This window comes from Nocardioides anomalus (genome assembly GCF_011046535.1).
Taxonomy (GTDB): domain Bacteria; phylum Actinomycetota; class Actinomycetes; order Propionibacteriales; family Nocardioidaceae; genus Nocardioides; species Nocardioides anomalus.
The window spans coordinates 2426316-2483362 of record NZ_CP049257.1 but is presented as its reverse complement, the minus strand read 5'-3'; the positions used below and the strand labels follow the sequence as shown (position 1 = coordinate 2483362).

General features: G+C 74.1%; 55 protein-coding genes, 2 pseudogenes and 1 riboswitch (1 of these 58 only partly in view). Of the genes and pseudogenes, 41 read left to right on the top strand and 16 right to left on the bottom strand.

From position 1 onward, the window contains the following. The 13 genes from carA to G5V58_RS12475 all read left to right on the top strand — a co-directional run. Positions 1-543, top strand: partial view of a glutamine-hydrolyzing carbamoyl-phosphate synthase small subunit gene (gene carA, locus G5V58_RS12535; RefSeq protein ID WP_165233088.1) — the 3' portion only. It extends 591 nt beyond the left edge of the window; 543 of the gene's 1134 nt are visible here — the last part of the coding sequence; the start codon falls outside the window, past its left edge; it ends in the stop codon at positions 541-543. Then, complete coding sequence (carB, locus tag G5V58_RS12530) at positions 543-3857, top strand: carbamoyl-phosphate synthase large subunit (RefSeq protein WP_165233085.1); 3315 nt, start codon at positions 543-545, stop codon at positions 3855-3857. The genes carA and carB overlap by 1 nt, the downstream gene beginning before the upstream one ends. Then, positions 3854-4861 (top strand): quinone-dependent dihydroorotate dehydrogenase, encoded by a 1008-nt coding sequence (locus tag G5V58_RS12525; protein WP_165233072.1) that lies wholly within the window; start codon positions 3854-3856, stop codon positions 4859-4861. Before carB ends, G5V58_RS12525 begins: the two co-directional genes overlap by 4 nt. Beyond that, positions 4858-5670 carry an orotidine-5'-phosphate decarboxylase gene (gene pyrF, locus G5V58_RS12520; protein ID WP_165233069.1) on the top strand — a complete coding sequence of 271 codons (813 nt, stop codon included), beginning with the start codon at positions 4858-4860 and terminating at the stop codon, positions 5668-5670. The genes G5V58_RS12525 and pyrF overlap by 4 nt, the downstream gene beginning before the upstream one ends. Beyond that, a complete protein-coding gene (locus tag G5V58_RS12515; RefSeq protein WP_165233066.1) occupies positions 5667-6107 on the top strand; it encodes a hypothetical protein in 441 nt (146 codons plus the stop codon). Before pyrF ends, G5V58_RS12515 begins: the two co-directional genes overlap by 4 nt. A 144-nt stretch (positions 6108-6251) precedes the next feature. After that, positions 6252-6566 carry an integration host factor, actinobacterial type gene (mihF, locus tag G5V58_RS12510; protein ID WP_165233063.1) on the top strand — a complete coding sequence of 105 codons (315 nt, stop codon included), beginning with the start codon at positions 6252-6254 and terminating at the stop codon, positions 6564-6566. Further along, positions 6559-7158: a guanylate kinase gene (gmk, locus tag G5V58_RS12505; protein ID WP_165233060.1), complete on the top strand. Its 600-nt coding sequence runs from the start codon at positions 6559-6561 to the stop codon at positions 7156-7158. The genes mihF and gmk overlap by 8 nt, the downstream gene beginning before the upstream one ends. Positions 7159-7207: 49 nt before the next feature. Continuing rightward, positions 7208-7534, top strand: a complete 327-nt coding sequence (rpoZ, locus tag G5V58_RS12500) for a DNA-directed RNA polymerase subunit omega (RefSeq protein WP_165233057.1) — start codon at positions 7208-7210, stop codon at positions 7532-7534. A 25-nt stretch (positions 7535-7559) separates the two neighbouring features. Next, a complete protein-coding gene (gene coaBC / locus G5V58_RS12495; RefSeq protein ID WP_165233054.1) occupies positions 7560-8759 on the top strand; it encodes a bifunctional phosphopantothenoylcysteine decarboxylase/phosphopantothenate--cysteine ligase CoaBC in 1200 nt (399 codons plus the stop codon). A 95-nt stretch (positions 8760-8854) separates the two neighbouring features. Continuing rightward, positions 8855-10045 (top strand): methionine adenosyltransferase, encoded by a 1191-nt coding sequence (gene metK / locus G5V58_RS12490; RefSeq protein ID WP_165233051.1) that lies wholly within the window; start codon positions 8855-8857, stop codon positions 10043-10045. A gap of 116 nt (positions 10046-10161) precedes the next feature. After that, a complete protein-coding gene (locus tag G5V58_RS12485) occupies positions 10162-12771 on the top strand; it encodes a M4 family metallopeptidase (RefSeq protein ID WP_165233048.1) in 2610 nt (869 codons plus the stop codon). Between the two features lie 119 nt (positions 12772-12890). Next, positions 12891-14156, top strand: coding sequence for a primosomal protein N' family DNA-binding protein (locus tag G5V58_RS25980; protein ID WP_230487304.1), 1266 nt, complete (start codon positions 12891-12893; stop codon positions 14154-14156). An 835-nt stretch (positions 14157-14991) separates the two neighbouring features. Beyond that, the gene (locus G5V58_RS12475) at positions 14992-15471 is read left to right on the top strand and encodes a hypothetical protein (protein ID WP_165233045.1); all 480 of its coding nucleotides are present in this window, start codon (positions 14992-14994) and stop codon (positions 15469-15471) included. Positions 15472-15478: 7 nt separating this feature from the next. Here G5V58_RS12475 and G5V58_RS12470 read toward each other — a convergent pair whose 3' ends face one another. After that, positions 15479-16015, bottom strand: coding sequence for a TetR/AcrR family transcriptional regulator (locus G5V58_RS12470; RefSeq protein ID WP_230487303.1), 537 nt, complete (start codon positions 16013-16015; stop codon positions 15479-15481). Between the two features lie 90 nt (positions 16016-16105). Here G5V58_RS12470 and G5V58_RS12465 point away from each other — a divergent pair, with 90 nt between their 5' ends. From G5V58_RS12465 to G5V58_RS12445, 5 genes are all read left to right on the top strand, one after another. Further along, on the top strand, positions 16106-16831 hold the full coding sequence (locus G5V58_RS12465; RefSeq protein ID WP_165233042.1) for an SDR family oxidoreductase: 726 nt from the start codon (positions 16106-16108) through the stop codon (positions 16829-16831). Positions 16832-16997: 166 nt separating this feature from the next. Next, complete coding sequence (def, locus tag G5V58_RS12460) at positions 16998-17540, top strand: peptide deformylase (RefSeq protein WP_165233040.1); 543 nt, start codon at positions 16998-17000, stop codon at positions 17538-17540. Then, positions 17540-18466 (top strand): methionyl-tRNA formyltransferase, encoded by a 927-nt coding sequence (fmt, locus tag G5V58_RS12455; RefSeq protein ID WP_165233038.1) that lies wholly within the window; start codon positions 17540-17542, stop codon positions 18464-18466. The genes def and fmt overlap by 1 nt, the downstream gene beginning before the upstream one ends. A 10-nt stretch (positions 18467-18476) precedes the next feature. Continuing rightward, positions 18477-18893: an MmcQ/YjbR family DNA-binding protein gene (locus G5V58_RS12450; RefSeq protein ID WP_165233036.1), complete on the top strand. Its 417-nt coding sequence runs from the start codon at positions 18477-18479 to the stop codon at positions 18891-18893. Further along, positions 18886-20277: an RsmB/NOP family class I SAM-dependent RNA methyltransferase gene (locus G5V58_RS12445; protein WP_165233034.1), complete on the top strand. Its 1392-nt coding sequence runs from the start codon at positions 18886-18888 to the stop codon at positions 20275-20277. The genes G5V58_RS12450 and G5V58_RS12445 overlap by 8 nt, the downstream gene beginning before the upstream one ends. A 7-nt stretch (positions 20278-20284) precedes the next feature. Here G5V58_RS12445 and G5V58_RS12440 read toward each other — a convergent pair whose 3' ends face one another. Continuing rightward, the gene (locus tag G5V58_RS12440) at positions 20285-21010 is read right to left on the bottom strand and encodes an AAA family ATPase (protein ID WP_165239029.1); all 726 of its coding nucleotides are present in this window, start codon (positions 21008-21010) and stop codon (positions 20285-20287) included. A 29-nt stretch (positions 21011-21039) separates the two neighbouring features. Here G5V58_RS12440 and ligD point away from each other — a divergent pair, with 29 nt between their 5' ends. Next, positions 21040-22005 carry a non-homologous end-joining DNA ligase gene (ligD, locus tag G5V58_RS12435; protein WP_165233032.1) on the top strand — a complete coding sequence of 322 codons (966 nt, stop codon included), beginning with the start codon at positions 21040-21042 and terminating at the stop codon, positions 22003-22005. Here ligD and G5V58_RS12430 read toward each other — a convergent pair. Then, a complete protein-coding gene (locus tag G5V58_RS12430) occupies positions 22002-22427 on the bottom strand; it encodes an SRPBCC domain-containing protein (protein WP_165233029.1) in 426 nt (141 codons plus the stop codon). The genes ligD and G5V58_RS12430 overlap by 4 nt on opposite strands. 49 nt (positions 22428-22476) lie before the next feature. On the opposite strand from G5V58_RS12430, the gene G5V58_RS12425 reads away from it, so the two are divergent. Further along, positions 22477-23031 (top strand): MarR family winged helix-turn-helix transcriptional regulator, encoded by a 555-nt coding sequence (locus tag G5V58_RS12425; protein WP_165233026.1) that lies wholly within the window; start codon positions 22477-22479, stop codon positions 23029-23031. Here G5V58_RS12425 and G5V58_RS12420 read toward each other — a convergent pair. Then, positions 23025-23690 carry an SDR family oxidoreductase gene (locus tag G5V58_RS12420; protein ID WP_165233024.1) on the bottom strand — a complete coding sequence of 222 codons (666 nt, stop codon included), beginning with the start codon at positions 23688-23690 and terminating at the stop codon, positions 23025-23027. The two genes, G5V58_RS12425 and G5V58_RS12420, sit on opposite strands and share 7 nt — an antisense overlap. A 22-nt stretch (positions 23691-23712) precedes the next feature. On the opposite strand from G5V58_RS12420, the gene rpe reads away from it, so the two are divergent. Beyond that, positions 23713-24375 (top strand): ribulose-phosphate 3-epimerase, encoded by a 663-nt coding sequence (gene rpe / locus G5V58_RS12415; RefSeq protein ID WP_165233022.1) that lies wholly within the window; start codon positions 23713-23715, stop codon positions 24373-24375. A 24-nt stretch (positions 24376-24399) separates the two neighbouring features. Here rpe and G5V58_RS12410 read toward each other — a convergent pair whose 3' ends face one another. Next, a complete protein-coding gene (locus G5V58_RS12410) occupies positions 24400-25290 on the bottom strand; it encodes an EamA family transporter (protein ID WP_165233020.1) in 891 nt (296 codons plus the stop codon). Between the two features lie 157 nt (positions 25291-25447). After that, positions 25448-25577, top strand: a riboswitch (FMN riboswitch). Positions 25578-25646: 69 nt separating this feature from the next. On the opposite strand from G5V58_RS12410, the pseudogene ribD reads away from it, so the two are divergent. From ribD to G5V58_RS12370, 8 genes and pseudogenes are all read left to right on the top strand, one after another. After that, positions 25647-26704, top strand: a pseudogene (ribD, locus tag G5V58_RS12405) (bifunctional diaminohydroxyphosphoribosylaminopyrimidine deaminase/5-amino-6-(5-phosphoribosylamino)uracil reductase RibD). Beyond that, positions 26704-27306, top strand: a complete 603-nt coding sequence (locus G5V58_RS12400; protein ID WP_165233018.1) for a riboflavin synthase — start codon at positions 26704-26706, stop codon at positions 27304-27306. Before ribD ends, G5V58_RS12400 begins: the two are co-directional and overlap by 1 nt. Further along, the gene (gene pnuC, locus G5V58_RS12395; RefSeq protein ID WP_165233016.1) at positions 27306-27971 is read left to right on the top strand and encodes a nicotinamide riboside transporter PnuC; all 666 of its coding nucleotides are present in this window, start codon (positions 27306-27308) and stop codon (positions 27969-27971) included. Before G5V58_RS12400 ends, pnuC begins: the two co-directional genes overlap by 1 nt. Next, positions 27968-29239 (top strand): bifunctional 3,4-dihydroxy-2-butanone-4-phosphate synthase/GTP cyclohydrolase II, encoded by a 1272-nt coding sequence (locus G5V58_RS12390; protein ID WP_165233014.1) that lies wholly within the window; start codon positions 27968-27970, stop codon positions 29237-29239. Before pnuC ends, G5V58_RS12390 begins: the two co-directional genes overlap by 4 nt. Beyond that, positions 29236-29712, top strand: coding sequence for a 6,7-dimethyl-8-ribityllumazine synthase (ribH, locus tag G5V58_RS12385; RefSeq protein ID WP_165233012.1), 477 nt, complete (start codon positions 29236-29238; stop codon positions 29710-29712). The genes G5V58_RS12390 and ribH overlap by 4 nt, the downstream gene beginning before the upstream one ends. A gap of 117 nt (positions 29713-29829) precedes the next feature. After that, a complete protein-coding gene (locus G5V58_RS12380) occupies positions 29830-30093 on the top strand; it encodes a phosphoribosyl-ATP diphosphatase (protein ID WP_165233009.1) in 264 nt (87 codons plus the stop codon). Positions 30094-30100: 7 nt separating this feature from the next. After that, positions 30101-30949, top strand: coding sequence for an ATP phosphoribosyltransferase (gene hisG, locus G5V58_RS12375; protein ID WP_165233006.1), 849 nt, complete (start codon positions 30101-30103; stop codon positions 30947-30949). Continuing rightward, positions 30933-31400, top strand: a complete 468-nt coding sequence (locus G5V58_RS12370; protein ID WP_165233003.1) for a PH domain-containing protein — start codon at positions 30933-30935, stop codon at positions 31398-31400. The genes hisG and G5V58_RS12370 overlap by 17 nt, the downstream gene beginning before the upstream one ends. Here G5V58_RS12370 and G5V58_RS12365 read toward each other — a convergent pair. From G5V58_RS12365 to G5V58_RS12330, 8 genes are read right to left on the bottom strand one after another with little or no spacing between them, the layout of a single operon-like run. Next, entirely contained in the window at positions 31397-32287 is an 891-nt protein-coding gene (locus G5V58_RS12365; protein WP_165233000.1) for an aldose 1-epimerase family protein, read from the bottom strand. The genes G5V58_RS12370 and G5V58_RS12365 overlap by 4 nt on opposite strands. Positions 32288-32304: 17 nt before the next feature. Beyond that, positions 32305-32886 (bottom strand): uridine kinase family protein, encoded by a 582-nt coding sequence (locus tag G5V58_RS12360; protein WP_165232998.1) that lies wholly within the window; start codon positions 32884-32886, stop codon positions 32305-32307. Continuing rightward, entirely contained in the window at positions 32864-34090 is a 1227-nt protein-coding gene (locus G5V58_RS12355; protein WP_230487301.1) for an amino acid deaminase/aldolase, read from the bottom strand. The genes G5V58_RS12360 and G5V58_RS12355 overlap by 23 nt, the downstream gene beginning before the upstream one ends. Further along, positions 34087-34518 (bottom strand): cellulose synthase, encoded by a 432-nt coding sequence (locus G5V58_RS12350; RefSeq protein WP_165232996.1) that lies wholly within the window; start codon positions 34516-34518, stop codon positions 34087-34089. The genes G5V58_RS12355 and G5V58_RS12350 overlap by 4 nt, the downstream gene beginning before the upstream one ends. A gap of 29 nt (positions 34519-34547) precedes the next feature. Further along, positions 34548-35735 carry an LLM class flavin-dependent oxidoreductase gene (locus G5V58_RS12345; RefSeq protein ID WP_165232994.1) on the bottom strand — a complete coding sequence of 396 codons (1188 nt, stop codon included), beginning with the start codon at positions 35733-35735 and terminating at the stop codon, positions 34548-34550. Between the two features lie 2 nt (positions 35736-35737). Beyond that, on the bottom strand, positions 35738-36787 hold the full coding sequence (locus G5V58_RS12340; RefSeq protein WP_165232993.1) for an ABC transporter substrate-binding protein: 1050 nt from the start codon (positions 36785-36787) through the stop codon (positions 35738-35740). Continuing rightward, on the bottom strand, positions 36784-37590 hold the full coding sequence (locus G5V58_RS12335; protein ID WP_165232991.1) for an ABC transporter ATP-binding protein: 807 nt from the start codon (positions 37588-37590) through the stop codon (positions 36784-36786). The genes G5V58_RS12340 and G5V58_RS12335 overlap by 4 nt, the downstream gene beginning before the upstream one ends. Continuing rightward, positions 37578-38417 (bottom strand): ABC transporter permease, encoded by an 840-nt coding sequence (locus tag G5V58_RS12330; RefSeq protein WP_165232989.1) that lies wholly within the window; start codon positions 38415-38417, stop codon positions 37578-37580. Before G5V58_RS12330 ends, G5V58_RS12335 begins: the two co-directional genes overlap by 13 nt. A 108-nt stretch (positions 38418-38525) precedes the next feature. Here G5V58_RS12330 and G5V58_RS12325 point away from each other — a divergent pair, with 108 nt between their 5' ends. The 6 genes from G5V58_RS12325 to G5V58_RS12300 all read left to right on the top strand — a co-directional run bounded on the left by G5V58_RS12325 (position 38526) and on the right by G5V58_RS12300 (position 42784). Beyond that, entirely contained in the window at positions 38526-38987 is a 462-nt protein-coding gene (locus tag G5V58_RS12325) for an SseB family protein (RefSeq protein WP_230487300.1), read from the top strand. Positions 38988-39159: 172 nt separating this feature from the next. Then, the gene (gene infC, locus G5V58_RS12320; RefSeq protein ID WP_165232987.1) at positions 39160-39891 is read left to right on the top strand and encodes a translation initiation factor IF-3; all 732 of its coding nucleotides are present in this window, start codon (positions 39160-39162) and stop codon (positions 39889-39891) included. Between the two features lie 81 nt (positions 39892-39972). Further along, positions 39973-40185: a large ribosomal subunit protein bL35 gene (locus tag G5V58_RS12315; RefSeq protein ID WP_165232984.1), complete on the top strand. Its 213-nt coding sequence runs from the start codon at positions 39973-39975 to the stop codon at positions 40183-40185. Between the two features lie 38 nt (positions 40186-40223). Then, positions 40224-40616: a 50S ribosomal protein L20 gene (rplT, locus tag G5V58_RS12310; protein ID WP_165232981.1), complete on the top strand. Its 393-nt coding sequence runs from the start codon at positions 40224-40226 to the stop codon at positions 40614-40616. Beyond that, positions 40613-41386, top strand: a complete 774-nt coding sequence (locus tag G5V58_RS12305) for a TrmH family RNA methyltransferase (RefSeq protein WP_165239023.1) — start codon at positions 40613-40615, stop codon at positions 41384-41386. The genes rplT and G5V58_RS12305 overlap by 4 nt, the downstream gene beginning before the upstream one ends. A gap of 147 nt (positions 41387-41533) precedes the next feature. Next, positions 41534-42784, top strand: coding sequence for an EAL and HDOD domain-containing protein (locus G5V58_RS12300; protein WP_165232978.1), 1251 nt, complete (start codon positions 41534-41536; stop codon positions 42782-42784). Between the two features lie 17 nt (positions 42785-42801). On the opposite strand, the gene G5V58_RS12295 is transcribed toward G5V58_RS12300, so the two are convergent. Then, positions 42802-43896, bottom strand: coding sequence for a hypothetical protein (locus G5V58_RS12295; RefSeq protein ID WP_165232975.1), 1095 nt, complete (start codon positions 43894-43896; stop codon positions 42802-42804). A 122-nt stretch (positions 43897-44018) separates the two neighbouring features. Between G5V58_RS12295 and G5V58_RS12290 the strand changes: the two genes are divergently transcribed. From G5V58_RS12290 to G5V58_RS12265, 6 genes and pseudogenes are all read left to right on the top strand, one after another. Continuing rightward, positions 44019-45074 carry a sensor histidine kinase gene (locus tag G5V58_RS12290; protein ID WP_165232972.1) on the top strand — a complete coding sequence of 352 codons (1056 nt, stop codon included), beginning with the start codon at positions 44019-44021 and terminating at the stop codon, positions 45072-45074. Positions 45075-45161: 87 nt separating this feature from the next. Further along, complete coding sequence (locus G5V58_RS12285; RefSeq protein ID WP_165232968.1) at positions 45162-45866, top strand: response regulator transcription factor; 705 nt, start codon at positions 45162-45164, stop codon at positions 45864-45866. Next, positions 45863-48364 (top strand): DUF4153 domain-containing protein, encoded by a 2502-nt coding sequence (locus G5V58_RS12280; RefSeq protein WP_165232965.1) that lies wholly within the window; start codon positions 45863-45865, stop codon positions 48362-48364. The genes G5V58_RS12285 and G5V58_RS12280 overlap by 4 nt, the downstream gene beginning before the upstream one ends. Positions 48365-48409: 45 nt before the next feature. After that, positions 48410-49516 carry a phenylalanine--tRNA ligase subunit alpha gene (gene pheS, locus G5V58_RS12275; protein WP_165232962.1) on the top strand — a complete coding sequence of 369 codons (1107 nt, stop codon included), beginning with the start codon at positions 48410-48412 and terminating at the stop codon, positions 49514-49516. Then, a pseudogene (gene pheT, locus G5V58_RS12270) lies at positions 49513-52006 on the top strand (phenylalanine--tRNA ligase subunit beta). Before pheS ends, pheT begins: the two are co-directional and overlap by 4 nt. After that, on the top strand, positions 51990-55121 hold the full coding sequence (locus tag G5V58_RS12265; protein ID WP_165232960.1) for an ATP-binding protein: 3132 nt from the start codon (positions 51990-51992) through the stop codon (positions 55119-55121). Before pheT ends, G5V58_RS12265 begins: the two are co-directional and overlap by 17 nt. Before the next feature lie 12 nt (positions 55122-55133). On the opposite strand, the gene G5V58_RS12260 is transcribed toward G5V58_RS12265, so the two are convergent. Beyond that, the gene (locus G5V58_RS12260; protein ID WP_165232957.1) at positions 55134-55982 is read right to left on the bottom strand and encodes an ABC transporter permease; all 849 of its coding nucleotides are present in this window, start codon (positions 55980-55982) and stop codon (positions 55134-55136) included. Continuing rightward, positions 55979-56980: an ATP-binding cassette domain-containing protein gene (locus G5V58_RS12255; RefSeq protein ID WP_165232954.1), complete on the bottom strand. Its 1002-nt coding sequence runs from the start codon at positions 56978-56980 to the stop codon at positions 55979-55981. Before G5V58_RS12255 ends, G5V58_RS12260 begins: the two co-directional genes overlap by 4 nt. Between the last annotated feature and the right edge of the window lie 67 nt (positions 56981-57047).

The window sequence follows — 57047 nt, the reverse complement described above, 5'->3', positions numbered from 1 at the left end:
CTGGCCGAGCGCGGCGTCGAGGTGCACGTGCTGCCGGCGACGGCGAGCGTCGAGGACGTGCTGGCCGTGGCGCCGGACGGGCTCTTCTACTCCAACGGGCCCGGCGACCCGGCCGCCACGGTCGGTCAGGTCGAGCTGCTGCAGGAGCTGCTGGCCCGCGACACCGCCTACTTCGGCATCTGCTTCGGCAACCAGCTCTTCGGCCGGGCCCTCGGCTTCGGCACCTACAAGCTGAAGTACGGCCACCGCGGCATCAACCAGCCCGTGATGGACCGGACCACGGGCAAGGTCGAGGTCACCGCCCACAACCACGGCTTCGCCGTCGACGCGCCGCTCGACCGGCCCGCCGACACGGCGTACGGCGTGGCCACGGTCAGCCACGTCTGCCTCAACGACGACGTGGTCGAGGGCCTCGAGCTGCGCGATCCCGGCGGTCGGCTGAAGGGCTTCAGCGTGCAGTACCACCCGGAGGCCGCGGCCGGACCGCACGACGCGGCGTACCTCTTCGACCGCTTCGTCCAGCTCATGGAGGCGAGCCGCTGATGCCCAAGCGCGAGGACATCAAGAGCGTCCTGGTCATCGGCTCGGGGCCGATCATCATCGGCCAGGCCTGCGAGTTCGACTACTCCGGCACCCAGGCCTGCCGCGTGCTGCGCGCCGAGGGGATCCGTGTGGTGCTGGTCAACTCCAACCCGGCCACGATCATGACCGACCCGGAGTTCGCCGACGCGACCTACGTCGAGCCGATCACCCCGGAGTTCGTGGAGAAGGTCATCGAGAAGGAGCGCCCGGACGCCCTCCTCGCCACCCTCGGCGGCCAGACCGCGCTCAACACGGCGATGGCGCTGGACGCCGCCGGCGTGCTCGAGAAGTACGGCGTGGAGCTGATCGGCGCCTCCATCGAGGCCATCGACCGCGGCGAGAACCGGCAGATCTTCAAGAAGATCGTCGAGGACCTCGGCGGCGAGGTGGCCCGCAGCGCGATCTGCCACACCATGGAGGACTGCCTGCAGGCGGTCGAGCAGCTGGGCTACCCGGTGGTCGTCCGCCCGAGCTTCACCATGGGCGGCACCGGTTCGGGCATGGCCCACGACGAGACCGACCTGCGCCGCATCGCCGGCGCCGGGCTCCAGGCCAGCCCGACCACCGAGGTGCTCCTCGAGGAGTCGATCCTCGGCTGGAAGGAGTACGAGCTCGAGGTCATGCGGGACACCAAGGACAACGTGGTGATCGTGTGCTCCATCGAGAACCTCGACCCGATGGGCGTGCACACCGGCGACTCGATCACCGTCGCGCCGGCGATGACGCTCACCGACCGCGAGTACCAGCACCTGCGCGACCTCTCCATCGGCATCATCCGCTCGGTCGGCGTGGACACCGGGGGCTGCAACATCCAGTTCGCGGTCAACCCGAGCGACGGCCGGGTCGTGGTCATCGAGATGAACCCGCGGGTCTCGCGCTCCAGCGCGCTGGCCTCCAAGGCCACCGGCTTCCCGATCGCCAAGATCGCGGCCAAGGTCGCCATCGGCTACACCCTCGACGAGATCCCCAACGACATCACCACGCGCGCGGACGGCTCGAGCACGCCGGCGGCGTTCGAGCCCACGCTGGACTACGTCGTGGTCAAGGTGCCGCGCTTCGCCTTCGAGAAGTTCCCCGGCGCCGACCCCGTGCTCACCACGCACATGAAGTCGGTCGGCGAGGCCATGGCCATCGGCCGCAACTTCACCGAGGCCCTGCAGAAGGCGCTGCGCAGCCTGGAGAGCAAGGGCGCGGTCTTCGACTGGACCCAGGAGTGGGTCGAGCTCGACAAGGACGCGCTGCTCGAGGAGATCCGCACCCCGCACGACGGCCGGCTCAAGAAGGTCATGGACACGCTGCGGGCCGGGGCCACCGCGGAGGAGGTCCACGCGGCGACGTTCATCGACCCGTGGTTCGTCGACCAGCTCGAGCTCATCAACGAGGTCGCCGCCGAGGTGACCGCGGCGCCCGAGCTGACGCCCGGGATCTTGCGCCGGGCCAAGCGCCACGGCTTCTCCGACGCCCAGATCGGCAAGATCCGGGGGATGAGCGCCGACGTGGTCCGCGGCGTGCGGCACGCGCTGGGCATCCGGCCGGTCTACAAGACCGTCGACACCTGCGCGGCGGAGTTCGCCGCGGCCACGCCGTACCACTACTCCTCCTACGACGAGGAGAGCGAGGTGCAGCCCCGCGAGCGCCCGGCCGTGATCATCCTGGGCTCGGGGCCGAACCGGATCGGGCAGGGCATCGAGTTCGACTACTCCTGCGTGCACGCCTCGCTCGCGCTCAGCGAGGCCGGCTACGAGACGGTGATGGTCAACTGCAACCCCGAGACCGTCTCGACCGACTACGACACCTCCGACCGGCTCTACTTCGAGCCGCTCACGCTCGAGGACGTGCTCGAGGTGGTGCACGCCGAGCAGCAGGCCGGCGAGGTGGCCGGCGTGATCTGCCAGCTCGGCGGCCAGACCCCGCTCGGGCTCGCCCAGGGACTGGAGGACAACGGCGTGCCGATCGTCGGCACCTCGCCGCGCGCCATCCACCTGGCCGAGGAGCGCGGCGCCTTCGGCCGGGTGCTGGCCGAGGCCGGGCTGCCGGCGCCCAAGCACGGCCTGGCCACGTCCTTCGCCGAGGCGCAGGCGATCGCGGCGGAGATCGGCTACCCGGTGCTGGTGCGGCCGTCGTACGTCCTCGGCGGGCGCGGCATGGAGATCGTGTACGGCGACGAGGCGCTCGAGGGCTACATCACCCGGGCCACCGAGGTCAGCCCCGAGCACCCGGTGCTGGTCGACCGGTTCATCGACGACGCGGTCGAGATCGACGTCGACGCGCTGTTCGACGGCGAGGAGCTCTTCCTCGGCGGCGTGATGGAGCACATCGAGGAGGCCGGCATCCACTCCGGCGACTCGTCCTGCGCGCTGCCCCCGATCACCCTGGGCGACTCCGAGATCGCCCGGATCCGGGAGGCCACCGAGGCCATCGCGCGTGGCGTCGGGGTGCGCGGGCTGCTCAACATCCAGTACGCCCTCGGCGCCGACATCCTCTACGTCCTCGAGGCCAACCCGCGCGCGTCGCGCACCGTGCCGTTCGTCTCCAAGGCCACCGCCACGCCGCTGGCCAAGGCCGCGGCCCGGATCATGCTGGGCGAGACCGTGGCCGGGCTGCGCGCGGCCGGCGTGCTGCCCGCCGAGGGCGACGGGGGGACGCTGCCCCCGGACCAGCCGATCGCGGTCAAGGAGGCGGTGATGCCGTTCAACCGGTTCCGCACGCCCGACGGCCAGCAGGTCGACACCGTGCTCGGCCCGGAGATGAAGTCGACCGGCGAGGTGATGGGGCTCGACGCCAACTTCGGCCAGGCCTTCGCCAAGTCCCAGGCCGCGGCGTACGGCTCGCTGCCGACCTCGGGCAAGGTCTTCGTCTCCATGGCCAACCGCGACAAGCGCACGATGATCTTCCCCATCAAGGTGCTGGCCGACATGGGCTTCGAGATCCTCGCCACCCAGGGCACGGCGGAGGCGCTGCGGCGCAACGGCGTCGAGGCCACGGTCGTGCGCAAGCACTTCGAGGGCGCCGGCGAGGGCGACGAGCGGACCACGGTGCAGCGGATCCTGGACGGCGACATCGACCTGGTCGTCAACACGCCGTACGGCTCGGCGGGTGGGGGAGCCGGAGGTGGGTCCGCGCGGGTGGACGGCTACGAGATCCGCACCGCCGCGGTGATGGCCAACATCCCGTGCATCACCACCGTCCAGGGTCTCGGCGCCGCCGTGCAGGGCATCGAGGCGGCCAAGCGCGGCTCGATCGGCGTGCGGTCCCTGCAGGACTGGTTCGCTTGATCTACTCCGCCCTGTTCGACCACGGCTTCACCCGGGTCGACCCGGAGCGGGCGCACCACCTCGGGTTCCGCGCGCTCCGGGCCGCGCGCCCGGTCCTGGCCAGTCGGCGCACGCCGGGCCGACCGGTCGAGGCGATGGGGCTGCGCTTCCCCAACGTGCTGGGGCTGGCCGCCGGCTTCGACAAGAACGCCGTGGGCATCGACGCCCTGGGCGCGCTGGGCTTCGGCCACGTCGAGGTCGGCACGGTCACCGGCGAGCCGCAGCCGGGCAACCCCAGGCCGCGGCTGTTCCGGCTCACCGCCGACCGCGCGGTGGTCAACCGGATGGGCTTCAACAACGACGGCGCCGAGGCGGTCGCCGCCCGGCTGGCCGCCCGCGGCCGCCGGGGTGCCGGCGCCGGCGGCCCGGTCCTCGGCATCAACATCGGCAAGTCCAAGGTCGTGCCCGAGGCGGAGGCGGTCGGCGACTACGAGAAGTCCGCGCGGCTGCTGGCCCCGCACGCGGACTACCTCGTGGTCAACGTGTCCTCGCCCAACACGCCGGGGCTCCGCGACCTGCAGGCGGTGGAGAAGCTCGAGCCGATCCTGCTCGCCGTGCGGGCGGTGGCGGGCGGCGTACCGCTGCTGGTGAAGATCGCCCCCGACCTGGCCGACGACGACGTGCTCGCCGTGGCCGACCTCGCGGTGGCGGTCGGGCTGGACGGCGTCATCGCCACCAACACCACGATCTCCCGCGCCGGCCTGCGCACCCCGGTCGACCGCATCGAGGCCGTGGGCGCCGGCGGCCTGTCCGGGCGCCCGCTCACCGAGCGCTCCCTCGAGGTGGTCCGGCTGCTGCGCGGGCGGGTCGGCGACCAGCTCACGCTCATCGGCGTCGGCGGCATCACCACCGCCGACGACGCCCGGGCCCGGCTCGAGGCCGGGGCCGACCTGCTGCAGGGCTACACCGCGTTCGTCTACGAGGGGCCGGGCTGGCCCCGTCGGATCATCCAGGGAGTCGCATGAGCTTCGGCCACCGCCTGCACACCGCCCTCGCCGAGCGCGGCCCGCTCTGCGCCGGAGTCGACCCGCACAGCGCGCTGCTCCAGGAGTGGGGGCTGTCCGACGACGTGGCGGGGCTGGAGCGGTTCGCGCTCACCGCCGTCGAGGCGCTCGCGCCGGTGGTCTCGGTGGTCAAGCCCCAGTCGGCGTTCTTCGAGCGGTTCGGCAGCCGCGGGGTCGCGGTCCTCGAGCGCGTGGTGGCCGAGGCCAAGGCGGCGGGCGCGCTCGTCCTCCTCGACGTCAAGCGCGGCGACATCGGCTCGACCAGCGCGGCGTACGCCGACGCCTACCTCGACCCCGCCTCCCCGCTCGGCTCGGACGCGGTGACGGTCAGCCCGTTCCTCGGCTTCGGCTCCCTCGACCCGTTCGTCGACGCGGCCCGCCGCCACGGGGGCGGGCTGTTCGTGCTGGCGCTGACGTCCAACAAGGAGGGGCCCGAGGTCCAGGCCGCGGTGAGCGCGGACGGCGACACCGTCGCCGGCACCGTCCTCGGCCACCTGCGCCGGCTCAACGCCGACACCGACCCGCTCGGCTCCTTCGGCGCGGTGGTCGGCGCGACCATCGGCGCCACCGAGGAGGACCTCGCCTTCGGCGGCCCGGTGCTGGCGCCGGGCTTCGGCGCCCAGGGCGGCACGGTGGCCGACCTGCGCCGCCTCTTCGGGAGCGCGGCCGCCGTCCTGCCCAGCTCCTCGCGCGAGGTGCTGCGCCGCGGCCCGTCGGTCGAGGCGATGCGGGCCGAGGCCCACCGGCTCAACGACGAGCTGCGGGCGTGACCCGGGCCGCGGTGCTGGTCCTGGCCGCCGTCGTGTCCCTCCTGCTCGGCGGGTGCGGCGACCAGAAGGACCAGTACTGCGACGCGGTGAAGTCGCACCAGCGGGAGCTCGGTGACCTGCTGGGCGGGGGTGGCGCGGACGCGCTGCTCGAGGCGCTGCCGGTCTTCCGCGACCTGGCCGGCGATGCGCCGGACGACATCCGCGACGACTGGCGCACGGTCGTCGACGCGCTCGAGGGGCTGCGCGACGCGCTCGACGACGCCGGGGTCGACCCCACGACGTACGACCGCGACCAGCCGCCCGCGGGGCTCACGGCGAAGCAGAAGGACGCCATCGACGCCGCGGCCCGCCGGCTGACCAGCCCGGGCACGGTGGCGGCCTTCAACGCGGTCGACCAGCAGGCCAAGGACGTGTGCGGCACGCCGCTGCAGGCATGAGGAGGCGAGGCTCACCCGGATCGGGTAGCGGGCGGGCGGTAGGCGGGGGTCGATTGCCGCGCGCCGTCCGACGTGGCTATGTTGAACGGCACGCTGACCGACACGCCTCCCTCCCCGTCGAACACCGAGAAGGACCTCGCACCCGTGGCTCTGCCCCCGCTCACACCCGAACAGCGACAGGCGGCCCTCGAGAAGGCCGCCGCATCACGGCGTGAACGCGCCGAGGTCAAGAACCGGCTCAAGAACGCCGGTGCGTCCATCTCCGAGGTCCTGGCCGAGGGGCAGCGCAACGAGGTCATCGGCAAGATGCGGGTCGTCGACCTGCTGCAGTCGATGCCCGGGCTCGGCAAGGTGCGGGCCAAGCAGACCATGGAGCGCCTCGGCATCGCCGAGAGCCGCCGGGTGCGCGGGCTGGGGACCAAGCAGGTCGCGGCGCTCGAGCGCGAGTTCGGTGCCTGAGCCGGGGTCCAGCCCCGAGCGCAAGCGCCGCCTCGTCGTCCTGGCCGGCCCGACCGCGGTCGGCAAGGGCACGGTCGCGGCCGACATCCGCGCCCACCACCCGGAGGTCTGGATCTCGGTCTCCGCGACCACCCGGGAGCCGCGGCCGGGGGAGCAGAACGGTGTGCACTACTGGTTCGTCTCCACCGAGGAGTTCGACCGGATGGTGGCCGACGGCGAGCTGCTGGAGTGGGCGGTCGTGCACGGGCGCAACCGCTACGGCACCCCGCGGCAGCCGGTGGACCTCGCGCTGGCCTCCGGCCAGCCCGCCCTGCTGGAGATCGACCTGCAGGGCGCGCGGCAGGTGCGCGAGACCATGCCCGAGGCGCTCTTCGTCTTCCTCGAGCCGCCGAGCTGGGAGGAGCTGGTCCGCCGGCTGGTCGGGCGCGGCACGGAGGGCGAGGCCGAGCGGGAGCGCCGGCTGGCCACGGCCCGCGAGGAGCTGGCGGCGCAGGCGGAGTTCGACGTGAGCATCGTCAACCGCGAAGTTCACGCCGCTGCGGAGGAGTTGGTAGCCTTGATGGAGTTGGACGCCGGCACTGCCGCGCCCTGAGCACGCCCTCCAGGGCGTCGCCCGACTCCCACCGTTGAGAGGCTCACGCGTGTCTGCCCCCAAGATCGATGCCGAAGGTGTCACCAACCCCTCCATCGACGACCTGCTGACCAAGACCGACAGCAAGTACAAGCTCGTCCTCTACAGCGCCAAGCGCGCCCGGCAGATCAACGCCTACTACTCCCAGCTCGGCGAGGGCCTGCTCGAGTACGTCGGTCCGCTCGTCGACACCCACGTGCAGGAGAAGCCGCTCTCGATCGCGCTGCGCGAGATCGGTGAGGACATGCTGACCTGCGAGGACGTCGACCCGGCCGAGCTGGCCGCCGAGGAGGCCGCGGCCAAGGCCGGCGCCTCCGACGCCGCCGCCGACGCCTGAGCCACCGGAGCACCCGCTGAGCCGCGTGGTCCTCGGCGTCGCCGGGGGCATCGCGGCGTACAAGGCCGCGGAGCTGCTGCGCCGCTTCACCGAGGCCGGTCACGACGTGACCGTCGTGCCGACCGCCGCGGCGCTGCGGTTCGTGGGCGCGCCCACCTGGGCCGCGCTGTCGCACCACCCGGTCGCCACCGAGGTGTGGGACTCGGTGCACGAGGTCCCGCACGTGCGCATCGGCCAGTCGGCCGACCTGGTCGTGGTCGCGCCGGCCACCGCCGACCTGCTGGCCAAGGCCGCGCACGGCCTGGCCGACGACCTGCTGACCAGCACGCTGCTCACCGCGCGCTGCCCGGTCGTCTTCGCGCCGGCCATGCACACCGAGATGTGGGAGCACCCGGCCACCCAGGAGAACGTCACCACCCTGCGTCGCCGCGGCAGCCTGGTCATCGAGCCCGCCGAGGGCCGGCTGACCGGCACCGACTCCGGCAAGGGTCGGCTGCCGGACCCGGACGAGATCTACGACGTGTGCGTCGACGTGCTGACCCGCGGAGCCGTCGTACCCGACCTGGCCGGCCGCTCGGTGGTGGTGAGCGCCGGCGGCACGCGGGAGTACCTCGACCCGGTCCGCTTCCTCGGCAACCGCTCCTCGGGCCTCCAGGGCTATGCGCTCGCCCGGGCGGCGGCGTCCCGCGGCGCCCAGGTCACCCTGGTGGCCGCCAACACCGCGCTGCCGGACCCGGCGGGCGTCAAGGTGGTCCGGGTCGAGACGACCGAGCAGCTGCGCACCGAGGTGCTGGCCGCCGCCTCCTCCGCCGACGCGGTGGTGATGGCCGCGGCCCCCGCCGACTTCCGGCCCACCTCGACCAGCGAGGCCAAGATCAAGAAGGCCGACGACGGCTCCGCGCCGGCCCTGGAGCTGACCCAGAACCCCGACATCCTGCGCGAGCTCAGCACCACCCGGCCGCGCGCCGGTGCGGTGGTCGTGGGCTTCGCGGCCGAGACCGGCGACGCCACCGGCTCGGTGCTCGAGCTCGGCCGGGCCAAGCTGGCCCGCAAGGGCTGCGACCTGCTGGTGGTCAACGACGTCAGCGGGGGAGCGGTCTTCGGCAGCCCGGACAACGAGGCGGTCATCCTGGCCGCCGACGGTGGTGCCACCGAGGTGCCCCGCGGCAGCAAGACCGCGCTCGCGCACGCCATCTGGGACCAGGTGGCGCCCCGGCTGCCCTGAGCTGCCCTGAGGCCGCCGGACGACTCGGACGGGTCCCGTTCCGGCGTACGTCCGCGATTCGGGACGGGCGTCTCGGGCTGGTTAGGCTTCCGGCCGTGACTGGACGCCTCTTCACCTCCGAGTCCGTGACCGAGGGTCACCCGGACAAGATCGCCGACGCCATCAGCGACACCGTGCTCGACGCGCTGCTGTCCGACGACCCGCACAGCCGGGTCGCCGTCGAGACGCTGCTGACCACCGGGCTGGTCGTCGTGGCCGGCGAGGTCACCACCTCGAGCTACGCGCCCATCGCCAAGCTGGTCCGCGACAAGATCGTCGAGATCGGCTACGACGACGGCGCCAAGGGCTTCGACGGCCGCGGCTGCGGCGTGCAGATCGCCATCGGCGCCCAGTCGCCCGACATCGCCCAGGGCGTCGACACGGCGTTCGAGTCGCGCACCGGCTCGGTGGACGCGATGGAGAAGCAGGGCGCCGGCGACCAGGGCCTGATGTTCGGCTACGCCTGCGACGACACCCCCGAGCTCATGCCGCTGCCGATCACCATCGCGCACCGCCTGGCCGAGCGGCTCACCGAGGTCCGCAAGGACGGCACGCTGCCCTACCTGCGCCCGGACGGGAAGACCCAGGTCACCATCGAGTACGACGCCGACGACCGCCCGGTCCGCATCGACACCGTCGTGCTCTCCTCGCAGCACTCCGAGGACGTCACCCTCGACACCCTCGAGGCCGACGTGAAGAAGCACGTCATCGACCCGATCCTGGCCGGCTTCGACCTGCCCTCCGAGGGCTACCGGCTCCTGGTCAACCCGACCGGCAAGTTCGTGATTGGCGGCCCCATGGGCGACGCCGGTCTCACCGGCCGCAAGATCATCGTCGACACCTACGGCGGCATGGCCCGCCACGGCGGCGGCGCCTTCTCCGGCAAGGACCCGTCGAAGGTCGACCGCTCCGCGGCGTACGCCATGCGCTGGGTGGCCAAGAACGTCGTCGCGGCCGGCCTCGCCCGCCGGTGCGAGGCGCAGGTCGCCTACGCCATCGGCAAGGCCCAGCCCGTCGGCGTCTTCATCCAGACCTTCGGCACCGGCACGGTCCCCGACGAGGACATCCAACAGGCCGTCCTGCAGGTCTTCGACCTCCGCCCCGCCGCGATCATCCAGGACCTCGACCTGCTCCGCCCGATCTACGCCAAGACCTCGGCGTACGGCCACTTCGGCCGCGAGCTGCCCGAGTTCACCTGGGAGCGCACCGACCGCGCCGACGCGCTCAAGGCCGCCGTCGCCGGCTGACCGGTCGCGGGACGGATCCGGAACTATCCGGGTCCGTCCCACCTCCTGCGGGGTGCCCGCCGTCGGTGGCAGGGGTTAGGTTGCTCCGACCAACCCACCACCCTCGGGAGCACCCTTTGCCTCGTCATGTCCGTCTGCTGGTCTCAGTCGCGGCGACCGCCGCCCTGGCCGGCTCCGCCCTGGCCGTCACGGGAGCCCCTGGCTCCGCGGCGCCGGCCGACGCCGCCTCGGCGGCGGTCAGCCGCCTCAAGTCCGACGCGTCGGGGCGGCTCACGCTGCGCAGCGACGCCTCCGGTCGCGTCACCTTCGTCGGCGTGCCCGCCGGCTCGGAGCTGACCACCCCCGGCGTCACCCGCGCCACCAGCGTCGCCGACGCCGCCGGTGCGGCGCTCCAGCGCTACGGCGCGGCGCTCGGCATCACGCAGGCGGGCACCTCGCTGAGCCCGCTCAGCAGCTCGGCCACCTCGACCGGTGACGTCGCGCGCTACCAGCAGGAGGTCGGCGGACTGCCGGTCCTCGGCGGTGAGGTCGTCGTCAGCCTGGGCCAGGACCGCCAGCCGACCTCGATCCTCGGCGAGACCTCCTGGGCCACCTCGGTCAAGGCCGCCCGGGTCTCGGGCGACGCCGCGCGCGCCACCGCCGTGCAGGCCTTCGAGAAGGTCGCCGGTGCGGGAGCCGCGCCGTCGGTCACCGACCAGGGCCGCTGGGTCCTCGACCCGACTCTCGTCGAGCTGTCGCCGAGCCTGGGCACGCGCACCGTCCACCGCTTCGAGCTGACCCGCGGTGCCGACGAGCGCCGGATGGTCCTCGTGGACGACCAGACCGGGGGCGTGCTGCTCGACGCGGACATGATCGCGAACGCGCTGAACCGGGTGGTCTGCGACAACGCCAACAGCACGGCCAACGACCCGGACGCCGAGGACCCGAAGCCGTGCGTCACCTCCTCGCCGCCGGCGAGGGTCGAGGGCCAGGCTCCGGTCGGCCAGGCCGACGTCGACACCGCCTACGACCTGGCGGGCGCGGTCTCGCAGACCTACGCCGGCCTCGGCGTCGACCTCACCGCCCTGATCGGGCGCGACATCGGCGGCGGCACCAAGGCGCTGGCGCAGACCGTCCGGATGTGCTTCACCGACCCCGACCCCTCGGTGCCGGGCAACCCCTACTGCCCCTACGGCAACGCGTTCTGGAACGGCCAGCAGATGTACTACGGCACGGGCTTCGCCGGTGCCGACGACGTGGTGGGCCACGAGATGACCCACGGGGTCACCGAGCGCAGCTCCAACCTCGTCTACTGGGGTCAGTCGGGTGCGATGAACGAGTCGATCTCGGACATCATGGGCGAGATCGTCGACCACCAGCACGTCACGGCCTCCGACACCCCGGCCACCGCGTGGGCCATCGGCGAGGACGTCCCGGGCTTCCCGGAGGGACTGCGCGACATGCAGGACCCGACGAAGTACGGCAACGCCGACAAGACGTCGAGCCCGCTGTGGGTCCGCGAGGACATCTACACCGACGGCACCGGCTACCCCGACCAGGACGGCGTGCACTCCAACTCCGGCGTCGGCAACAAGACGTTCTACCTGATCTCCCAGGGTGGGACGTTCAACGGCCAGACCATCTCCGGTATCGATGCCGGCGATCCCAACCTGACCAGGTCCGCCAAGCTCTGGCTGCTCACCGACCAGTCCCTGTCCTCGGGCAGCGACTACGCCGACGAGGCGGCGGTGCTCGAGCAGTCGTGCGCCACGCTCCAGGCCGCGGGTCAGATGACCGCCGCCAACTGTGAGGCGGTGCACCAGGCCACCCTGGCCACCGAGCTGCGCCAGACCCCGCTGAACGCCGCCCAGCCGGCCGACGCGCAGGCGACCTGCCCCACCGGCAGCGTGGCCCGCACCCTGTTCGACAGCGAGTCCGGTGACCCCGCCTCGAAGTTCGTGGCGGGCGCGACCTGGGACCGCGCGGGCGTCGACGGCTTCGGCCCGGTGGCCAAGAGCGGGACGTCGTCGTGGTCCAGCGAGGAGCCGGCCACGGCCGGTCGGTCGTCGCTGGTCGCGGCCAACGGCATCTCGCTCCCGGCGGGCCGGACGTCCTACCTGTACTTCCAGCACTGGCGCCTGCTCGACTACGACTACGGCGGCGTCGCCTACGACGCCGGCACCGTCGAGGTCGACGACGTCGCCACGCCGGACGGTCCCGTGGACGCTGCGGGGCTCCCGTGGGTCAACGGCCCCGAGCAGACGATCCTCAGCTCGACCAACCCGGCCAACAAGCGCAAGGGCTTCGGCGGGGACAGCCGCGGCTACACGGCCAGCCGGCTCGACCTGTCGTCGTTCGCCGGCAAGACGGTCAAGCCGCAGTTCACGATGAACACCGACGCCTCGGTGTCCTTCATCGGCTGGTACGTCGACGACATCACCGTCTACACCTGCGACCCGAAGGTCGTCGTCGGCAAGGTCAAGGCCAAGGGCAAGGCCGTCGTCGGCAAGAAGCTCAAGGCCAAGGTCACCGGGCTGCCGTCGGGTGCCACGATCAGTGGCTACCAGTGGCTGCGCGACGGCAAGGCCATCCAGGGCGCGGACGGCAAGAAGTACAAGCTCAAGCGCAAGGACAAGGGCGACAAGATCAGCGTCATCGTGACCGCGACCGCGCCGACCTACGCTCCCGGCACCCAGGAGTCGGGGACGCGCAAGGTGCACGGCAAGCCGAAGCGGCACCACCGCTGACGCTCGCGTGACCTGAGCTGAGCCCGAGGGCTCCCGGAGCGGCTGCGGCCGTCCGGGAGCCCTCGGTCCGTTCCGGGACGCGGCGCGGGCCGGGGGCGGCGGCTGGTAGTCATGTCGTCGTGCCCGAGCCCACCGCCACGCGCGCCGAGCGCCCCGAGCCCCGGGAGCAGGACGAGCTGCTGCCAGGGCTCGTGCGCGCCCGGGTGCGGCCGACGCGGCGCGCGGCGAGCGAGCCGGAGCCGGCCGCGGAGGTCGACCCGGTGGCGCGGGTGCTGGTCGACGTGCCGCTGGCGCACCTGGACCGGCCCTTCGACTACGAGGTGCCGGCGTCGATGGCGGCGGACGCGCAGCCGGGGGTGCGGGTCAAGGTGCGGTTCGCCGGGCGGGAAGTCGACGGCTTCGTGCTGGGCCGGGCGGCGCAGACCGAGCGCGGCGGGTCGCTGACGCCGCTGCGGCGGGTGGTCAGCGCGGAGCCGGTGCTGTCGCCCGCCGTGGCCGCGCTCGCGGGCGAGCTGGCCGAGCGGTACGCCGGCACGCGCTCGGACGTGCTGCGCCTGGCCGTGCCCAGCCGGCACGCGGCCACCGAGAAGAAGGACTCCGTGGAGCCGGCGCCGCCGCCGGCGCACGACGCGGCGGCCGGCGAGCAGGCGTGGGCCGACCACCCGCCGGGGCCGGCGTTCCTGGCCCACCTGGCCGACGGGGGAGCGCCCCGGGCGGTGTGGGCGGCGGCGCCGGGCACCGACTGGCCACGGCTGCTGGCGCACGCCGCCGCGGCGGCCCTGGCCGGGGACCGCGGGGCGCTGCTGGTCGTGCCCGACCGCAAGGACGTGGCCCGGGTGGACGCCGCGCTGACCGCGGTGCTCGGCCCCGACCAGCACGTCGTGCTCACCGCCGACGCCGGGCCGGCCAAGCGCTACCGCGACTTCCTCGCGGTCTCGCGCGGGCGACGCCGGGTCGTGGTCGGCACCCGCGCGGCGGCGTTCGCGCCGGTCGCCGGCCTCGGGCTGGTGGCGATCTGGGACGACGGCGACGACCTGCACGCCGAGCCCCGCGCGCCCTACCCCCCACGCCCGCGAGACCCTCCTGCTCCGCGCCGAGCGCGAGGGCGCGGCGGCCCTGGTGGGTGGGTTCGCGACCAGCGTGGAGGCCGACCAGCTCGCGCGCTCCGGGTGGGCGCACCGGCTCGCCCCGCCGCGGGAGGTGCTGCGGCAGCGGGTCACGGTCAGCGTGGCCGGCGCCGACGAGTTCGCCCTGGCCCGCGACCCGCTGGCCGGCGTCACCCGCGTGCCCACCGAGGCGCACCGGGCGATCCGCGACGCGCTGGCCGACGGCCCGGTGCTGGTGCAGACGCCGCGCAGCGGGTACGCCGCCGCCCTGGCCTGTGAGCGCTGCCGCACCCCGGCGCGCTGCCGGACGTGCTCGGGCCCCCTCCACCTGACCAGCGCCACGGCGCCGCCGGTCTGCCGCTGGTGCGGCACCGTCGACGAGGCCTGGGCGTGCCCCGAGTGCGGTCACCGCGGCCTCCGGGCGCCGGTGGTGGGGGAGACGCGCACCGCCGAGGAGCTCGGCCGGTCCTTCGCCGGCACCGTCGTGCGCACCTCGGGTGGCGACAAGGTGCTGGCCGAGGTCGGGCCGGAGCCGGCCGTCGTGGTGGCCACGCCGGGCGCGGAGCCGGTGGCCGAGGGCGGGTACGCCGCGGTCGTGCTCCTCGACACCTGGCTGCTGCTCGGCCTGGCCCACCTGCGCACGGCCGAGGAGGCGCTGCGCCGCTGGTCCAACGCCGTCGCCCTGGTGCGCCCCGGCGGCCGCGCCGTCGTCGTCGGCGACCCGGGCCACCCGGCCGTGCAGGCGCTGGTGCGGTGGGACCCGGCGGGGTTCGCGGCCCGCGAGGCCGCCGAGCGCCGCGAGGCCCACCTGCCGCCGGCCTCCCGGCTGGCCACGATCACCGGCGAGCCGGGCGCGGTCGACGACGCGCTCACCCTCCTGGACCGGCCCACGGGCTTCGAGCTGCTCGGCCCGGTGCCGGCCGGCGAGGAGTCGCGGGCCGTGGTGCGGGTGCCGAAGGCCTACGGCCGCGCGTTGTCGCACGCGCTCGGCGACGTCCAGCGGGTCCGCTCGGCCCGCAAGCTCGACGCGGTCCGCATCCAGGTCGACCCGCCCACGCTGTAGTCCCCTCCCGACCGCACGGAGCCAGCCACCCGGGCCCGGCGTCGGACCCCCGTGCGGATCCTCCTGCTCGCGGGCCTCTGCGGCCTCCTCACCGTGCTCACCGGCTGCCAGCGGGCCGACGTCGACCACCCCGGTGGCGACGCCGTCGTCCTGCAGATCGTCCGCACGGCGGGCATGGGTCCCGGGACCAACGGCGACGACCCGCCGCCCCTGCTGGAGGTGCTCGGCGACGGCACGGTCAGCGGCTACCGCGACGACGGCACGACGTACTCCTTCCGCGCCACCGAGGCCGACGTCCAGCGGCTGCTGCACCGCGGCGACGACGCCGGGCTGCTCGACGACCCGCCGGACTACGAGCCGCCGACGGCGATCTGGGACGCCGGCAACACCGAGGTCCTGGTGGTGGCCGACGGCCACACCCGCGAGCACGTGGCCAACGGGCTGGGGGCCGTCGACGAGAGCGGGGCCCGCGCCCGCCTCGAGGTGTTCGTGGACGACACCGTCGCCTGGGCCCGCTCGCACGCCGCCTGAGCCGGGCTCAGGCGCGCAGCCCGGCCACCAGGACGTCGAGCAGCCGCGGCACCCGCTCGTCCCACTCCGCGTCCTCCACGTGGGCGAGGAACCACGACAGCAGCACCACGTCGCGCGGGTCGACGTCCGCGCGCAGGCTCTCGTCGGCCGAGCCGGCGGTCAACAGCGTGGTCAGGGCCGCGCCGAGCTTGCCCGGGGTCTGGGCGTGCAGGTCGGTCCACACGCTGTCCTCGACCGCCGCCACCACGCCCAGCTTGACCCGGGCGTACGCCGCGAGGCGGTCGAACCAGCGCCGCAGCGCCTCCGGGGGCGGGTGGGCCGCGACCAGGGTGGTCGCCTCGGCGACCAGCTCGTCGATCTCGCCGGTGTAGAGCGCCCGCAGCAGGTCCTCCTGGGTGGGGAAGTGCCGGTAGAGCGTCCCCTGGCCCACCCCGGCGGCCCTGGCCACGGCGCTGAGCCGGAGCTCACCACTGCGGTCGGCCACCAGCTCCGCCGCCGCTCGGAGGATGGCCGCCCGGCTGCGCGCGGCGTCGGCGCGTGCCACCACCGACACCTCCCGGACTTGAAAACGGACACGTTGTCCGGTTGAGTGGAAGAAGTGGACAGTGTGTCCGCTTCACCGAGGAGGCTAGGCGTGACGGACGTGCAGGACAAGGTCGTGGTCATCACCGGGGCGAGTGGCGGGATCGGGGAGGCGACCGCGCGGCGTCTGGCCGCCCGCGGCGCGCGACTCGTGCTGGGGGCGCGGCGCACCGACCGGATCGAGGCACTGGCCGAGGAGCTGGGCGCCACCGCGGTGACCGCCGACGTCACCCGCCGCGAGGACCTCGACCGGCTGGTGGCCGCCGCCCGCGAGGAGCACGGCCGGCTCGACGTGCTGGTGGGCAACGCCGGGATCGGGCCGATCTCGCGGCTCGACGCCGGCCGGGAGGACGACTGGGCGGCGATGATCGACGTCAACCTGCGCGGTGTGCTGCACGGCCTCGGCGCGGCGCTGCCGGTCTTCCGCGAGCAGGGTCGCGGGCACTTCGTCACCATCGTCTCGACCGCGGGGCTCAAGATCGTCCCGACGATGGCGGTCTACGCCGCCACCAAGAACGCCGTCCGCACCCTCCTCGAGGGGCTGCGCCAGGAGTCGACCGACGGCGTGGTCAAGACGACGGCGATCTCGCCCGGCTACGTGCGCACCGACTTCGCCGACTCCATCACCGACCCGGACGTGCGGGCGGGGATCCAGGCGAACGCCGCCACCACCGCGATCAGCCCCGACGCGGTCGCGCGGGCGGTGGAGTTCTGCGTGGACCAGCCGTGGGACGTCGAGATCGGCGAGCTGGTGATTCGCCCCACCGTCCAGGGCTGAGCTCACCGCGACGGGAGCCCGAGCGCCCGCAGCGCCGCGCGCAGCCGCGGCCCCGCGCCGGCCGTCGCTCACGCCGCCCGGAGCGAACCGGCGCACCGAGCGGCGGCGCAGCTGGAGCTCGAGCACCTCCGAGGTGACCGCGACGCCGGCTCCCTAGACTTGTCCGGTGATCCAGCCCATCCGCCTGTTCGGCGACCCGGTGCTGCGCCAGCGCGCGGTCGAGGTGGTCGACTTCGACAAGGAGCTGCGCAAGCTCGTCGAGGACCTTACCGAGACCATGCTCGACGCTCCCGGCGCGGGGCTGGCCGCGCCGCAGATCGGCGTCGGGCTGCGGGTCTTCACCTGGAACGTCGACGGCGAGGTCGGCCACCTGGTCAACCCGGTGCTGGACCTGTCCGAGGAGGAGCAGTTCGGTCCCGAGGGGTGCCTGTCGATCCCCGGGCTGGCCTTCGACTGCCACCGGGCGCTGCACGTGGTGGCCAAGGGCTTCGACGTGCACGGCGAGCCCGTGACGGTCGAGGGCACCGAGCTGCTGGCCCGGGCCCTGCAGCACGAGACCGACCACCTCGACGGCGTGCTGTTCGTGGACCGCCTCGACGACGAGACCAAGCGGGCGGCCAAGAAGGCGATCCGCGAGGCCGAGTGGTTCGGCGCCACCGCGCCGACGGTCAAGGTCTCGCCGCACCCCATGGGCGGGCTGGGCCGCTGATGCGGCTGGTCTTCGCCGGGACGCCCGAGGTGGCGTTGCCCAGCCTCCAGGCGATCGCCGACTCCGCCCACGAGCTCGTCGGGGTGGTCACCCGCCCCGACGCGCCCGCCGGGCGTGGTCGCAGGCTGACGCCCAGCCCGGTCGCCCAGCTGGCCGAGGAGCTCGGGGTCCCGGTGCTCAAGCCCGAGCACCCGCGCGACCCCGACTTCCAGGAGGCGCTCCGCGCGCTCGAGCCGGACTGCTGCCCGGTCGTCGCGTACGGCGCGCTGCTGCCCCAGAGCGCCCTCGACCTCGCGCCGCTCGGCTGGGTCAACCTGCACTTCTCGTGCCTGCCCGCGTGGCGCGGCGCCGCACCGGTGCAGCACGCCATCTGGGCCGGTGACGAGGTGACCGGTGCGACGACGTTCCGCATCGTCAAGGAGATGGACGCGGGCCCGGCCTTCGGCGTGATGACCGAGCGGATCCGGCCCACCGACACCGCGGGTGACCTGCTGGCCCGGCTGGCCGACGGCGGCGCCGGCCTCCTCGTGGCCACCCTCGACGGCCTGGCCGACGGCAGCATCGAGGCCCGGCCGCAGCAGCCCGAGGGCCTGTCCTACGCCCCCAAGATCACCGTCGAGGACGCCCAGGTCGACTGGACCGAGCCGGCGGTCGGGGTCGACCGGCGGATCCGCGCCTGCACGCCCGCGCCCGGCGCCTGGACGACGTACGCCGGCACGCGGGTCAAGCTCGGACCGGTCACCCTGAGCAGCGAGCGGCTCGAGCCCGGCGCCCTGCGCGTGGGCAAGGCCGAGGTCCTGGTCGGCACCGCCACGGAGGCCGTCCGGCTCGGTGAGGTCAAGGCCTTCGGGGCCCGGCAGGTGGCGGCCGCGGACTGGGCCCGCGGGCTGCGCCTTCCGCCTGAGGGCGAGCGCTTTGGCGAGTAGCGTGACCGGCGTGACCGCAGCGCGCACCCGCGCGGCGACGCCCGAGGACGTCGCCGAGATCTGCCTGGGGCTGCCCGAGGTCGAGCTGGGCACGTCGTGGGGCGACAACCCGACCTACAAGGTGCGTGGCAAGGGGTTCGTCATGCACCGCCCCCCGGGGAGGACGGCGCTCGACCCGGCCACCGGCGAGCCGTTCACCGACCTGCTGGTCATCCAGGTCCCCGACGAGTCCGACAAGCAGGCGCTGGTCGACGACCCGACCCTGCCGTTCTTCACCATCGACCACTTCCACGGCTACGCCGCGGTCCTGGTCCAGCAGTCCCGCCTCGGCGAGGTCAGTCGCGACGAGCTGGCCGAGATCCTCACCGACGCGTGGCTGACCAAGGCCCCGCCGGCCCTGCGCAAGGCGTTCCTGGCCGATGGCTGAGCCCCGTCAGGCCGGGCGCAAGGTCGTGCTCGACCCGGCGCGCGCGGCCGCGCTCGACGTGCTGAAGGCCGTCCGGGTCGACCGCGCGTACACCAACCTGGTCCTGCCGGCCGCCCTGCGCCACTACGGGCTCGAGGGCCGCGACGCGGCCTTCGCCACCGAGCTCGCGTCCGGCACCATCCGCCGGCGCGGTACCTACGACGCCGTGCTGGCCGCCTGCATCGACCGGCCGCTGTCCAAGGTGGAGTCCAAGGTCCTCGACGCGCTGCGGCTCGGCACCCACCAGCTGCTGTCCATGCGCGTGCCCGACCACGCCGCGATCAGCACCACCGTCGACCTGGTGCGCGCCCGGGTCAGCTCCGGCGCCGCGAACTTCGCCAACGCCGTGCTGCGCAAGGTCAGCCAGCAGGACCTGGCCGGCTGGATCGAGACGATCACGCCCGATCCGCGCACGTCGCCGAGCCGGTATGCCGCCCTGGCGTTCAGCCACCCGGAGTGGGTCGTCGACGAGCTGCGCGAGGCGCTCGGCGCGACCGGGCGCGACGAGCTCGACGCCCTGCTCGAGGCCGACAACGAGAACCCGCGCGTGACCCTGGTCGCCCGCCCCGGCCGCGCCAGCCGCGAGGAGCTGCCGGGGGAGCCGACGCCCTACTCGCCGTACGGCACGGTGCTCGAGGGCGGCGACCCGCGCTCGGTGCCCGCCGTGGCCGAGGGCCGCGCCGCCGTGCAGGACGAGGGCTCCCAGCTGGTCGCGGTCGCGACGGCCGAGGCGCCGCTGGAGGGCCGCGACGAGCTGTGGCTGGACCTGTGCGCGGGCCCGGGCGGCAAGTCCGGGCTGCTGGCCGCGCTGGCCGCCCAGCGCGGGGCGCGGCTGGTGGCCAGCGAGCGGCTCCCCGCCCGGGCCGGCCTGGTGCGGCGCACGCTGCTGGACGGCGGCGCCTACGCCCCGGGGGTGGCCGGGGTCGTGGCCGCGGACGGCACCCTCGCGCCGTACCGCCCCGGCGTCTTCGACCGCGTCCTCGTCGACGCCCCCTGCACCGGGCTGGGCGCGCTCCGCCGCCGCCCGGAGGCCCGCTGGCGCCGCAAGCCCGACGACCTGGTGCAGCTGGTCCTGCTCCAGCGCCAGCTGCTGCGCTCGGCGCTGGACCTGGTCCGGCCCGGCGGCGTGGTCCTCTACGCCACGTGCTCGCCGGTGCTGAGCGAGACCTCCAACGTCGTCACCTCGGTGAACGGCGCCCGGGCCGACGTCGACCTGGCCGACCTGACCCCGCTGTTCGCGGGCGTGCCGCGCTCGGACGGTCCGGTGCCGGGCACGGTCCAGCTCTGGCCGCACCGGCACGGGACGGACGCGATGTTCCTCGCCCTGTTCCGCAAGCTGGTGTAGTCCGGTCTCAGTCGAGCACGTGGCGCAGGTAGCGCTGCGGCGCCTCGAGGTAGGCCTTCCAGTGCCGGACCAGCTCGAGCTCGTCCCAGGTGGTGCGCCGCAGCCCCCAGTCGCCGACCTCGAGGATCGTCGCCCCCGGCATCGCGGCCAGCACGGGTGAGTGCGTGGCGCACAGGACCTGCCCGCCGGCGCTGGTCACGTCGTGCAGCACGCCGATGAGCCCGAGGGTCGAGCTGAAGGACAGCGCCGCCTCCGGCTCGTCGAGGCAGTAGAAGCCGGGGGAGGAGAACCGTGCCCGGAGGAGCTCGAGGAACGACTCACCGTGGCTCAGCTCGTGGAAGACCGGGTCCGGCCGGGCCGGATCGGGGTGCTCCTCGAGGTAGGTGTACCAGCCGTGCATGGTCTCGGCGCGCAGGAAGAAGCCCCACCGCGGCGCGCCGAGCCCGCGCTGCATCCGCAGCCACTCGGCCAGTCCCGACTCGCTCGGACGGGTCGAGTGCAGCCCCTGCCGGCTGCCGCCCTCGGGGGACAGGCCGAACATCATCGCCACCGCCTCGACGATCGTGGACTTGCCCGAGCCGTTCTCGCCCACCAGGAAGGTGACGCCGGGGTCGAGGGTGAGCCCCTCGCGCAGCAGCTGCGCGACGGCCGGCACGGTGGCCGGCCACTCGTCGTACGACGGCTGCGCGTGCGGCGACCGGTCGACACGCACCACCGGCGGCTGGTCGAACATGCTCACGCGCTCACGCTACGGTCCACGGCATGGCCGCGAAGCCCCCTGCCGTCGAGGTCGAGGTGGACGGCCGCATCGTGCGCGTGAGCAACCCCGACCGGGTGTACTTCCCGGAGAGCGGGGCGACCAAGCTGGACCTCGTCGAGTACTACCGCTCCGTGGGCCCCGGCATCGTCAACGCGCTGCGCGAGCGGCCGTGCATGCTGCACCGCTTCCCCAAGGGCCTGGCCGAGGCGAAGGTGCACCAGAAGCGGTTGCCGGCCGGCGCCCCGGACTGGGTCGAGACCGTGCAGCTCTTCTTCCCGCGCTGGGGCCGCACCGCCGACGAGCTCTGCGTGACCGAGCTCGGCGCGGTGATCTGGGCGGTGCAGATGTCGACGGTGGAGTTCCACCCCTGGAACAGCCGCCGCGCCGACACCGAGAAGCCCGACGAGTGGCGCATCGACCTCGACCCCGGCGACGACTGCGACTTCGCGTGCGCGCAGCGGGTGGCCGGCGTGGTCCACGAGGTCCTCGACGAGCTCGGCGCCGTCGGCTTCCCCAAGACCTCGGGCGGCAAGGGGCTGCACGTCTACGTGCGCATCCACCCCGACCACGGGTTCAAGGACGTGCGCCGCGCCGCCCTCGCCTTCGCCCGGGAGATCGAGCGCCGGGCGCCCGACGACGTGACGACGACCTGGTGGCGCAAGGACCGCGACCCGACCAAGCTGTTCGTGGACTACAACCAGAACGCCCGCGACCACACCATCGCCGCGGCGTACTCCGTGCGCGGCCTGCCCGACGCCCGCGTCTCCACGCCCATCACCTGGGACGAGGTGCCCGACGTCGACCCGCACGACTTCACGATCTTCACGGTGCCGCAGCGCTTCGCCGAGGTGGGCGACCTGCACGCCGACATCGACGCCCACGTCTTCGACCTGCGCCCGCTCCTGGAGTGGGCCGAGCGGGACGAGGCCGAGGGTGCGGAGACGCCCGAGGAGTCGGAGGAGTCCTAGTCCTCGACGTGCGCCCTGAGCGCGTCGAGCATGTGCTGCCAGTTCTGGCTGAACTGCTCGGCCTGCTCGGCGGAGTCGTTGCCGTCCTGGGTCAGCGCCAGCCGGGTGCCGTCGTCGGTGGCGCGCAGCGTGTAGACGAGCGTGTGGTAGCTCTCCGGCTCGTCCGGCTGGCCCATCATCGGGCTGTAGTGCGTCACCGAGAGCTCGTGGGGCTCGTCGTAGGTCAGCACCTCGCCCTTGTCCTGGTAGGTCGTGCCGTCGTGCTCGCCGTCCCACGTGATGGGGGAGCCGACCTCCCAGGTCGTGGTGACCCGCGAGCCCAGCATCCAGGCGGCGATCTGCTCGGGCTCGGTCAGCGCTGCCCACACCCGCTCCGGCTCGGCGGCGATGTCGGTCTGGGCCTCGGCCACGAAGTCGGACATGTCGCATCTCCTCCTCGGAAACTGTATGACTCTCTCATACAATCCCTCCGTGGACCGGCTGTCAAACCTCCTGGGCGCGGCCGCCCTCGGCGTCGCCGACGACGCGGAGCGGGCGGCGCGCGCGGCCGGCGGCCTGAGCGCGAGCGGTACGACGGCGTTGCTGGCCCTGGCGGAGTTCCTCGGCGGCGCGCCGGTCGGCCGGGTGGCCGACGTGCTCGGCCTGACGCACTCGGGCGCTGTGCGCCTGGTCGCGCTGCTGGAGCGCGAGGGGCTGGTCGAGCGCCGAGCGGGCACGCAGGACCGACGCCAGGTCGAGGTGCAGCTCACCGCGACCGGCCGTGAGCGGGCCGCGGCCGCCCGGGCCGCCCGCGAGGCCGTGCTGGCCGAGACCGTGGCCGGGCTCGACGAGGACGAGCGGGTGCAGCTGGAGGCGCTCCTGGGCGCCGTGGTCGAGGCGCGCGTGCGGGCCCGGGTGGCGGACCGTCGGGCCGGGGGCGAGGGCGGGGCGTGGTGGTGCCGGACCTGCGACTTCGGTGCGTGCGGCCGCCCGGAGGGGCGCTGTCCGGCCCAGCAGGCGGCCGCCGCGGCGGCACCGGCTCAGTAGGCCGCCGAGAACCCGCCGTCGGCGTGCAGCAGCTGGCCGCTGACCCAGCGCCCGCCCGGGGACACCAGGAAGGCCACGACCTCGGCGATGTCCGCCGGCGTCCCGAGCCGGCCCAGCGGTGTCCGCTCGACCACCGCCGCACGGATCTGCTCGTCCATCCACCCGGTGTCGACCGGCCCCGGGTTGAGCACGTTGGCCGAGACGCCGAGCGGCCCCAGCTCGCGCGCGGCCGCGATGACCAGCCGGTCGAGCGCGCCCTTCGACGCGCCGTACGGCAGGTTGCCGCTGGTCGCGTCGCTGGTCAGCGCGACGACCGCGCCCCCGCCCTCGGGGACCTGGCGGGCGAACGCCGCCACGAGCAGCAGTGCGGCGCGGGCATTGACCGCGACGTGCTCGTCGAAGGCCGTCGCCGTGGTGTCGAGCACACCGGTCTCCACGTCGTGCGCGTGGCTGAGCACCAGCGCGGAGACCGGGCCGTGGGTGTCGGCGACCGTCGCCAGCAGGGCCTCGGGGCCGTCGGGCGCGGCCAGGTCGCACGGCACGTCGCCGGCGTCGAGATCGGAGGTCACGACCTGCCAGCCGTCGGCGGCGAGCCGCGGCACGACGCCCGCGGCGATGCTGTCGGCGCGGCCCGCGCCGGTCACGAGGGCGATGGGCACCCGATCAGCCTAGGGTTCTCCCGTGGGCATCCAGATCACGCCGAGCATCCTCAACGCCGACTTCGCGCGGCTGGGCGAGGAGGTGGCGCGGATCGGGAGCGCGGACTGGGTGCACGTCGACGTGATGGACAACCACTTCGTGCCCAACCTGACCTTCGGGCCGACGATGGTCGAGGCCCTGAGTCGCGCGACCGACGTGCCCCTCGACGCGCACCTGATGATCGAGGACCCCGACGCGCACGCGGTGGAGTACGTCGAGGCCGGGTGCGGCTCGGTCACCTTCCACGTCGAGGCCGCGCGGGCACCGGTCCGCCTGGCCCGCGAGATCCGCGCGCACGGCGCCCGCGCCTCGATGGCGCTCAAGCCGGCCACGCCGGTCGAGCCCTACGAGGAGCTGCTCGGCGAGCTGGACATGCTGCTGCTCATGACCGTCGAGCCGGGCTTCGGCGGCCAGCAGTTCCTGGACCTGGTCCTGCCCAAGATCCGCACCGCCCGCCAGCTGGTCGAGAAGCACGGCACCGAGACCTGGCTCCAGGTCGACGGCGGCGTCAGCCTGGAGACCATCGAGCGCTGCGCCGAGGCCGGCGCGGACGTGTTCGTGGCCGGCAGCGCGGTCTACCGCGCCGACGACCCGGACGACATGGTCCGGCAGCTGCGGGCCGCCGCCGAGGGCGCGGCCGGCTGACGCCACCGCGCGCCGCAGGGCCGGCTACGCGGGCTGCGTGACCTGGGCCCGCCGCACCGTCCGGGAGCGGCGCTGGGCCACCAGCACCCCGGCGACCAGCAGCACCCCGCCGGCCAGCTCGGCCGGCCCCGGTCGCTCGCCCAGGCAGACCCAGGCGCTGACGATCCCGACCGGCGGCACCAGGAGCACCCAGGGCACGACCAGGCTGGAGGGGTAGCGGGCCAGCAGCGAGTTCCACACGCCGTAGCCGAGGAGGCTGGCCAGCGCTGCGGTGTAGAGCGTGGAGACCACGGCCTTCCAGCCGAAGGCCGCCAGCCCGTCGCCCACGCCGGAGGGGCCGTCGACGAGCAGGGCGAGCAGCAGCATCGGCACGGGTACGACCAGCGCGGACCAGATCGTCAGCCCGAGGCCGCCCGGCACCTTGAGCGCCCGGACCACCACGTTGCCCACCGCCCAGGAGCACGCCGCGCCCAGGCAGAGCAGCAGCGCGGCCAGCGGCACGTGGCCGTCGCGGCCGAGGCCGACCACGACCAGTCCCACCGAGCCGAGCACCACGCCCGCGGTCTGCGGCCCGGTCGGGCGCTCGCGCAGCACGGCGGCCGCCGCCACGATGGTGAGCACGACCTGGGACTGCAGGACCAGCGACGCGAGGCCGGCCGGCATCCCGGCGTCGATGGAGACGTAGAGGAACGCGAACTGCCCGAGGCTGAGGAACGTCCCGACCACGGCGACCTTCCAGAACGGCACCTGCGGTCGCGGGACGAGGAACAGCACCCCGGGCAAGGCGACGAGCACGAACCGGACCGCCACGAACAGCAGCGGCGGCACGCCGGCCATGCCCCACTCGATGACCACGAAGTTGAAGCCCCACACGCAGGCCGTCAGCACGGCGAGGGCGGTGTGGCGCGGCGTCACCGGACCAGCCTCGCCGACCCGGCGCGCGGGCACGACCACCGACCCTGCCCCTGGACGTCGAGATCCGGTCAGAGGTCCGGCACCGGTCCTGTGGGCGGGATCACGCGCGCCCGCGCGCTGGCCCTGTGGCAAACTGGCCAGGACGAGTAGAGATTGCTCGCGTGCACTGGGGGCGGTGGAATTCCGCACCGGCGGTAACAGTCCGCGACCCGGCCACAGCCAGTAGCCGGTTGACCAGGTGGAACTCCTGGACCGACGGTCAGAGTCCGGATGGGAAGCGCACGCAGGCGACGACCACGCGAGCCGTGTGCCGTCGTCGCTCCCCAGGGTCGTGAGCGCACCGACCGGAGAGCGACATGAGCACCAGCCCAGCCGAGACCGCCGCGATGACGCGCGCGCTCGCGCTGGCCGCGTCGCCCGGCGTACCGCTCGGACCCAACCCGCGGGTGGGCTGCGTCCTGCTCGACGACTCCGGCGCGACGGTCGCGGAGGGCTTCCACCGCGGCGCCGGTACGCCGCACGCCGAGGCCGACGCGCTGGCCCGCGCCGGCGGCCGGGCCCGGGGGCGACCGCCGTGGTCACCCTCGAGCCCTGCGCCCACACCGGGCGGACCGGGCCGTGCGCGGTGGCGCTGCGCGAGGCGGGCGTGCGCCGCGTGGTCTTCGCGCAGTCCGACCCCAACCCGGTGGCCGCGGGCGGCGCCGCGCTGCTGCGCGAGGCGGGCGTCGAGGTGGAGTCGGGACTGCTGGTCGACGAGGCGCGGGCGCTCAACCTGGTCTGGACCTTCGCGGTCGAGCACGGCCGGCCCTTCGTGACCTGGAAGTTCGCCACCACCCTCGACGGCCGCAGCGCGGCGGCCGACGGCACCAGCCGCTGGGTCTCCTCGCGGGCGGCGCGGCTGGACACCCACCGGCTGCGCGCCCTGTGCGACGTGATGATGGTGGGCGCCGGCACCGTCGCGGTGGACGACCCGCAGCTGAGCGTCCGCGACGCCGACGACCGCCCCCTGCCGCGCGAGCGGCAGCCGCTGCGGGTGGTGGTGGGGGAGCGCGACCTGCCCCCGACCAGGCGGGTCTTCGACGACCAGGCCGAGACCGTGCAGCTGCGCACCCACGACCCCCGCACCGTCCTGGACGCGCTGTCCGCCCAGGACCGGCAGCACGTGTTCCTCGAGGGCGGGCCGACCCTCGCCGCGGCGTTCCTCCGGGCCGGGCTGGTCGACGAGATCGTCACCTACGTCGCACCGGTCCTGCTCGGCGCCGGGCTGCCCGCCGTCGGGGACCTCGGAATCACCACCATCGCCGACGCGTTGCGCCCCGTGGTCACCGACGTGACCGTGCTGGACGGCCTGGACGGCGAGCCGCCCAACGTGCGTCTGACCATGACCCCCCAGCCACCGCAGGAGACCCACTGATGTTCACCGGGATCGTCGAGGAGCTCGGCACCGTCGCCGGCGTCGAGGACCAGGGCGATGCGATCCGCCTGTCCATCCACGCCCAGCACGTCCTGAGCGACGTCGGGCTGGGCGACTCGATCGCCGTCAACGGCTGCTGCCTGACCGTGGCCGAGCGCGACGGTGACACCTGGACCGCCGACGTCATGCAGGAGACCCTGGACAAGACCTCGCTCGCCGGCGTCCAGCCCGGTGACCGGGTCAACCTCGAGCGCGCGGTCACCCCGACCACCCGCCTCGGCGGCCACATCGTCCAGGGCCACGTGGACGCCGTGGGCACCGTCGTGGGCCGCACGCCCAGCGAGCACTGGGAGGTGGTCGAGGTCTCGCTGCCCGCGGGTCTGGACCGCTACCTGGTGGACAAGGGCTCGATCACCGTCGACGGCGTCAGCCTGACCGTGGTCGAGGCCAAGGGCGGCTCGTTCACCGTCAGCCTCATCCCCGAGACCCTGGCCCGCACCACGCTGGGCAGCCGCCAGCCGGGCGACCGGGTCAACCTCGAGGTCGACGTCCTGGCCAAGCACGTGGAGAAGCTGCTGGCCTCCCGAGAGGAGAACGCCTGATGCTGCACTGGCTCCTGGACGGCTCCGTCCCCGTCCCCGGCGGCGAACTGCGGGCCAACGAGGTGGTCGGCAACCTGTTCGGCCTGGCCTCGGCCATCTTCGGCATGCGCCGGCTGATGTGGGCCTGGCCGGTCGGCATGGTCGGCAACGTGCTGCTCTTCACCGTCTTCGTCGGCGCGGCCGACGAGCCGCTGTGGGGCCAGGCCGGCCGGCAGATCATGTTCTTCCTGGCCTCGGCCTACGGCTTCTGGCGCTGGCACCGCATCGGCGACGCCCCCGACGGCGGCGCGGTCAGCCCGCGGTGGGCGACCTGGCGCGAGCGCGGGCTGCTGGTCGCCTCCGCCGCGGTCCTGTACGCCGCGGCGTGGGTCGTGCTGCTCCGGATCGGCTCCTACAGCCCACCGACCGAGGCCTGGATCCTGGCCGGCTCGCTGCTGGCCACGGTCGGCATGGCCCGCGGCTGGGTGGAGTTCTGGCTGGTCTGGGTGGCCGTCGACGCGGTCGGCGTGACCACGCTGGTGCACGCCGGCTACTACCCCACGGCGTTCATGTACCTCTTCTACGCCTGCTTCGTGCTGTGGGGCTTCGTCACCTGGACCCGGATCGCCCGGCAGCCGGCCATCGCGGCCCAGGCCGCCCGTGAGCAGGAAGGAGCGGTGGCATGACCCAGTCCCCGTCCCAGCCCCAGCCCCAGCACGGGGGCGTCCGCCTGGACACCGTGGAGCGCGCGATCGCCGACATCGCGGCCGGCAAGGCGGTCGTGGTCGTCGACGACGAGGGCCGCGAGAACGAGGGCGACCTCATCTTCGCGGCCAGCAAGGCCACCCCGGAGCTGATGGCCTTCACCATCCGCCACTCCAGCGGCGTGATCTGCTGCCCGATGCCCGGCGCCATGCTCGACCGGCTCGAGATCCCGCTCATGACGCCGCACAACAAGGACCGGATGCGCACGGCGTACACCATCTCCGTCGACGCCCGCGACGGCGTGACGACCGGCATCTCCGCGGCCGACCGCGCCCACACCGTCAAGGTCCTGGCCGACTCCGCCACCGAGTCGTGGGAGATCACCCGACCCGGTCACGTCTTCCCGCTGCGCTACCGCGAGGGCGGCGTGCTGGCCCGCCGCGGCCACACCGAGGCCGCCGTCGACCTGGCCCGGCTGGCCGGGCTGACCCCGGCCGGCGTACTCGTCGAGGTGGTCAACGACGACGGGACCATGAAGCGGGCCCCCGAGCTGCGCGCGTTCGCCGACGAGCACGGCCTGGCCATGATCTCGATCGAGGACCTGGTCCGCTGGCGGCGCCGCAACGAGGTCCTGGTGAAGCGCGTGGCCGAGACCCGGCTGCCGACCCGGCACGGCGACTTCACGGCCTACGGCTACCGGATCACCGTCGACGACTCCGAGCACGTCGCGCTGGTCTACGGCGACGTGAGCGGCCCGGAGCCGGTCCTCACCCGGGTGCACTCCGAGTGCCTGACCGGCGACGTCTTCGGCTCCTCGCGCTGCGACTGCGGCCCGCAGCTGGACGAGGCGATGGACCGGATCGTGGCCGAGGGCCGCGGCGTCGTGGTCTACCTGCGGGGGCACGAGGGCCGGGGGATCGGCCTGGTCGCGAAGCTGCAGGCCTACCAGCTCCAGGACGGCGGCCGCGACACCGTGGACGCCAACCTCGACCTCGGCCTGCCCGCCGACGCCCGCCACTACGGGGCGGCCACCCAGGTCCTCAAGGACCTCGGGGTCACCAGCGTCCGCCTGCTCACCAACAACCCCGACAAGGTCACCAACCTCGAAGAGTACGGCGTCACCGTGGCCGAGCGCGTCCCCCTGACCCCGCACCCCAACGACCACAACCTGGCCTACCTGCTGACCAAGCGCGACCGGATGGGTCACGTGCTCCCCGGTCTCGAGGCCCTCGAAGGGGTCCACCAGTGAGCGGCGAGGGCGCGGCCGCCGTCGAGCCGTTCGACGCCTCGGGCCTGCGGGTCGCGGTGGTGGCCGCCTCCTGGCACACCGTGGTCATGGACGGGCTCCTGGCCGGCTCCGCGCGCGCCTGCGCCGAGCACTCCGTCGAGGCCGAGGTGGTCCGGGTGCCCGGCACCTTCGAGCTGCCCGTGGTCGCCTCCGCGCTGGCCCAGCAGGGCTACGACGCGGTGGTCGCGCTCGGCGTGGTCATCCGCGGCGGGACCCCGCACTTCGAGTACGTCTGCTCGGCCGCCACCGACGGGCTCACCCGGGTCGCCCTCGACCACACCGTGGCCGTCGGCTTCGGCGTGCTCACCTGCGACACCGAGCAGCAGGCGCTGGACCGGGCCGGGCTGGAGGGCTCGGCCGAGGACAAGGGGCACGAGGCCACCGCCGCCGCGCTGGCCACGGCCCGCACGATCCGCGCCGTCGGCGGGCGCTGACCCACTCCTCGCGCAGCAGCACGTAGCCGTACCCGTCCAGCCGCTCGGCGCACACCGGCCGGCTCAGGTCGGACAGGGCCACGGACCCGCGACCACCACGAACTAGGCTGGCCCGTCGTGAAGACGTTCGAGGACCTGTGGAGCGAGCTCTCCGAGAAGGCCCGGACCCGTCCCGACGGCTCGGGCACCGTGCGGCAGCTCGACGCCGGGGTGCACGCGATCGGCAAGAAGCTGGTCGAGGAGGCCGCGGAGTCCTGGATGGCCGCCGAGCACGAGGGCAAGGAGCGGGCGGCCGAGGAGCTGAGCCAGCTGCTCTACCACGCGCAGGTGCTCATGCTGGCCACGGGCCTCGAGCTCGACGACGTCTACGCCCACCTCTGAGGACGCCGTGAGCCTCCTGCGCATCGCCGTCCCCAACAAGGGGTCCCTGTCCCAGTCCGCGTCCGAGATCCTGCGCGAGTCCGGCTACCGCCAGCGCGACGACGCCAAGCAGCTGGCGCTGACCGACACCGAGAACGGCGTCGAGTTCTTCTACCTGCGCCCCCGCGACATCGCGCTGTACGTCGGCGAGGGCACCCTCGACGTCGGCATCACCGGGCGCGACCTGCTGCTCGACTCCGGCGCCAAGGCCGACGAGGTGCTGAGCCTCGGCTTCGGCCGCAGCCGGTTCCGCTTCGCCGGCCCGGTGGGGCGGTTCGGCGCGCTCGAGGAGCTGGCCGGCACCCGCATCGCCACGTCGTACGTCGGGGTGGTGCGCGCGTTCCTGGAGGAGCGCGGGATCGCCGCCGAGGTGGTCCGGCTCGACGGCGCGGTGGAGACCAGCATCCAGCTCGGCGTGGCCGACGTCGTCGCCGACGTGGTGGAGACCGGCAGCACCCTGCGTGCGGCCGGGCTCGAGGTCTTCGGCGAGACGATCCTGGAGTCCGAGGCGGTCCTGGTGACGCGCGGTGGCGCCGTGCCGGACGGCTTCGAGGTCTTCCGTCGCCGCGTCGAGGGCGTCCTGGTGGCCCGGACCTACGTGATGATGGACTACGACATCGAGCAGGCCCACGTCTCACGCGCGGTCGAGATCACCCCCGGCATCGAGGGCCCGACCATCGCCCCGCTGCACCGCGAGGGCTGGGTCGCGGTGCGCGCCATGGTCCCGCGCGACGGCGCCCAGCGGCTGATGGACGAGCTCTACGAGCTCGGCGCCCGCGGCATCCTGCTCACCGACATCCATGCCTGCCGGCTCTGAGGGGGCCGGGCTCACCGTGCCGCCCCTGCCGCGCACCTGGCGCCCGCTCGGTCCCCGCGTCGTCGGGGTGATGGTGACCATCGCCCTCATCGTCGTGGTCGCGGTCGGCTGGTTGAGCTTCGACGACGAGACCCGCGGCAAGTTCACGGCGTTCCAGATCGGCACGCTGATCTTCTTCGGGCTGCTCTACCTCGCGCTGATGTACGGCATCACCCGCTCCCGCGCGGTGGCCTACGACGACCGGCTGGTCGTGGTCAACGGCTACCGCCGCCACGAGTACGCCTGGCCCCAGATCGTCGCCGCCCGCCTGCCACCGGGGGCCCCGTGGGTGACCCTGGACCTGGCCGACGGGGAGACCGCCGCCGTCCTCGGCATCCAGGGCTCCGACGGCCAGCGCGCCCGCACCGCCGTGCGCGAGCTCAAGGCACTCGTCGCCGCCGCCTCGGCCTAGAGCCGGCGGATCCCCCAGGCGGCCTCGAAGGCCTCCCCGGGCTCGAGCACGCGCAGGCCCTCCCCGGAGTTGAAGGCGTCGGCCGGCGCGGTCATCGGCTCGAGGGCCACCGAGCGGCGCCGGGTGCCCTCGGCGTTGTCGTCGCCGGTGTAGACCATGACCCAGCCCCACGCCTCGTCGGCCCACAGCTCGACCGCCGCCTCGGGGCCGCGCAGCACGGCCGAGCCGCCCCACCCGCCGAAGGCGTGGTCGAGGACCAGGTCGCCGATGACCCGGCCGTCGGCGAAGTCGTACGCCGTCCCGGCCACCGGCTCGGTGCCGGTCGGCAGCTTGCGCTCCGGGTCGGCGAGCACGCGCGTGCCGGCCGTCAGCGTGAGCGACCACGCGTCGCACGGTCCCGCGCCCGCGGTGAGGTAGGGGTGGTGGCCCGCCGCGAACGGCGCGGGGGAGCCGGACTGGTTGAGCGCCCGGGTCGTCACGGTGAGCCCGTCCGGCCCCACGGCGTACCGCACCGAGACGTCGAGGGTCCACGGGTAGCCGCTCTGCGCCGGCACCCGGTAGCCCAGCCTCACCGCGTCGTCGGCCTGCTCCAGGACCGCGAACGACGCCCACCGCACCAGGCCGTGCGAGGCGTTGTGCCGCGCGGGCTCGGTGAGCGGCAGCTGCAGGTCGCGGCCGGCGAAGGAGTACTGCCCGTCGCGGATCCGGTTCGGCCACGGCGCGAGCACCTGACCGCGGCCGCCGGCCGACATCTCGTCCGCACCGAAGCCGTCGACCAGGTCGCGGCCCTCGTGGGTCAGCGAGCGCAGCGCCGCGCCGCTCTGGGTGACCACCGCCCGGTAGTCGCCGGAGGAGATCTCGTGCTGCTCGCCGCTGGGTGCCACCACCCGGGCCACGCTACGGCTCAGCGCACCACCGGCGGGCGGGACCCGGTGCCGTCCACCAGCACGTCGGCCCGCACGCGCGTGCGGTCGCGGGCGGCCAGCGCCCGCTCGTCGACCATGAACGTCTCCCAGGGCGCCCGCATCCGCTCGCCGTCGCGGGCCATCCCGCGCGCCAGCCGCAGCGCGTCGTCCACCTCGACCCAGACCAGGACGGTCACGTGCGCGGCGATGGCGGGCGCCCCGGAGCCGACGCCCTCGACCACCAGCCACGGCCCGGGAGGTACGTCGACCCGGCGCGCGGCGTACCGGTCGTGCAGCCAGTCGTAGCGCCGGTGGGAGCCGGGTCGGCCCGCGTCCAGGTCGGCGACCAGGGCGCCGAGCTCGCGGCCCACGGCGTCCAGGCCGCGCCAGCCCTCCATGAGGTCGTCGGTGTGGACCAGCGGTGCGCCGGTGGCGGCGGCCAGCTCGCGGCCCAGCGTGGTCTTGCCGGAGCCGGCCGGGCCGTCGACGCAGACCAGCCGGCCGGCGCCGAGCGTCGGCGGGCGGGAGGCGGCGAGCTCGAGGACCAGACCGGCGACGTCAGAAGGCGAGGCCGTGGCCACGGTAGCTGCGGACCTCCTCGACGAACCGCGGCCCGGACAGCAGCTGCACCGTGCTCACGTGCTCGAACGGCTCGCCGGACTTGGCGTGCCGGAACCACACCAGGTCGCCTACCGCGAGCAGCCCGGCCGGGTGACCGGTGAGCGGCGTCTGCACCTCGCCGGCGCCCTCGAGCCCGGTCAGGTGCAGCCCGGCCGGCGCCCAGGGGGTGGGCGCGCGGTCCTTGCCCGACGGGCCGGAGGCGATGAGCCCGCCGCCGTGGACCGTCGCCACCTCGGGCGAGGGGCGCCGGGTCACCGGCAGGCCGTAGAACGCCGCCGGGCGCGGGTCGAAAGAGCGGTAGTGGTCGAACAGGGTCGGGGCCAGGAGACCGGAGCCGGCGGCGACCTCGGTGACCACGTCGTCGGCCACGGTGGCCTCGACCGAGCCCGATCCGCCGGCGTTCCAGAACTCCAGCTCGGCTCCGGTCGCGGCCAGCGCGTCGCGGATCTCGCGGCGGCGCACCTCGAGCTGGGTCAGGGACAGCGCCTTGATCCGCCGGACCACCGCCGACTTGGCCCGCTGGGTCGGCACCGCGTCCTGGACGCCGGCCACCTGGCCCTCGTAGGTCATCGCGCCGACCAGCCGGAAGCCGTGCCGGCGCCGGATCGCCTCGGCCAGGCCGACCACGTCCGCGGCATCGTGGAGCGGGGAGCGCTTGGGGCCGACGTGCTGCCCGCCCATCCGCAGCCCGGCGTCGACGTCGATGGCCACGCGCACCGGCACGGCGTGCGAGGCGCGCACCGAGTCGACCACGTCGAGGTGCGCCACGTCGTCGACCATGAGCGTGATCCGCCCGGCCGCGGCGGGGGAGGCGACGAGCCGGGCCAGCGCCCCGCGGTCGACGGTCGGGTAGGCCACCACGACGTCGTCGCTGACGCCCTGCTCCTCCAGCCAGAGCGCCTCGGCCAGCGTGTAGGCCAGGATCCCGTGGAAGCCCGGCCGCTCCAGCACGCGCCGCAGCAGGGCCGGCACCCGCACCGACTTGGAGGCGACCCGGATCGGCGTACCGCCCGCGCGGCGGACCAGGTCGTCGGCGTTGGCGTCGAAGGCGTCGAGGTCGACGACCATGAGCGGCGTCGGCAGCGGCTCGCCGTGCGCCCGCACGGCGTCGCTGAGCCGCGTCCAGAGCCGGTTGCGCTCGACGCTGGAGTCGTGGGAGGTCACGAGATGCCGCGCTTGCGCAGCAGTGCCTCGATCTCGGCCATCTCAGGGTCGACCGCCGGTGCGGCCTTCTGGCCCCGCGCCTTCGGGAGCTCGCGCCGCTGGTCCGCAGCACGGGCGGGTGCGCCACCGACCCCGCGGTCGGTCAGGAAGCCGGAGACGACCCAGCACACCACCGCGAGCCCGGCCAGCACGATCCCGAGCCACGCGGCCGGGCTGAAGGCGAAGTCGCCGACCCAGTGCGCCACCGACGACCCGATGTCGCCGACCAGCTCGAGGGTGTCGGTGAGCCACAGCGCCGGCGGCAGCAGGGTCAGCCCCGCACCGCGCAGCCCGGCGGCCAGGCCGCGTCGCCGGAAGGCGAACCAGGTGTAGATCCCGGCGACGAGCGTCAGCGCCGCCGCCAGTGCGCCCCAGCTCACGTCGTCCATGCCGTCAGCCTAGTGAGGACGAGGTCGGCTCAGGCCGAGACCGCCACCCGGTGCGGTGCCGGCGCAGACTCGTCGGCCAGCAGGCCACGGGCGCGCAGGCGGGGCACGACGCCCTCGCCGAACCACCAGGCCTCCTCGACGTGCGGGTAGCCGGAGAGGATGAACTCGTCGATGCCGAGGGCGTGGTACTCCGCGATCTTCTCGGCCACCTCGTCGTGGCTGCCGACCAGCGAGGTGCCCGCGCCGCCGCGGACCAGGCCGACACCGGACCACAGCCCGGGGGAGACCTCGAGGTCGTGGGCGTCGGCGTAGGAGGTGCGGCCCTCGTGCAGCGCGAGCATCCGGGCCTGTCCGGTCGACTCGCTGCTGCGCAGCTGCTCCTGGGCGGCCGCGACCTTCGCCGGGTCCAGCCCGTCGAGCAGCCACTGCGCGTGCCGCCACGCCTCCTCGCTGGTGTCGCGGGAGATCGTGTGCACCCGCAGCCCGAAGCGCAGCGTGCGCCCGCGCTCGGCGGCCAGGCCGCGCACCCAGTCGAGCTTCTCGGCCACCAACTCCGGCGGCTCGCCCCAGGTCAGGTAGACGTCCGCGTGCTCGGCCGCGACGGGACCGGCCGGCCCCGATGAGCCGCCGAAGTAGATCGCCGGCTGGGGCGAGACCCCGCCCTTGACCAGCGCGCCCCGGACGTCGAAGAACCGGCCGCGGAAATCGTACGGCGGCTGCTCCCACGTGCCGCGCACGACACGGAGGAACTCCTCGGTCCGCGCGTACCGCTCCTCCTTGGGCTCGTGGTCGCCGAAGCGCGCCTGCTCCTCCGGGCTGCCGCCGGTGACCACGTTGAGCATCAGCCGGCCCCCCGAGATCCGCTGGTACGCCGCGGCCATCTGCGCCGCGAGCACCGGGTTGATGACCCCGGGGCGGAAGGCGACCAGGAACTTCAGGCGCTCGGTCTCGCGCAGCAGCGCCGCCGTGACCAGCCACGCGTCCTCGCAGAACGTGCCGGTCGGCGTGAGCACCCCCTCGAAGCCGAGCTGCTCGGCGGTCCGGGCGACCTCGGCCAGGTAGTCGATGGTCGGCGCGCGGAACCCGGCGGTGTCCGAGCCGAGCACGCCGTCGGCCACGCCGCCCGCCGCGGTCCGCCCGGGCGACCCCTGGCCGGCACCGACCAGGGAGCGCGAGTCGCCGGAGGTGGGCAGGAACCAGTGCAGCGTGGCCGCCACGCTCAGCCCTTCGCCGCGGTCACGGTCGTCGTGACGTCGTCGAACTCGTCGGTGAAGAAGTCCTCGAGGTCGACCTTCTCCGGGATCAGCCCGTTGTCGTAGAACGCGTCGGCCATCTCCTGCTCGGAGGAGACCACGTCGTCGTCCACGGGCAGGATCGTGACCGGCCGCTTGACCGAGGCCGCCTGGGTGATGGCGGCGTCCAGACCGGTGCCGGTCGACCAGACCTGGGCCCAGTCGTCCGGGTGCTCGGAGGCCCAGAGCTGGGCCTGGGTGATGCGCCCGAGGTAGTCGGAGAGCGCGGCCTTGGTGGCCGGGTCCTCGATCGCGTCGTCGGAGGCGACCTGGAAGCCGTAGCCGTTGACCACGCCGTCACCGGTGGCGATCACCTTGCCGCCCTCGGCGACCTCGGCCTGGGAGGTGTAGGGCTCCCAGATGGCCCACGCGTCGACCGCACCGGTGGTGAACGCGGCCAGCGCGTCCGCGGGCTGGAGGTTCTGCACCGAGATGTCGGAGTACTTCACGCCGGCCTTCTGCAGCTGGGCCAGCAGGTTGTAGTTGGCCGAGCTGCCCTGGGCCACCGCGACCTTCTTGCCCTCGAGCTGGGAGACGTCGGTGATGGGCGAGTCCTTCGGCACGACGATGGCATCGCCCTCGCCGGTGTAGGTCATCGCCTGGACGACCTTGAACTCGCTGCCCGAGGCCGCGGCGAAGATCGGCGGGGTGTTGCCGACCTGGCCCACGTGGATGGCGTTCGCGCCCAGCGCCTCGAGCATCGGCGGGCCGGAGGTGAACTCCTTCCACTCGATCTTGTACGGCGTGTCCTCGAGCCCGGCGGCGGTGAGGATGTCCTTCGCGCTGGTGCCCTTCTGGTCGCCCACGATGAGGGTCACCTGCGACAGGTCGACCTTGCCGTTGTCGCCGACGGCGTCCTCGTTGCCGGTGCCCCCGTCGTCGCCGCAACCGGCGAGGGCGACGGAGAGCGCCAGGAGGGCGGCGGGGACGGCGGCCAGACGGCGGCGGGAGAGCTTCGCCTGGGGGAGGTTGGTCATGCGGCACCTTCTTCGGAGAGCGACGTGCGGTTCGGGTTGGGCGGGGTGGGCTTGACGCCGAGCGCCTTGAGGATCTCGGCGCGGGTGCCGGCGATCTCCGGCTTGGACGGCGCGCGGTCCGAGCGCGGGGAGGTGATCTCCCAGGTGCGCGCGACCTTGCCCTCGTCCATCACCACGAGCCGGTCGGCGAGGGCCAGGGCCTCGTCGACGTCGTGGGTGACGATGAGCACGGCCATGTGGTGGTGGCGCCACAGCTCGATCACCAGCTGGTGCATCTCGATGCGGGTCAGCGCGTCGAGGGCGCTGAAGGGCTCGTCGAGCAGCAGCAGGGCCGGGTTGCTGACCAGGGCCCGGGCCAGCGAGACGCGCTGGGCCTGACCGCCGGAGAGCTGGAGCGGCCAGGCGTGCTGCTTGTCGCTCAGCCCCACCTCGGCGAGGGTCTGCTCGGCCCGCGCGTACCGCTCCTTGCGCTCGGGGGTGTTGAGCAGCGCCAGGGCGACGTTCTCGCGCACGTCGCGCCACGGCAGCAGCCGCGGCTCCTGGAACGCCACGCCGGTGCGGCCGCTGATCTCGACCTCGCCGGCCGGGACCGGGTCGAGGCGGGCCAGGCTGCGCAGGAGCGTGGACTTGCCGCAGCCGGAGCGGCCGAGCAGGGCCACGAACTCGCCGGGCCGGATGTCCAGGTCGATGCCGCGCAGCACCTGGTTGCGCCCGAACGCGCGGTGGTGCCCGCGCACCCGCACGACGACGTCGGCCTGATCACCGGTCGGGGCCGGGACGGGGTCGGACCTCAGGAACGCCATGCCAGCGCCCTCCCCTCGACGAAGCGGACGACGCCGTCGGTCGCCAGCCCGAGGAGGGCGTAGACGGCCAGGCCGACGACGATGATGTCGGTCTGCAGGAACTCGCGGGCGTCGTTGATCATGTGGCCGAGCCCGGCGCCGGCCGAGATGGTCTCGGCCACGATGAGCGAGAGCCAGGCGATGCCCAGGCTCTGCCGCAGCCCGGTGAGGGTCTGGGGGAGCGCGCCGGGGATCACCACGTGGCGCAGTCGCTGACCCCAGGACAGGTGCATGGACCGGGCGGCCTCCATCACCTTGCGGTCGATGCCCCGGATGCCCGCGAAGGTGTTGAGGTAGAGCGGGAAGGCCACGCCCATCGCGATGAGGGTGATCTTGGGCTGCTCGCCGATCCCGAACCACAAGATGAACAGCGGGATCAGTCCGAAGTGCGGGAGCGTGCGCAGCATCTGCAGCGGCGGGTCGATGGCGTCCTCGCCGATGCGCCACAGGCCGGCGACGACGGCCAGGGCCATGCCGATGACGCCGCCGATGACGAAGCCGAGGGCTACGCGGCGCAGCGAGACCAGCGTGGCCTCCTGCAGGGTGCCGTCCTTGATGAGGTCGAGGGCGGTCTGGGCGATGTGGACCGGGGACTCCAGCGTCCGGGGGTCGAGCACACCGGCACTGCTGAGCGCCTGCCAGACCACCAGGAGGGCGATCGGCGAGACGCTGCGGCGCAGGAAGCTCCACGGGGAGCGGCGGGTCCGCTCCCGGTTCCGGCCACCGGCACCCACGGGCGGGGTCTGGAGCGGCGTGGAGAACGCCGCCGCGACGGGTGTCGTGGTCATGGGACCCATGTCTACGCGAACTAAACGTGCTAAATCAACTGAGACACTCGACAATAGGACGGTGATCACAGGGCCCGGGTGTCCCGGGCGGCCGCCTACCCTGGGAGCGTGGACGGCACCCGACTGATCGCCGGCGCCGGCGCGCCCGACGACGCGGGGCTGGCCGACCCCGCCCTGGTCGCCGCCCTCGCGGCGTACGACGCGGACCCGGCGCGTGAGCCCGAGGTGCTGGCCGCGCTGGGCGAGGCGCGCCTGCTGGTCCCGGTCGTGGCGCAGCTCGGCGAGGCCGAGACCGGCCCGGACGGACTCGTCCGCGACAAGTCCGCCGACATGGCCACCGTCTCGATGCGCAGCGCCGACGGCCGGCTCGCCCTGCTGGCCTTCACCAGTCTGGAGACCCTGCACCGCTGGGACCCGCAGGCCCGCCCGGTGCCCGTGCCCGCGCGCACCGCGGCCCTGGCCGCGCTCCAGGACGGCGCCGAGGCGCTGCTCCTCGACACCGCGGGCCCGGTCCGCTACGTCGCCGCGGTTGGCGTCCCGGGGGAACATCCGGTTACCATCGAGCGTTGACCGATCAGTGCCCCTCGTGGGCACCGATCACAAGCGGAGAACAGCTCGACCTTCTCCCACCCGCACCGGCCGCCCAGCTCCACAGGCCGTCGGGTCCGGTCTGGTGGCTCGTCCTGCACCCCAGGGCGTGCCGTGTGCCTGGCCTCCGCTTGCGACGCGGAGGCCTTTCTGTTTGCTCAGGCGGCCTCCGAGCCCAGTCACCCAGCAAGCAGGAGGACACATCAGCACCGAGCTTCGTATCAACGACCGGATCCGGGTACCCGAGGTCCGCCTCGTGGGTCCCAATGGCGAGACCGTCGGCATCGTGCCGACGGACCAGGCGCTCAAGCTCGCCCAGGAGGCCGACCTCGACCTCGTCGAGATCGCGCCCCAGGGCAAGCCACCGGTCTGCAAGCTCATGGACTACGGGAAGTTCAAGTACGAGAACGCCCAGAAGGCCCGTGAGGCCCGACGGAACCAGACCAACGTCGTCATCAAGGAGATGAAGCTCCGTCCCAAGATCGACGCGCACGACTACGAGACCAAGAAGGGTCACGTGGTCCGGTTCCTCAAGGCCGGCGACAAGGTCAAGATCACGATCATGTTCCGCGGTCGCGAGCAGCACCGTCCCGAGCTCGGGTTCCGGCTGCTCCAGCGCCTCGCCGAGGACGTCACCGACCTCGGCTTCGTGGAGTCCGCGCCCAAGCAGGACGGCCGCAACATGATCATGGTGCTCGGCCCGCACAAGAAGAAGGCCGAGGCCAAGGTCGAGCAGCGCGTCGCTCGCCAGCAGCGCATGGACGACCGCGCCGCGAGCGCAGCCGAGGAGGCTGCGGAGCGCGCCGAGGCCCGCGCCGCGGGCCCGGTGGCGCAGAAGAAGGAGCGCGGCCGCTCGGAGAACCTCGACCCGGAGATCGAGGCCTGAGCCCGGCTCAGCGCCAGCCCCACCCAGACCAGCACGCCGTACCGACGGCCAGCACGACGTACGACGTCAGAGGAGAGACACATGCCCAAGAACAAGTCGCACTCGGGAACGAGCAAGCGCATCAAGGTGACCGGCAGCGGCAAGCTCATGCGCCTGCAGGCCGGCCGCAAGTCCGGCGCTGCGTTCGCGTCCGCGCCGACCACCGGCAGCCGCAAGAAGCACCGCCGCAACGCGGGTGTGGTCGAGCTGGAGAAGGCCGACTACAAGCGCGTGAAGAAGCTGCTGGGCCGCTGAGCCTGCCCTGACCCGAGACAACTGAGGAGCACCGAACAATGGCACGCGTCAAGCGGGCAGTGAACGCCCAGAAGAAGCGCCGGACCACCCTCGAGCGCGCCAGCGGCTACCGCGGCCAGCGCTCGCGCCTGTACCGCAAGGCCAAGGAGCAGGTCACCCACTCGCTGGTCTACAGCTACAACGACCGGCGCAAGAACAAGGGCAACTTCCGTCGCCTGTGGATCCAGCGGATCAACGCCGGGGCCCGCGCCCAGGGCCTCACCTACAACCGGTTCATCCAGGGCCTCGGCCTGGCCGGTGTGGAGGTGGACCGCAAGATCCTGGCCGACCTGGCCGTCAACGACATCGCGGCGTTCAACGCCCTCGTCGAGGTGGCCAAGGCCGCGCTGCCCGAGGACGTCAACGCTCCTCGCGCCGAGGCCTCGGCCTGAGCGAGCCCCTCAAGGCGAGCAACGCCCGCCTCAAGGACCTGCGACGGCTCAGCCGCCGCTCGGAGCGATCCGAGCGGCGGCTGTTCCTCGCTGACGGCCCCAAGGCCGTCGAGGCCGCGCTCGAGGCCGGCTGCGTCGAGGAGGTGTTCGCCGTCCCCGGCGCGCCGGTGCCCGGCGGCGTCCCCACCACGCTCGTCGACGAGCGCGCGCTCGCCGCCCTGTCGGACTCGGTGAGCCCGGCCGGCGTGGTCGCCCTGTGCCGCTACGTCGACGTGCCCCTCGCCGACGCCCTCGCGGGCGCCCGGCTGGTGGCACTCTGCGCCGACGTCCGCGACCCCGGCAACGCCGGCACCGTCATCCGCTGCGCCGACGCCGCGGGCGCCGACGCCGTGGTCCTGGCCGGGCAGTCCGTCGACCTCTACAACCCCAAGACCATCCGCGCCTCGGTGGGCAGCGCCTTCCACCTGCCGGTCGCGGTCGAGCCCACCGCGGCCGACGCCGTCCGGGCCGCGCGGGAGGCGGGCCTGACCTTGCTCGCCGCCGACGGCGCCGGCGAGCTCGGGCTCTACGACGCCGCGCTGGCCGAGGTGCTGCGCGGCCCGACGGCGTGGCTGTTCGGCAACGAGGCCTGGGGGCTGCCCGAGGAGCTGGCCGCGCTGGCCGACCACCGGGTCGCCATCCCGATCCACGGGCGCGCCGAGAGCCTCAACCTGTCGACCGCCGCCGCGCTGTGCCTCTACGAGTCGGCGCGCGGTCGTGAGAGTCGCTGAGAGTCGCTGACACCCGGGTCGCGTCGCTCAAGACCGGTCTTGTCAGGTCCGTCAGGTTTGTCCCGTTTCCCCGTGCGGGCCTGCTGGGACGTGTGAGACTTCCCGAGTCGTCGATCGCCCCCACGTCGACGGCGCCGGGAGGGATTGATGAGTGAGGCACTGGCGACGCGTGGCGCCGTCGAGGTCATCGTCGCGCGTCAGCAGGTCGTGGACGCGCGGCAGAAGGTGGTCGGCTTCGAGCTGCTCTACCGCTCCGGAGCGTCCGCGGACAGCGCCGGCACGGAGACCAGCGGCGAGCTGATGACCGTCTCGGTCGTGCTCGGTGCGCTGACCTTCGGCGTGCACGAGCTGGTCGGCGACAAGCTGCTGTTCTGCAACGTCGAGCGGGGCGCGATCGTCGGCGAGACGCCGCTGACGCTCCCTCCGGCCCGGACCGTCCTGGAGATCCGCGAGGCCGTCGAGCTCGACGAGGAGCTGCTGGCCGGCGTGCGTGCACGCAAGCAGGAGGGCTACACGATCGCGCTGGACGGCTTCAGCGGACGACCCGAGGCCGCGGCGCTGCTGGAGCTGGCCGACCTGGTCAAGGTCGACCTCATGAGCACCGACCGCGACCACGCGGCCGCGCTGGTGGAGCAGTGCCGCGAGCGCGGCGTCCGCGCCGTCGCCGAGCGGTGCGAGACCCGCGCCGACGTGGCCTGGGCCCGCGAGGCCGGCTTCGAGCTCTTCCAGGGCTACGGCGTGCAGCGCCCGGAGATCGTGCGGGGCACGACCATCGCGCCGAGCGCGCTGGCCCAGGTCCGGCTGGCCACCGAGCTGCTCGACGAGGACCTCAGCTTCGACCGGATCGAGGCCATCCTGCGCGGCGAGCCCGGCCTCGTGGTCCAGGTCCTCAACCTGGCCTCGGCCGGGGCCGCGCACGGGCTGCGTCGCCAGGTCAGCAGCCTGCGCGAGGCGCTGGTGCTCATGGGCACGGTCCGGCTGCGCCAGTGGGCCGCGCTGACCATCCTCGGGCGGCACGGTCGCCTGGACGGCGACTCGCTGCTCACCGGCCTGGTCCGGGCGCGCATGTGCGAGCTGCTCGGCCAGCAGCGCGGCTTCGACCGCGCCGAGGCCTTCACCGCCGGCCTGCTCTCCGCGCTCGACATCGTGCTCGGCGTGGACCTGGCCGAGGTCGAGAACCAGCTCGAGCTGGACGGCGAGCTCGCCGCCGCCGCGTTCCACGGCACCACGCCGCTGGGCGTGCTGGTCCGGCAGGTCAGCGCCTACCAGGAGGCCGTCGACGAGGGCCGCCCGCCCTCCGGCGACCTGCCCAACGCCGACATGGTCTCGGCCATGGCGTTCTGCTGGGCCATGACCTACGTCGGCGCGCTCAACCAGGACAAGGCCCTCAGCGCCTGACGGTCAGTGCCTGAGCGTCAACGCCGGACGGTCCAGGTGACCCCGTCGGGGCTGCGCAGCGTCACCGTCCGGCGCCCGCACTCGAGGCGGTCGGCGTACTGCCCCGGGCGTGCCTGCGGCTCCTCGTAGCCGACCTGGCACGGTCGCCCCGAGGTGTAGGCGAGCGTCTGCGCGCCCCAGGTGCGGGTGGTCGGGTCGTAGACCTGCGCGAGCACCCGGAGGCGGTCCGGGCTGCCCAGCGCGACCACGGGCGCACCCGGCGTGGGGGAGTAGACGTAGTGCGTGGGGACGCGCTTGCGGCCGTAGCCGTAGACCACCAGCCCCGGCTGGTCGGCCGGCGCCGGTGCGGTGATCGCCCAGGTCCCGCCGGGCCCGGTGCGCGAGACCGTGACCTGGGTGGCGGGCTCGTAGCCGCCGGCCAGCACCGTGTTCGCGTCCACGTGGGTGACGTTGCCGTCGCCGCAGCCGGTCCCCAGCGGCACCCGGCTCTGCGCCGTCGCGCCGGACAGGTCCCGGCTGTGCACGCCGAGGAAGCAGTGGCGCCGGGTCTGCTCGGTGCCCAGGACCGTCACCGTGCCGGCGTCGTCGACCACGACCGTGCGGTCGCCGACGTCGCTGCGGTACGTCGTGGTGGCGGGCTCACCGAAGCCCGTCGCGGCCGACCACTCCAGGTAGGAGCCGATCCCGCCGAGCGGCCAGGCGGCGTACGTCGCGGACGGCGAGAGCGCCGGCGCGCCGTACGCCTCCCCGGGCAGGCGGTGCCGCGCCCAGGCGTAGCCGTCGCGGGAGACCAGCGCGACGCTGCGGACCGGGGCCTGGTCCTCGTAGTACGGCGTGTCGCACTCGACGAGCACGGCCACGCCGCCACCGGCCGCGCGGGCGTCGAGGTCGCCGCAGGTCACCGCGCCGCGGGTGCGCAGCACGGTGGTCGGCGCGTCCCACTGCCCGGTGGTCCGGTCGAGGTGCTGGACCTGCACGGTCCGCTCGTTCGGCATGCCCACGGCCAGGTCGCCGACGAGGACCGCGGGCACGTGCCGGTAGCGCACCAGGCCCTGGGCCTGTGCTGACCCGCCGGGCAGGAGCAGCAGGAGCGGGGCCAGCAGAGCGAGCACGACGGGGGGAGCGGAACGGCGCATGCCTGAGGTGATGCCCCGTCGGGCCGCCCGGTTCACCCGCGCCGGCCATCGTCATCGCTTCGTGACCTGACCCGGGCACGACGTGGCAGGGTGGCCCCATGCCGGACCGGGGAGCGCAGGCCGTCGTCGACGCCCTGCCCGACGGGGTCGTCCTGGCCGGCCCGGACAGCCGGGTCACCGTCATCTCGCAGGTCGCGGCCCGCATGCTCGGCGTACCCCTGGACGTGGTCGGTCGCCCGCTCGACGAGGTGCTGGCCCTGCGCGACCAGGACGACAACGCCTGGTGCGCGCACAACCGGCCCTACGACGGGCTGCCTACGCGCACCGCCGTTCCTGAGCAGTCCTGGCTGCTGCCCAGCGGGGAGGAGGTGCTGGTCGCGGCCAAGATCCACCGGCCCGCGCTGCACCAGCCCGTCGCGGAGGTGGCCATCACCATCCGCTCCGGCCGGGGCCGGGCCCGCCTGGACCGGGAGCGCTCGGACCTGGTGGCGACCGTCGCCCACGAGCTCCGCTCGCCGCTGACCGGCGTCAAGGGCTTCGTCCAGGCCCTGCTGAACCGCTGGGACCGGCTCAACGACGAGCAGAAGAAGCTGATGCTCACCACCGTCTCGGCCGACTCCGACCGGCTGAGCCGCCTCATCGCCGAGCTCCTCGACGTGGCGCGCATCGACACCGGCCGGCTCCAGCTGCACCCGCGCCCCACCGACGCCGGAGCGCTGACCCGGCGGATCGTGGAGTCCGTCGCGGCCGGCACCGCCCGCCCCATCGACCTCACCGTCGAGGTCGACCTGCCCGACATCCACGCCGACCCCGACAAGTTCACCCAGGTCGTCACCAACCTGGTCGAGAACGCCGTGCGGCACGGCGAGGGCACCGTGCGGGTCCACCTCGAGCCGCTGCGCCCCGGCGAGCTGGCCGATCCCAGCGGCGTGCGCATCACCGTGGACGACGAGGGCGAGGGCATCCCCAAGGAGCTGCGCCGCCGGGTCTTCACCAAGTTCTGGAAGGGCGGCAAGCGCGGTGGCTCGGGGCTCGGCCTCTACATCGTCGGCGGCCTGACCAAGGTGCACGGCGGCACCGTCACCATCGACGACAGCCCCGCCGGCGGCGCCCGCATCGTCATCGCCTGGCCGAGCGGCTTCCCGGACCTCTGAGCGCGGACGTCGCGGGGCAGCAGATCTGCACAGGACCTTCACGAGTCACGCGCACCTCCTGCGCGCCCGCGCTCCTACCGTGAGGTCATGGCGCTGCGCGAGGTCCCACGGGTGCTGGTCGTCGAGGACGAGCCGGTCATCAACGACGCCGTCGCGGACCGGCTGCGGGCCGAGGGGTTCGCCGTCGACCAGGCCTTCGACGGACCCGGCGCGGTCGCCCTCTGCGAGCAGGTCCGGCCCGACGCGGTGGTCCTGGACGTCATGCTCCCCGGGTACGACGGCCACGAGGTCTGCCGGCGGATCCAGGCATCCCGGCCGGTGCCGGTGCTCATGCTCACCGCCCGCGACGACGAGGCCGACGTGCTGGTCGGGCTGGCGGTCGGCGCGGACGACTACCTCACCAAGCCGTTCCGGATGCGCGAGGTAGTGGCCCGGGTCCGGGCCCTGCTGCGCCGCGTGGACCGGGCCGCCGAGCTGGCCGCCGCGCCGTCGGCCCGGCTCGTCGCGGGCGACCTGGTCGTGGACACCGGCAGCCGCCGGGTCACCGTCGGCGGGTCGGAGGTGCACCTGACCCCGACCGAGTTCGACCTGCTGGCCCGCCTGGCCGGCTCGCCCGGCGAGGTGCTGACCCGCGAGCACCTGCTCGCCGAGGTCTGGGACTGGCCGGACGCCTCCGGCACCCGCACCGTGGACAGCCACGTCCGGGCCCTGCGGGCCAAGGTCGGCCCCGAGCGGATCCGCACCGTGCACGGCGTCGGCTACGCCCTGGAGTCCGGGGAGGTCGCACCGTGACCTCGCCGCTGCAGCCGGTCACCTCGATCAAGGTCAAGCTCGGGCTGTTGGTGACCGCCTCCGTGCTGGTGGCCGCGCTGGTCGGCGTGCTGGCGGCCGGGGCCGGCGTACCGGCCCTGCTGGCCGTCCCGGTCACCGTGGCCCTGGCCCTCGGCGTGACCCAGCTGCTGGCCGTCGGCATGACCTCGCCTCTGCGCGAGATGACCGGGGCGACGCGCCGGATGATGCGCGGGGACTACGCCGTGCGGGTGCGCGCCGAGACCTCCGACGAGGTCGGCGAGCTGGCCCGGGCCTTCAACCAGATGGCGGCCGAGCTGGCCGCCGTCGACCGTGAGCAGCGCGACCTGGTGGCCACCGTCTCCCACGAGCTGCGCACCCCGCTGGCCGCGCTCACGGCCACGCTCGAGAACCTGGCCGACGGCGTGCGCCCCGCCGACGCCGAGCACCTCGGCCAGGCGGTGGACCAGGCCCAGCGGGTCGGCGCGCTCCTCGGCGACCTGCTGGACCTCTCCCGGGTCGACGCCGGTGTCAGCCCGCTTCGCCTCGGCCCGGTGCCGCTCGGGCCGCTGCTCGACGAGGTGGTCGCGGACCTGGTGCCGACCGGTCGCCGGGTCGCCTTCGACGTCGAGGCCGGTGACCTGGTCGTCACCGCCGACCGTGCCCGGCTGCGCCAGCTGCTCGCCAACGCGCTGGAGAACGCCGTGCGCCACGGCCCCGAGGGCGGACGGGTCACCGTGCGCGCGGCCGTCGACGCCGGGCGCTGGACCCTCGACGTCGCCGACGAGGGGCCGGGCGTCGCGCCGGGCGACCGGGAGCGCGCGTTCGAGCGGTTCGGCACCCTCACCGGGCCCGACCAGCCGACCGGCGGCACCGGCCTCGGCCTGGCCATCGCCCGGTGGGTCGCCGGGCTCCACGGCGGGACCGTCCGCTTCGGCGACCCGCCGCCCGGCACCCGCGGTGCCGTCCTCCGTCTCGACCTGCCCCTCGACCCCGTCCGACCCCAGGAGGCTCCCGTGTCGGCACCTGCCGCCCCACCCACCACGCCACCGCCGCCGGTCATCGACCCGCTCTTCGGCCGGTTCTGGCCGGACACGCCGGGCACCCACCGCGGCGTGCTGCTGGCCTCGGTGGCCACCGGGCTGCTGGCCGGGCTGGTGCTGGTCGACCACACCGCCGGGCTCGCGCTGTTCCTGGTCGCGGCCGCCGCCGGCCTCACCGTGGCGTACGCCGCCGCACCGCGCCGCGACGCGTTCACCCCGACCTGCCTGGGCCTCGCCGCCCTGTGCACGCTGCCGGTCGTGCTGCTCGACGCCGACTGGATCGGCGCCCTGTGCCTGCTGGCCGGGGCCAGCGCCACGGTCGCAGGCGTGACCAGGGTGCGCCGGTTCCACGAGTTCCTGCTGGCGGGGCTGTCCTGGCCGCTGGCCGGGCTGCGCGACCTGCCCTGGCTGGGCCGGACCGTGCGCACCCTGACCGGGCACGGCAGTGCGCCGCGGGTGCTGGTCACCGCGTTCTGGTCGGCGCTGGCCGTGCTCGTCTTCGGCCTGCTCTTCGTCTCCGCCGACGCCGTCGTGGCCAGCTGGGTCGACGCGGTGCTGCCCGACCTGACCCTCGACAGCGTGGTGCTGCGGGTCTTCGTGGCCGTCGCCGTGGCCGGCCCGACCCTCGCCGCGGCGTACCTCGCGCTGAACCCGCCGAACGTCCAGGTCCTGGCCAGCGGCCGCACCCGCCAGGTCGCGCACCGCTTCGAGTGGCTGGTGCCCGTCCTGCTGGTCGACGCGGTCTTCCTGCTCTTCGTGGCCGCCCAGCTCAGCGTGCTGTTCGGGGGGCACGACTACGTGCAGCGGACCACCGGGCTGACCTACGCCGACTACGTCCACCAGGGCTTCGGCCAGCTCACCGTGGCCACCCTGCTCACCCTGCTCGTCGTCTGGGCCGCATCCCACTGGGCCGGCGACGGCCCGGCCGACCGGGTCTGGCTGCGCGGCTCGCTGGGGTTGCTGTGCGCGCTCACCCTGGTCGTCGTGGGCTCGGCGCTCTACCGGATGCACCTCTACCAGGAGGCCTACGGCTTCACCCGGCTGCGGCTGTTCGTCGACGTCTTCGAGGGCTGGCTGGGCCTGGTCGTGCTGGCCGTGGCCCTCGCGGGCGTGGTCCGCTGGGGCGTCTGGGTGCCGCGCTTCGCCCTGGTGACCGGCGTGGCCGGACTGCTCGGCATCGCCGCGCTCAACCCCGACGCCTGGATCGCCGAGCACAGCCTCGACCGGTACGCCGCCACCGGACGCGTCGACTGGACCTACCTCCAGGGCCTGTCGGCCGACGCGGTGCCCGTCTTCGAGGGCCGCGCTGAGCTCGAGGTGGCTTGCGGGCTGCCGCGCAGCTGGACCGCCGGGGGCGACGACTGGCTGGACTGGAACCTCGGCCGGCACCGGGCCAGAGCCGCCGACCTGCCCGACCCGAGCGGGTTCGACGGCACCCTCTGTCCCGCAGCGCGGTGACAACCGGTTCGCGGCCGCGGGGCGGGCGTTCCTAGACTTCAGCGTGTGTCCGGACCCAACACCGACTTCGACCCCGTGGAGGTGGCCGCGCTGAGCCCCGAGGAGGTCGAGGCCGCGCGCGACGCGGCACTGGCCGCGATCGCCGCCGCCGCCGACCTCGAGGCGCTCAAGCAGGTCCGGACCGCCCACACCGGCGACCGCTCGCCGCTGGCCCTGGCCAACCGCGAGATCGGCGCGCTGCCGCCCCAGGCCCGCAAGGAGGCCGGCCAGCGCGTCGGCCAGGCCCGCGGTGCCGTGCAGCAGGCGCTGGCCGCCCGGCAGGCCGAGCTCGAGGTCGAGCACGAGGCGCGGATGCTGGTCGAGGAGACCGTCGACGTCACGCTGCCCTACGACCGCGTGCCCGAGGGCGCCCGCCACCCCGTGACCACCGGCTCGGAGCTGATCGCCGACATCTTCGTGGCCATGGGCTGGGAGGTCGCCGAGGGTCCGGTCCTCGAGGCCGAGTGGCTCAACTTCGACGCCCTCAACCTGGGCCCGGACCACCCGGCGCGCACCATGCAGGACACCTTCTGGACCGACCCGGCCGAGGACCACCTGGTGCTGCGCACCCACACCTCGCCGGTCCAGGCGCGGACCATGCTGTCGCGCACGCCGCCGATCTACGTCGTCTGCCCCGGTCGCGTGTTCCGCACCGACGAGTACGACGCCACCCACAGCCCGGTCTTCCACCAGGTCGAGGGCTTGGCCGTCGACCGCGGCATCAGCATGGCCCACCTCAAGGGCACCCTCGACCACTTCGCCAGCCAGATGTTCGGCGACGGGATCAGCACGCGCTTCCGGCCGTCGTACTTCCCGTTCACCGAGCCCAGCGCCGAGGTCGACCTGATCTGCTTCGTCTGCCGCGGCTCCGGCGTGCTCGACGGCCAGGAGTGCCGCACCTGCCGCGGCGAGGGCTGGATCGAGTGGGGCGGCTGCGGCATCGTCAACCCGCGCGTGCTCCGCGCCTGCGGGATCGACCCCGACGTCTACTCCGGCTTCGCCTTCGGCATGGGCATCGACCGGACCCTGATGTTCCGCCACGGCATCGAGGACCTGCGCGCGCTGTTCGAGGGCGACGTCCGGTTCACGAGCGCGTTCGGGGCCGAGCTGTGAAGGCGCCCGTCTCCTGGATCCGCGAGTACGTCGACCTCCCCGGCGAGGTCGGCACCGACGAGCTCGCCGCGCGGCTGACCGCACTCGGGCTCAAGCTCGAGGCCATCGAGAGGCCCGGTGAGCAGATCCGCGGCCCGCTGGTCGTCGGCCGCGTGCTCTCCGCCGAGCCCGAGCCTCAGAAGAACGGCAAGACCATCAACTGGTGCTCGGTCGACGTCGGCGACGCCAACGGCACCGGCGAGCCCCAGGGCATCGTGTGCGGCGCGCACAACTTCGGCCCGGGCGACCTGGTCGTGGTGATCCTGCCCGGCGGGGTGCTGCCAGGCGACTTCGAGATCAGTGCCCGCAAGACCTACGGCCACCTCTCGGCCGGGATGATCTGCTCCGCGCGCGAGCTCGGCATCGGCGAGGACCACGACGGGATCATCGTGCTGCCCGAGGGCGCCGGCGAGCCCGGCCAGGACGCCCGCCCGGTGCTCGGCCTCGACCAGGAGGTCATCGAGTTCGAGATCAACCCCGACCGCGCCTACGCGCTCTCCCTGCGCGGCGTGGCCCGGGAGGCGGCGCTGGCCTACGACGCGCCGTACACCGACCCGGCCGAGCGCACCGTCCCGGAGCCGGACGACCAGGGCCACCCGGTCGTCGTCGACGACCCGCGGGGCTGCCCGGTCTTCGTGGCGCGCACCGTCACCGGTCTCGACCCGGCCGCGCAGACCCCGGACTGGATGGCCCAGCGGCTCACGCTGTGCGGCATGCGGCCGATCTCGCTGGCCGTCGACGTCACCAACTACGTGATGCTCGAGCTCGGCCGGCCCATCCACGGCTACGACGCCGACAAGCTCCAGGGCCCGATCCGGGTCCGCCGGGCGACGGCGGGGGAGCGGCTCACCACCCTCGACGGCACCGACCGCGAGCTGTCCCCGGAGGACCTGGTCGTGACCGACGACTCCGGGATCATCGGGCTCGGCGGCGTCATGGGCGGCGAGACCACCGAGATGTCGGAGACCACCACGCACGTCCTCGTCGAGTCCGCGCACTGGGACGCGACCTCGATGTTCCGCACGGGCAAGCGACACAAGCTCACCTCCGAGGCCGGCAAGCGCAACGAGCGCGGCGTCGACCCCACCATCTGCGAGGCCGCCGCCGACCGGGTCGTCGAGCTGCTCGTGCAGTACGGCGGCGGCACGGCCGCGCCGGGCGTGACCGTCGTCGGGACGCCGCCGGAGCAGCCCGCCATCGCGACCGCCTACGACCTCCCCGCCCGCATCAGCGGCATCGACATCGACTCCGAGACCGTGGTCGACGTGCTCGCCGCGATCGGGTGCCGGACGCTGCCCAATCCAACCGAGCTCGAGGTCGTGCCGCCGCCGTGGCGCCCCGACCTCACCGACCCCTACGACCTGGTCGAGGAGGTCGTCCGCGTCGTCGGCTACGACCGGGTGCCGTCGGTGCTGCCGCGCGAGGCCGCCGGGCGGGGCCTGACCCGCGAGCAGCGCCTGCGCCGGCGGATCGGGCGCACCCTGGCCGGCGCCGGGTGCGTCGAGGTCATCAGCTTCCCGTTCGTGGGCGAGGCGACCTTCGACCAGCTCGGGCTGCCCGCCGACGACCCGCTGCGCCACACCGTCCGGCTGGCCAACCCGCTCTCGGCCGAGGAGCCGTCGTACACCACGACGCTGCTGCCCGGCCTGATGAAGGCGGCCGCCCGCAACCTCAGCCGCGGCGCGTCCGGCGTGGCGCTGTTCGAGACCGGCACCGTCGCCTTCCCGGCCGACCGAGGACCCGCGCCGATCTACGGCGTCGACTGGCGCCCGAGCGACGCCGAGCTGGAGAAGCTCTTCGCGGCCGTCCCCGACCAGCCGCTGCACCTGGGCGTGGTCCTGGCCGGAGAGCGGGAGCGCGCGGGCTGGTGGGGCCCGGGCCGGGCGGCCGGCTGGGCGGACGCCATCGAGCTGCTGCGCCGACTGGCCCACGAGCTGGGCGTCGCGGTCGCGGTGGCCTCGACGACGCGGATGCCGTGGCACCCGGGCCGCTGCGCGGTCCTCACCGCCGGCTCCGGCGACGCCACCGTGGTCCTGGGCCACGCCGGCGAGCTCCACCCGCAGGTGTGCCGGGCCTTCGGGCTGCCGGCGCGCTCGGCGGCGGTCGAGGTCGACCTGGACCGGCTGATGGCGCAGGCCGTCGACGTGGTGCCGGGGCCGGAGTTCTCGACGTACCCCGTGGCCAAGGAGGACGTCGCGCTGGTCGTGCCCGACGGCGTCACCGCCGCGGAGGTCGAGGCCGCGCTGCGCGAGGGGGGCGGGGGAGCACCTCGAGTCGATCCGGCTCTTCGACGTCTACACCGGCGACCAGGTCGGGGCCGGGCACCGCTCGCTGGCCTTCGCGCTGCGCTTCCGCGCGCCCGACCGCACGCTGACCGAGCAGGAGACCGGCGCCGCCCGCGACGCCGCCGTCGCACTGGCCGCCGAGCGGTGCGGTGCCGTCCAGCGTTGAGCTGAGGCTCCTCGACGAGGTCTCCTGGCGGGGCGCGGCTCTGCCAGGTGGTCGCACCCACGCGCTGCTGGCCGCCCTGGTCACCGGTCGCGGTCCAGTCTCCGAGGAGCGGCTGGTCGCCGAGGTCTGGGGGCTCGACGACGAGCCGGCCAACCCCGGCAAGGCGCTGCAGGTCGTGGTCTCCCGCACCCGCTCGCAGACCGCGCCCGAGGTGGTGGTCCGCACCGAGCACGGCTATCGGCTGGGCCTCGGCCCGGACGCCGTCGACGCCCTCGCGCTGCGCGACGCGGTGGTCGAGGCCCGCGAGGCGGAGGGGCGCGGCGACCCGGTCCGCGCCCGCGATCTGGCCCGCCGCGCCCTGGCCCAGCCCGAGCCCGGCACCGCCGCCGACGGACCCCTGGCCGAGCTCCGCACCGACGCCCGCCGACAGCGCCGGATCGCCGCCGGCGTCCTGGGCCGGGCGCTGTCGGTCCTCGGCGACCACCGCGAGGCCCTGACCCTGCTGACCGAGTCGGGCGCCGACGACGAGGCGTCCCTGGTGGCGGTGCTGCGCTCCACCGCCGCCGAGCACGGCGCACCCCAGGCCCTCGACGCCTACGAGCGGATCCGGGCCGACCTCGGCGACCGGCTCGGCGTCGACCCCGGCCCGGCCCTCAAGTCCGTGCACCGCGAGCTGCTCGCCTCCGACCGGCCGGTCCGCGAGGGGCTGCGCTTCGAGGCCAGCTCGCTGGTCGGGCGCGAGGACGACATCCGCGCGCTGCGGGCGCTGGTCCGCGAGGCCCGCGTGGTCTCCATCCTCGGACCGGGCGGGCTCGGCAAGACCCGCCTCGCGCACCTGATGGGCCGGGAGGCCGAGCAGCCGGTCGTCCACTTCGTCGAGCTGGTCGGCGTGGCCTCGCCCGCAGACGTCGTCTCCGAGGTCGGCTCCGCGCTGGGCGTCCGCGACTCGCTGAGCGGGCGCCGCGTGCTCACGCCCGAGCAGCGCCAGGATGTCCGCGCCCGCATCGCCCAGCTCCTGGACGCCGCGCCGACCCTGCTCATCCTCGACAACTGCGAGCACGTGGTCGAGGCCGTGGCCGACCTGGTCGCCTTCCTGGTGGCCGCGTGCCGCGACCTGCGCGTCGTCACGACCACCCGGGCGCCGCTGGCCATCGCGGCCGAGCGCGTCTTCCCGCTCGCCCAGCTGGGCGAGGACGCCGCCGCCGACCTGTTCCGCCAGCGCGGCCGCGCGGCCCGGCCCGGCGTGGCGCTCCCCGACGACGTCGTACGCCGCGTCGTGCGCCGCCTGGACGGTCTCCCGCTGGCCATCGAGCTGGCCGCCGCCAAGCTGCGGGTGATGTCGGCCGAGGACGTCGACCGCCGCCTCGACGACCGCTTCGCCCTGCTGCGCGGCGGCGACCGCAGCGCCCCGGACCGGCACCAGACCCTGCTGGCCGTCATCGACTGGTCCTGGAACCTGCTGCGCGAGGACGAGCGGCGCGCGCTGCGCTGGCTGTCGGTGTTCCACGACGGCTTCACCCTCGACGGCGCCGAGGCGCTGCTCGCCCACGACGCCCTCGACGTGGTGCAGACCCTGGTCGACCAGTCCCTCATCACCGTGGTCGACAGTGGCGCCGCGGTCCGCTACCGGATGCTCGAGACGGTGCGGGAGTTCGGCCGGATGCAGCTGGTCGGCGCCGGCGAGGACCAGGCGGCGCACGACGCCCTCATGGCCTGGGCCCGGGCCTTCGCCGTGACCCAGGCCGAGCGGATGTGGTCGCCGGAACAGGTGGCCGCCGTCCGCGCCCTGGAGGCGGAGGAGAACAACCTCGCCGACGCCCTGCGCGACGCCCTGGGCGACGCCGACGCGGGCGCGACCGTCGACCTCACCGCCGCCCTCGCCGGCTTCTGGACCATGCGCGGGGAGAACGTCCGCGTCATCGCCATGGTCCGCGCCATCGATGACGTCCTGGAGGGCTACCACCCGCCCGCCGACCGCATCGACCTCACCGTCGTGGCGGCCGCCACCACCGCGATGAACAGCCTGATGGCCGAGATCTCCGACGCCCCGGCCTCGCGTGCGCTCCTCGCGGAGTACGGCGAGGCCGCGACCCACCCCCGGGCGCGCGGCCTGGCCGCGGTCCTGCTCGCCCAGGAGCCGGGCGACCCCGCGGCCACCATGGCCCGGCTCCGGGCCATCGACGTGGACCACGGCTTCGACCGCGAGGCCGCGGCGATGGCTCGACTGATGGTCGGCCACGCCATGGAGAACTCCAGCGACACCGAGGGCGCGCTGGCCGAGCTGCTCGAGGCGCTCGACCTGGTCGACGAGTCCCACGGCCCGTGGCTGACCGCGATGGTGCACACGCTCACCGGCAGCCTCTACGCCCAGCTCGGGCGCCGGGCCGAGGCCGCCGAGCACGCACTCGCCGCCATCCCGGTCCTCGACGCGCTGCACGCCCACGACGACTCGATCCAGACCCGCTCGCTGGTCGCGGGACAGGCCATCGCCGAACGCCGGTTCGACGACGCCGAGGCGGTCATCGCCGAGATCGAGCGGTTCAGCAGCGACGGCTCCCAGTTCGGCGGTGCCTTCGCCACCGGCACGGTCCGCGCCGAGCTGGCCCTGGCCCGCGGCGACGTGGCCGAGGGGCTGCGGCTCTACCGCCAGGCCCTGGCCGGCCTGGCCGACATCAAGATCCCCGGCATGGGGGTGCGCAGCGGGCTCGAGCCGTGGTCGCTCTTCGGCGAGGCCGCCGCCACCACGGCGTACGCCCTGTTCGGCGAGGGCGACGACGGCCGCGACCTCTACGAGTCGCTGCGCGGCAAGGCGCCCGAGGTGCTCGACGAGCACCGCCCGCACATGGACTTCCCGGTCGCCGGGCTGGTCCTGCACGGGCTGGGGGCCTGGGGGCTGCTGCGCGGCGCGGCCGACCCGGCCGACGCCGTACGCCTGCTGGTGCTGGCCGAGCAGTTCTCCTACCCGCGCTACGCCGAGACCATGGACCCCGCCCGCACCGAGCCGGCCGCCGAGGCCGCGGTCCCCGGGCTGACGGCCCGGCTGCGCGAGGAGTACGCCGGACGCCGCGGCCCGGACCTCCTGCCGGAGGCCCGGGCCGTGGTGGCGCGGCTGTGACTCAGGCGGGGCTCACATCTTGCGGCTGTAGCTGCGCACCGAGAGCGGCAGGAACACCGCGACCACGACCACGCAGCCGACCAGCGCCCAGCCGACGTGCGCGGTGACCTGGCCCTCGTTGATGAGGTCGCGGACCGCGGTGACGACCTGGCTGACCGGGTTGACGTTGACGAACGCCTCGAGCCAGCCCGGCAGCGTGCGGGTGGGCACGAAGGCGTTGGACAGGAAGGTCAGCGGGAACATGATCATCATCGAGATGCCCTGCACGGCCTGCGCGGAGCGCGCCACCGTGCCGAGGTAGGTGAAGATCCAGGCCAGCGACCAGCCCGCGACGATGGTGAGCAGCCACCCGAGGAAGACGCCGGTGAAGCCGCCGCCGGGCCGGTAGCCCATGGCCAGCCCGGTCAGGATGGTCAGCGTGGCGGCGGTGCCGTAGCGCAGCAGGTCGGCCAGCGCCGGCCCGACCAGCGGCGCGATCCGCGCGATCGGCAGGGACTTGAAGCGGTCGAAGACCCCCTTGTCCATGTCCTCGCGCAGCTGGATGCCGGTGGCCATGCACGCGGTCAGCGCGGTCTGGGCCAGGATGCCCGGGATGATGATCGGCAGGTAGTCCTCCACGCTGCCGGAGATCGCGCCGCCGAAGATGTAGGCGAACATCGCGGTGAACAGCAGCGGCTGGATGGTGACGTCGAAGAACTGCTCCGGGTTGCGGCGCATCTTCTTGGTGGCGCGCCAGGCCATGGCGAAGCTCTGGCTGACGGTCTCGGCGATGCTCGGCCGCACCGCCAGGTCCTGCGCGCCGGTCTGGGTGAGGGCGGTGACGGTCTCGTCCACCGGGGTCTGCTGGGACAGCAGCGTCATCGCGCGGCCTCCATCTGGCTCAGGTCGGGGTCCTCGTCCTCGGTGCCGTGGCCGGTCAGGGCCATGAACACCTCGTCGAGGGTGGGCTTCTGCACGGTCGCCGAGGTGATCAGCAGCTCCTGCTCGCGCAGGCCGATGAGCACGTCGGCGGCGCGGTTGGCGTCGGGCAGCGGCACGTTGATCCCGCCCGCCTCCGGGGTGAGGACCGGCTCGTCGCCCACCACGCGGCGTACGACGGCGACGGCCTGGGCGGTCTGCGCCGGGTCGAGCAGCCGCAGCTGCAGCGTCGAGGACCCGACCTGCGACTTGAGCTGGTCCGAGGTGCCCTCGGCGACCTTCTGACCGCGGTCGATGACCGCGATCCGGTCGGCGAGCTGGTCGGCCTCGTCGAGGTACTGCGTGGTCAGCAGCACCGTGCAGCCGCCGGCCACCAGCTCGCGGATGGTGTCCCACATCTGGCCGCGGGTGCGCGGGTCCAGGCCCGTGGTCGGCTCGTCGAGGAAGATCAGCGGCGGCCGGTGGATCAGGCTGGCCGCGAGGTCGAGCCGGCGCCGCATCCCGCCGGAGAACTGCGAGATCTGCTTGTCCCCGGCCTCCTCGAGACCGAACCGGCCGAGCAGGTCCTCGCCGGTCGACCGGGCCTTCTTCTTGTCCAGGCCCAGCAACCGCCCGAAGAGGAAGAGGTTCTCGCGGGCGGTGAGGTTCTCGTCGACCGAGGCGTACTGCCCCGTCACGCCCACGAGCTGCCGCACCACGTGCGGGTGCCGCTGGACGTCCACGCCGAAGATCTCCGCGTGCCCGCCGTCCATCGGCAGCAGCGTCGCGAGCATCTGGAGCATGGTCGTCTTGCCGGCCCCGTTGGGGCCGAGCACGCCGAAGACCTCGCCGCGGCGCACCTCGAGGTCGACACCGTCGACGGCCCGCAGGTCGCCGAAGGTCTTCACGAGGCCGTGGGCGGAGACCGCCAGCTCGCTCGTGGTGGAGGAGTCGTTGTCCATGTGACCACAGTGGGGCCCGCCGGTTTCAGTGCGCCTTCACCGTGGTTTCACGGCGCCCCGGTGCTCC

Excerpts from the sequence above, each read along its gene's own strand:
- carB (WP_165233085.1), top strand. The coding sequence starts at position 543 with ATGCCCAAGCGCGAGGACATCAAGAGCGTCCTGGTCATCGGCTCGGGG.
- pyrF (WP_165233069.1), top strand. The coding sequence starts at position 4,858 with ATGAGCTTCGGCCACCGCCTGCACACCGCCCTCGCCGAGCGCGGCCCG.
- fmt (WP_165233038.1), top strand. The coding sequence starts at position 17,540 with ATGCGGCTGGTCTTCGCCGGGACGCCCGAGGTGGCGTTGCCCAGCCTC.
- G5V58_RS12445 (WP_165233034.1), top strand. The coding sequence starts at position 18,886 with ATGGCTGAGCCCCGTCAGGCCGGGCGCAAGGTCGTGCTCGACCCGGCG.
- G5V58_RS12440 (WP_165239029.1), bottom strand. The coding sequence starts at position 21,010 with ATGTTCGACCAGCCGCCGGTGGTGCGTGTCGACCGGTCGCCGCACGCG.
- ligD (WP_165233032.1), top strand. The coding sequence starts at position 21,040 with ATGGCCGCGAAGCCCCCTGCCGTCGAGGTCGAGGTGGACGGCCGCATC.
- G5V58_RS12430 (WP_165233029.1), bottom strand. The coding sequence starts at position 22,427 with ATGTCCGACTTCGTGGCCGAGGCCCAGACCGACATCGCCGCCGAGCCG.
- G5V58_RS12400 (WP_165233018.1), top strand. The coding sequence starts at position 26,704 with ATGTTCACCGGGATCGTCGAGGAGCTCGGCACCGTCGCCGGCGTCGAG.
- pnuC (WP_165233016.1), top strand. The coding sequence starts at position 27,306 with ATGCTGCACTGGCTCCTGGACGGCTCCGTCCCCGTCCCCGGCGGCGAA.
- G5V58_RS12390 (WP_165233014.1), top strand. The coding sequence starts at position 27,968 with ATGACCCAGTCCCCGTCCCAGCCCCAGCCCCAGCACGGGGGCGTCCGC.
- G5V58_RS12370 (WP_165233003.1), top strand. The coding sequence starts at position 30,933 with ATGCCTGCCGGCTCTGAGGGGGCCGGGCTCACCGTGCCGCCCCTGCCG.
- G5V58_RS12350 (WP_165232996.1), bottom strand. The coding sequence starts at position 34,518 with ATGGACGACGTGAGCTGGGGCGCACTGGCGGCGGCGCTGACGCTCGTC.
- G5V58_RS12340 (WP_165232993.1), bottom strand. The coding sequence starts at position 36,787 with ATGACCAACCTCCCCCAGGCGAAGCTCTCCCGCCGCCGTCTGGCCGCC.
- G5V58_RS12335 (WP_165232991.1), bottom strand. The coding sequence starts at position 37,590 with ATGGCGTTCCTGAGGTCCGACCCCGTCCCGGCCCCGACCGGTGATCAG.
- G5V58_RS12330 (WP_165232989.1), bottom strand. The coding sequence starts at position 38,417 with ATGACCACGACACCCGTCGCGGCGGCGTTCTCCACGCCGCTCCAGACC.
- G5V58_RS12315 (WP_165232984.1), top strand. The coding sequence starts at position 39,973 with ATGCCCAAGAACAAGTCGCACTCGGGAACGAGCAAGCGCATCAAGGTG.
- rplT (WP_165232981.1), top strand. The coding sequence starts at position 40,224 with ATGGCACGCGTCAAGCGGGCAGTGAACGCCCAGAAGAAGCGCCGGACC.
- G5V58_RS12300 (WP_165232978.1), top strand. The coding sequence starts at position 41,534 with ATGAGTGAGGCACTGGCGACGCGTGGCGCCGTCGAGGTCATCGTCGCG.
- G5V58_RS12290 (WP_165232972.1), top strand. The coding sequence starts at position 44,019 with ATGCCGGACCGGGGAGCGCAGGCCGTCGTCGACGCCCTGCCCGACGGG.
- G5V58_RS12285 (WP_165232968.1), top strand. The coding sequence starts at position 45,162 with ATGGCGCTGCGCGAGGTCCCACGGGTGCTGGTCGTCGAGGACGAGCCG.
- G5V58_RS12260 (WP_165232957.1), bottom strand. The coding sequence starts at position 55,982 with ATGACGCTGCTGTCCCAGCAGACCCCGGTGGACGAGACCGTCACCGCC.
- G5V58_RS12255 (WP_165232954.1), bottom strand. The coding sequence starts at position 56,980 with ATGGACAACGACTCCTCCACCACGAGCGAGCTGGCGGTCTCCGCCCAC.